This is a genomic window from Aquirufa antheringensis (genome assembly GCF_023921165.1).
Lineage (GTDB): Bacteria > Bacteroidota > Bacteroidia > Cytophagales > Spirosomataceae > Aquirufa > Aquirufa antheringensis.
In genome coordinates this window covers 2404823-2453534 of the sequence record NZ_CP049835.1, presented here as the reverse complement: position 1 = coordinate 2453534, position 48712 = coordinate 2404823, and the positions used below count along the sequence as shown (strand labels likewise).

Annotated in this window: 44 protein-coding genes and 1 tRNA gene (1 of these 45 only partly in view); 26 read left to right on the top strand and 19 right to left on the bottom strand. The window is 39.6% G+C overall.

Annotated features, from left to right (window positions below):
- Nucleotides 1-239 precede the first annotated feature (239 nt).
- Nucleotides 240-1079, bottom strand: coding sequence for a diacylglycerol/lipid kinase family protein (locus G9X63_RS11085; RefSeq protein ID WP_252623070.1), 840 nt, complete (start codon nucleotides 1077-1079; stop codon nucleotides 240-242).
- A gap of 69 nt (nucleotides 1080-1148) precedes the next feature.
- Between G9X63_RS11085 and G9X63_RS11080 the strand changes: the two genes are divergently transcribed.
- Nucleotides 1149-1553 carry a MaoC family dehydratase gene (locus G9X63_RS11080; RefSeq protein WP_130923230.1) on the top strand — a complete coding sequence of 135 codons (405 nt, stop codon included), beginning with the start codon at nucleotides 1149-1151 and terminating at the stop codon, nucleotides 1551-1553.
- A gap of 51 nt (nucleotides 1554-1604) precedes the next feature.
- Here the strand turns inward: G9X63_RS11080 and G9X63_RS11075 are convergent, their stop codons facing one another.
- Together G9X63_RS11075 and G9X63_RS11070 are read right to left on the bottom strand one after the other, a co-directional pair.
- Nucleotides 1605-1784, bottom strand: coding sequence for a histone H1 (locus G9X63_RS11075; protein ID WP_130896836.1), 180 nt, complete (start codon nucleotides 1782-1784; stop codon nucleotides 1605-1607).
- A gap of 176 nt (nucleotides 1785-1960) precedes the next feature.
- Nucleotides 1961-3199 (bottom strand): aminotransferase class I/II-fold pyridoxal phosphate-dependent enzyme, encoded by a 1239-nt coding sequence (locus tag G9X63_RS11070; protein WP_130896835.1) that lies wholly within the window; start codon nucleotides 3197-3199, stop codon nucleotides 1961-1963.
- Between the two features lie 127 nt (nucleotides 3200-3326).
- Here G9X63_RS11070 and ggt point away from each other — a divergent pair, with 127 nt between their 5' ends.
- A complete protein-coding gene (ggt, locus tag G9X63_RS11065) occupies nucleotides 3327-5009 on the top strand; it encodes a gamma-glutamyltransferase (RefSeq protein ID WP_252623069.1) in 1683 nt (560 codons plus the stop codon).
- Here the strand turns inward: ggt and G9X63_RS11060 are convergent.
- Nucleotides 5003-5704, bottom strand: coding sequence for a VIT1/CCC1 transporter family protein (locus G9X63_RS11060; protein WP_252623068.1), 702 nt, complete (start codon nucleotides 5702-5704; stop codon nucleotides 5003-5005). The genes ggt and G9X63_RS11060 overlap by 7 nt on opposite strands.
- A gap of 3 nt (nucleotides 5705-5707) precedes the next feature.
- On the bottom strand, nucleotides 5708-7294 hold the full coding sequence (locus G9X63_RS11055) for a peptide MFS transporter (RefSeq protein ID WP_252623067.1): 1587 nt from the start codon (nucleotides 7292-7294) through the stop codon (nucleotides 5708-5710).
- Nucleotides 7295-7391: 97 nt separating this feature from the next.
- Here G9X63_RS11055 and G9X63_RS11050 point away from each other — a divergent pair, with 97 nt between their 5' ends.
- Genes G9X63_RS11050 through lepB form a run of 5 tightly spaced genes read left to right on the top strand, consistent with a single transcriptional unit; the run spans nucleotide 7392 to nucleotide 11576 of the window.
- The gene (locus tag G9X63_RS11050; protein WP_130896832.1) at nucleotides 7392-8171 is read left to right on the top strand and encodes a ParA family protein; all 780 of its coding nucleotides are present in this window, start codon (nucleotides 7392-7394) and stop codon (nucleotides 8169-8171) included.
- Nucleotides 8172-8181: 10 nt separating this feature from the next.
- Nucleotides 8182-9102 (top strand): ParB/RepB/Spo0J family partition protein, encoded by a 921-nt coding sequence (locus tag G9X63_RS11045; RefSeq protein ID WP_130923234.1) that lies wholly within the window; start codon nucleotides 8182-8184, stop codon nucleotides 9100-9102.
- A gap of 53 nt (nucleotides 9103-9155) precedes the next feature.
- On the top strand, nucleotides 9156-9695 hold the full coding sequence (locus tag G9X63_RS11040; RefSeq protein WP_130923235.1) for a DUF5683 domain-containing protein: 540 nt from the start codon (nucleotides 9156-9158) through the stop codon (nucleotides 9693-9695).
- A 2-nt stretch (nucleotides 9696-9697) separates the two neighbouring features.
- Nucleotides 9698-10411 (top strand): 4-hydroxy-tetrahydrodipicolinate reductase, encoded by a 714-nt coding sequence (gene dapB, locus G9X63_RS11035; RefSeq protein WP_252623066.1) that lies wholly within the window; start codon nucleotides 9698-9700, stop codon nucleotides 10409-10411.
- 1 nt (nucleotide 10412) lies between these two features.
- Complete coding sequence (gene lepB / locus G9X63_RS11030; protein WP_252623065.1) at nucleotides 10413-11576, top strand: signal peptidase I; 1164 nt, start codon at nucleotides 10413-10415, stop codon at nucleotides 11574-11576.
- 33 nt (nucleotides 11577-11609) lie between these two features.
- On the opposite strand, the gene G9X63_RS11025 is transcribed toward lepB, so the two are convergent.
- Both G9X63_RS11025 and G9X63_RS11020 read right to left on the bottom strand, forming a co-directional pair.
- Entirely contained in the window at nucleotides 11610-12791 is a 1182-nt protein-coding gene (locus tag G9X63_RS11025; RefSeq protein WP_252623062.1) for a class I SAM-dependent rRNA methyltransferase, read from the bottom strand.
- Nucleotides 12792-12809: 18 nt separating this feature from the next.
- On the bottom strand, nucleotides 12810-13694 hold the full coding sequence (locus G9X63_RS11020; protein WP_252623060.1) for a zinc dependent phospholipase C family protein: 885 nt from the start codon (nucleotides 13692-13694) through the stop codon (nucleotides 12810-12812).
- Nucleotides 13695-13745: 51 nt separating this feature from the next.
- On the opposite strand from G9X63_RS11020, the gene rpsT reads away from it, so the two are divergent.
- On the top strand, nucleotides 13746-14003 hold the full coding sequence (gene rpsT / locus G9X63_RS11015) for a 30S ribosomal protein S20 (RefSeq protein ID WP_130896825.1): 258 nt from the start codon (nucleotides 13746-13748) through the stop codon (nucleotides 14001-14003).
- 74 nt (nucleotides 14004-14077) lie between these two features.
- A complete protein-coding gene (locus tag G9X63_RS11010; RefSeq protein WP_130896824.1) occupies nucleotides 14078-14752 on the top strand; it encodes a JAB domain-containing protein in 675 nt (224 codons plus the stop codon).
- 147 nt (nucleotides 14753-14899) lie between these two features.
- On the opposite strand, the gene hisB is transcribed toward G9X63_RS11010, so the two are convergent.
- A complete protein-coding gene (gene hisB, locus G9X63_RS11005; protein ID WP_252623058.1) occupies nucleotides 14900-16012 on the bottom strand; it encodes a bifunctional histidinol-phosphatase/imidazoleglycerol-phosphate dehydratase HisB in 1113 nt (370 codons plus the stop codon).
- A 57-nt stretch (nucleotides 16013-16069) separates the two neighbouring features.
- Here hisB and G9X63_RS11000 point away from each other — a divergent pair, with 57 nt between their 5' ends.
- Both G9X63_RS11000 and G9X63_RS10995 read left to right on the top strand, forming a co-directional pair.
- Nucleotides 16070-17287 (top strand): hypothetical protein, encoded by a 1218-nt coding sequence (locus G9X63_RS11000; protein WP_130923240.1) that lies wholly within the window; start codon nucleotides 16070-16072, stop codon nucleotides 17285-17287.
- A gap of 152 nt (nucleotides 17288-17439) precedes the next feature.
- Nucleotides 17440-19263, top strand: a complete 1824-nt coding sequence (locus G9X63_RS10995; RefSeq protein WP_130896821.1) for a DEAD/DEAH box helicase — start codon at nucleotides 17440-17442, stop codon at nucleotides 19261-19263.
- A 30-nt stretch (nucleotides 19264-19293) separates the two neighbouring features.
- On the opposite strand, the gene G9X63_RS10990 is transcribed toward G9X63_RS10995, so the two are convergent.
- Together G9X63_RS10990 and apaG are read right to left on the bottom strand one after the other, a co-directional pair.
- Complete coding sequence (locus G9X63_RS10990) at nucleotides 19294-19665, bottom strand: hypothetical protein (protein WP_252623056.1); 372 nt, start codon at nucleotides 19663-19665, stop codon at nucleotides 19294-19296.
- Entirely contained in the window at nucleotides 19665-20051 is a 387-nt protein-coding gene (gene apaG / locus G9X63_RS10985; protein ID WP_130896819.1) for a Co2+/Mg2+ efflux protein ApaG, read from the bottom strand. Before apaG ends, G9X63_RS10990 begins: the two co-directional genes overlap by 1 nt.
- Before the next feature lie 16 nt (nucleotides 20052-20067).
- Between apaG and G9X63_RS10980 the strand changes: the two genes are divergently transcribed.
- Nucleotides 20068-20757, top strand: coding sequence for a uracil-DNA glycosylase (locus G9X63_RS10980; protein ID WP_252623054.1), 690 nt, complete (start codon nucleotides 20068-20070; stop codon nucleotides 20755-20757).
- 135 nt (nucleotides 20758-20892) lie between these two features.
- Here the strand turns inward: G9X63_RS10980 and G9X63_RS10975 are convergent, their stop codons facing one another.
- Both G9X63_RS10975 and G9X63_RS10970 read right to left on the bottom strand, forming a co-directional pair.
- Complete coding sequence (locus G9X63_RS10975; RefSeq protein ID WP_130923245.1) at nucleotides 20893-21189, bottom strand: DUF4286 family protein; 297 nt, start codon at nucleotides 21187-21189, stop codon at nucleotides 20893-20895.
- 7 nt (nucleotides 21190-21196) lie between these two features.
- Nucleotides 21197-24142 carry an FAD-binding and (Fe-S)-binding domain-containing protein gene (locus G9X63_RS10970; RefSeq protein ID WP_252623052.1) on the bottom strand — a complete coding sequence of 982 codons (2946 nt, stop codon included), beginning with the start codon at nucleotides 24140-24142 and terminating at the stop codon, nucleotides 21197-21199.
- A 137-nt stretch (nucleotides 24143-24279) separates the two neighbouring features.
- Between G9X63_RS10970 and G9X63_RS10965 the strand changes: the two genes are divergently transcribed.
- Nucleotides 24280-25515 (top strand): ABC transporter permease, encoded by a 1236-nt coding sequence (locus G9X63_RS10965; protein WP_130923247.1) that lies wholly within the window; start codon nucleotides 24280-24282, stop codon nucleotides 25513-25515.
- 143 nt (nucleotides 25516-25658) lie between these two features.
- Here the strand turns inward: G9X63_RS10965 and mdh are convergent, their stop codons facing one another.
- Nucleotides 25659-26594 carry a malate dehydrogenase gene (gene mdh, locus G9X63_RS10960; protein ID WP_252623050.1) on the bottom strand — a complete coding sequence of 312 codons (936 nt, stop codon included), beginning with the start codon at nucleotides 26592-26594 and terminating at the stop codon, nucleotides 25659-25661.
- A gap of 97 nt (nucleotides 26595-26691) precedes the next feature.
- Between mdh and G9X63_RS10955 the strand changes: the two genes are divergently transcribed.
- From G9X63_RS10955 to G9X63_RS10905, 11 genes are all read left to right on the top strand, one after another.
- Complete coding sequence (locus tag G9X63_RS10955; RefSeq protein ID WP_130923249.1) at nucleotides 26692-27111, top strand: YkvA family protein; 420 nt, start codon at nucleotides 26692-26694, stop codon at nucleotides 27109-27111.
- A 61-nt stretch (nucleotides 27112-27172) separates the two neighbouring features.
- A complete protein-coding gene (locus G9X63_RS10950; protein WP_130896812.1) occupies nucleotides 27173-27376 on the top strand; it encodes a Sec-independent protein translocase subunit TatA/TatB in 204 nt (67 codons plus the stop codon).
- A gap of 77 nt (nucleotides 27377-27453) precedes the next feature.
- Complete coding sequence (gene gatA, locus G9X63_RS10945; protein ID WP_252623048.1) at nucleotides 27454-28869, top strand: Asp-tRNA(Asn)/Glu-tRNA(Gln) amidotransferase subunit GatA; 1416 nt, start codon at nucleotides 27454-27456, stop codon at nucleotides 28867-28869.
- Entirely contained in the window at nucleotides 28856-30157 is a 1302-nt protein-coding gene (locus G9X63_RS10940) for a lytic transglycosylase domain-containing protein (protein WP_252623045.1), read from the top strand. Before gatA ends, G9X63_RS10940 begins: the two co-directional genes overlap by 14 nt.
- A gap of 2 nt (nucleotides 30158-30159) precedes the next feature.
- Complete coding sequence (gene ruvA, locus G9X63_RS10935; protein WP_130896809.1) at nucleotides 30160-30747, top strand: Holliday junction branch migration protein RuvA; 588 nt, start codon at nucleotides 30160-30162, stop codon at nucleotides 30745-30747.
- A 60-nt stretch (nucleotides 30748-30807) separates the two neighbouring features.
- Nucleotides 30808-37845, top strand: a complete 7038-nt coding sequence (gene sov / locus G9X63_RS10930) for a T9SS outer membrane translocon Sov/SprA (RefSeq protein WP_252623043.1) — start codon at nucleotides 30808-30810, stop codon at nucleotides 37843-37845.
- Nucleotides 37846-37905: 60 nt separating this feature from the next.
- Nucleotides 37906-38286: a glycine cleavage system protein GcvH gene (gene gcvH, locus G9X63_RS10925; protein ID WP_130896807.1), complete on the top strand. Its 381-nt coding sequence runs from the start codon at nucleotides 37906-37908 to the stop codon at nucleotides 38284-38286.
- A gap of 45 nt (nucleotides 38287-38331) precedes the next feature.
- Nucleotides 38332-39624, top strand: a complete 1293-nt coding sequence (locus G9X63_RS10920; RefSeq protein ID WP_252623041.1) for a dihydroorotase — start codon at nucleotides 38332-38334, stop codon at nucleotides 39622-39624.
- Nucleotides 39614-40135, top strand: a complete 522-nt coding sequence (locus G9X63_RS10915; RefSeq protein ID WP_252623038.1) for a hypothetical protein — start codon at nucleotides 39614-39616, stop codon at nucleotides 40133-40135. Before G9X63_RS10920 ends, G9X63_RS10915 begins: the two co-directional genes overlap by 11 nt.
- Before the next feature lies 1 nt (nucleotide 40136).
- Nucleotides 40137-40682: a DUF4199 domain-containing protein gene (locus G9X63_RS10910; protein ID WP_130896804.1), complete on the top strand. Its 546-nt coding sequence runs from the start codon at nucleotides 40137-40139 to the stop codon at nucleotides 40680-40682.
- Between the two features lies 1 nt (nucleotide 40683).
- Nucleotides 40684-41373: an ABC transporter permease subunit gene (locus G9X63_RS10905; RefSeq protein WP_252624880.1), complete on the top strand. Its 690-nt coding sequence runs from the start codon at nucleotides 40684-40686 to the stop codon at nucleotides 41371-41373.
- Here the strand turns inward: G9X63_RS10905 and G9X63_RS10900 are convergent.
- The 5 genes from G9X63_RS10900 to G9X63_RS10880 are packed head-to-tail and all read right to left on the bottom strand — an operon-like array spanning nucleotide 41366 to nucleotide 46449.
- Nucleotides 41366-41968 carry an ABC transporter ATP-binding protein gene (locus tag G9X63_RS10900; protein WP_252623035.1) on the bottom strand — a complete coding sequence of 201 codons (603 nt, stop codon included), beginning with the start codon at nucleotides 41966-41968 and terminating at the stop codon, nucleotides 41366-41368. The two genes, G9X63_RS10905 and G9X63_RS10900, sit on opposite strands and share 8 nt — an antisense overlap.
- Before the next feature lie 5 nt (nucleotides 41969-41973).
- The gene (gene lpxA / locus G9X63_RS10895; RefSeq protein WP_252623033.1) at nucleotides 41974-42744 is read right to left on the bottom strand and encodes an acyl-ACP--UDP-N-acetylglucosamine O-acyltransferase; all 771 of its coding nucleotides are present in this window, start codon (nucleotides 42742-42744) and stop codon (nucleotides 41974-41976) included.
- Between the two features lie 10 nt (nucleotides 42745-42754).
- Nucleotides 42755-44149, bottom strand: coding sequence for a bifunctional UDP-3-O-[3-hydroxymyristoyl] N-acetylglucosamine deacetylase/3-hydroxyacyl-ACP dehydratase (locus G9X63_RS10890; protein WP_130923258.1), 1395 nt, complete (start codon nucleotides 44147-44149; stop codon nucleotides 42755-42757).
- A gap of 8 nt (nucleotides 44150-44157) precedes the next feature.
- Nucleotides 44158-45165, bottom strand: coding sequence for a UDP-3-O-(3-hydroxymyristoyl)glucosamine N-acyltransferase (gene lpxD, locus G9X63_RS10885; RefSeq protein ID WP_252623031.1), 1008 nt, complete (start codon nucleotides 45163-45165; stop codon nucleotides 44158-44160).
- A gap of 39 nt (nucleotides 45166-45204) precedes the next feature.
- On the bottom strand, nucleotides 45205-46449 hold the full coding sequence (locus G9X63_RS10880; RefSeq protein ID WP_130923260.1) for an HD domain-containing protein: 1245 nt from the start codon (nucleotides 46447-46449) through the stop codon (nucleotides 45205-45207).
- An 87-nt stretch (nucleotides 46450-46536) separates the two neighbouring features.
- Here G9X63_RS10880 and G9X63_RS10875 point away from each other — a divergent pair.
- Nucleotides 46537-46610 (top strand) — tRNA-Ile (locus G9X63_RS10875).
- Nucleotides 46611-46653: 43 nt separating this feature from the next.
- Here the strand turns inward: G9X63_RS10875 and G9X63_RS10870 are convergent.
- Nucleotides 46654-47907 carry an NRAMP family divalent metal transporter gene (locus tag G9X63_RS10870; protein ID WP_252623029.1) on the bottom strand — a complete coding sequence of 418 codons (1254 nt, stop codon included), beginning with the start codon at nucleotides 47905-47907 and terminating at the stop codon, nucleotides 46654-46656.
- A gap of 86 nt (nucleotides 47908-47993) precedes the next feature.
- Between G9X63_RS10870 and G9X63_RS10865 the strand changes: the two genes are divergently transcribed.
- Nucleotides 47994-48712, top strand: partial view of a hypothetical protein gene (locus G9X63_RS10865; protein WP_252623027.1) — the 5' portion only. The gene runs 421 nt beyond the window's last position; the window shows 719 of its 1140 coding nt (coding positions 1-719); its start codon is at nucleotides 47994-47996; its stop codon lies beyond the right edge, outside the window.

Below are 48712 nucleotides of genomic sequence, written 5' to 3'. Positions count from 1 at the left end.
TTAAAGGAATTCACCTTAGCTTATATTATATACGTTTATTATGGTTCTTAATTAAGAAAACGACTACCTTTTTTCTTAAGCGGGGAGACAAAAATAGTAAAATAAGATGTCGTTCCAAATTTGAAATCGAAAATAAATCCAGTTTTTTTTCGAAAAAAAAGACGCTAAAATTTGCTTCTAAAAATTGTTCAAATTAAGTGTGGTTTAATCATTCTTTAACTTGAAAAAGTATAAGAAAATTATTTTATAACAAGAAGAGCGGAAGGCAGTATTGCTATCTCAATGGTCCCCGATTGGAGTAGGAGACTTTCGCCATCAAGGTGATAGGGAATTCCTACAGGTGCATCAATTTGTAATGATTTGATGGAAGAGATCGTGACTAAAGGATTGTAAGGCAGGTTTTTACGAAATAGACTTATTCCAAGATTAGTAATAGTCCAGAATGATCCTGGCTTTATGTAAATTGATTCTAATTGACCATCTTGCAAGTCAGATTCAGGAGATATGTAGGCATTGTTTCCAAATTGATTGGCATTAGCTACTGTGAAAGAGAATGTGGGACCTTTGCCTTTGATTTCGATGGGCCGATAAGAGCGCAAGGAGACAATGCTTGAATAGACATAATTAAAGAATCCTCGTTTACCTCTCTTTGCAAAATGAGCTGCCACATAAGCATCAAATCCGATTCCGGCGGTACAAAAGAAGGGGCGATCATTCCATTTACCAGCATCAATACCTATTATGGTGCCATATAAAGCCTTATTTAGCGCTTTTTCGAAAGGAAAGGGAATTCCTAAATGTCTTGCTAATCCATTCCCTGATCCCATAGGTATAATTCCTAATGGAATGTGGCTATACAATAAGGAGGAAGCGACTTCATTGATGGTTCCATCCCCGCCCACAGCCACAATTTTAGAGGCTCCTTCTGTAATAGCTTGTTTTGTTAATTCAGAAGCATGGTTTACTCGTTCCGTCTGCCAAATCTTGGAATTAGGGATAGCCTGCAACAGGTTGATTATTCTAGCCCTCTTTTGCGGAGAATTAGTTCCTGCGTTTGGGTTAAGAATAAAGTGAATCATGCGTTTAATTTAATTTTGTACAAAAATAGAATCAAATTTTGGTTTAATTTTACAAAAAATGATCAATCTATGTTAGAAGTTGGAAACTCTTATGAGATCGAATTCTCGTTCACTCAGGAACAAGTAAATGATTTCTGTAAAATATCGGGCGACTTTAATCCTTTGCATTGGGATGAAGCTTATGCCGCTACTACACCCTTTAAAAAGCCCATTATTCATGGAGCTCTCATTGCGAGTGTTTTCTCTCGCGTGATGGGAATGGAGTTTCCTGGTGAGGGCAGTGTTTATTTAAAGCAAGTTTCAGAATTTAAGCGTCCCTTATTTGTGGGCACTACCTACAAGGCTAAATTTGAAATTGTGAGTACTAATCCAGCTAAACATACCGCTGAAATAGCAACCCAAGTTTTTGAACTTGAACGTGGTAAACTGATGGTGGATGGTTTCGCATCTGCTCTGCATACTGAACTCTTTTAAACAAAAAAAAGCCCGATGAAAATCGGGCTTTCTTTATCAAGAGGGGAAAAATTATTTTCCTGAGTTTTTCTTGTCTTGAACTTCAGTACGAATTTCTTGTGCTAAAGTCTTCAATTGTTGTAAACCACCTCTTACGCGAGTACCAGCTGCTTGATTTCCTTTATCGTAGAATTTTTCGAAATCTCCTTCTAAAGATAAAATTAAGTCCTTTACTTGTGCAAATCTACTCATGATAATTTGTTTTTTAGGTTGTGTAAATAATATTAGATTGTCTTTATGCCCTTAAATGAGCTTTAATAAGCGAAATTTAGTAAAAAACTTGTTGTGTGCAAATTAAAATCAAGAAAAAACAGAAAAAAAATTGAAAAAAGTACAATTTTTTCTTATTCAACCGTTAAATCAATCAATTATTGGGCATAGTAGCCAGATTTCAATCTTTCTTGCACTTCAGCAAAGCAATTGCAGGTATATTCTATATCCGCTAAGCTGTGAGAAGAGGTAGGAATGATTCTTAACATGATTTGGCCTTTAGGAACTACTGGATAAACGACAATGCTACAGAATATACCCATGTTTTCGCGTAAGTCACGTACTAGTTTGGTTACCGCAGCAATATCATATTCACCATGTAAGAATACGGGTGTTACAGGAGACTGAGTTTCTCCGATATCAAATCCTTTCTCTTTTAACCCCTTTTGTAAGGCACGTACATTAGCCCATAAGGTTTCTCTTAATTCTGGATGTTTTTTGATCAACTCTAAACGTTTCATGCCACCGATGACAAAAGGCATAGGTAATGCTTTTGCATAGGTTTGAGAACGCATATTGTATTTTAAATACATGATAATCTCCTTAGGTGCCGCAACGAAGGCTCCAATAGCAGCCATAGATTTAGCAAATGTGGAGAAGTATAAATCGATACCTTCTGTACAGTTTAAATATTCACCTACTCCTTTTCCATTGTCACCCATGGTTCCAAAACCGTGAGCATCATCTACTAACATACGGAAATTGAAGTCTTTTTTCATTTCCACAATCTTGTCTAGGGACCCTACTTTTCCTGACATCCCAAAAACTCCTTCCGTAATCACTAAAATACCACCTCCCGTTTCGTTGGTAATTTTAGTCGCACGCTCTAAGTTCTTGCGCAATGAATCCATGTCATTGTGGTTGAACTTATAGTATTGACCCATTTTCGCCTTGTGAAGACGTATTCCATCAATTAAACAGGCATGAGACTCTGCGTCATATACGATCACATCTTTGTGATCGACCATGCATTCGATTACTGACATAACGCCTTGGTATCCGTAGTTTAGTAAGAATGCATCCTCTTTTCCAACGAATTCAGCCAATTGACGCTCAAATTCTTCATGCTCATCTGTATTACCAGACATCATTCGAGCTCCCATAGGGTAGGCTAAACCGTATTTAGCGGTAGCTTCAGCATCGGCTTTTCTTACTTCTGGATGATTCGCAAGTCCTAAATAGTTATTTAAAGACCAGTTTAACATTTCTTTGCCCATGAAAGTCATTCTAGGGCCTAATTCTCCTGTTAATTTTGGGAATGAAAAATAATGATGGGAATAATGGGCATGTGCACCGATGGGTCCCATGTTATTAACTACCTTCTCGAAAATATCCACTGTTAGTCTACGTTTTATTGAAAAATTCTTTAAATAATCACAAAGTTAAATTATATTTTTATTATCGCAATGTTAGTAAATCATCGGATTCTATTAATTTGTCGATTCATTTCAAAACAAACTTAAAATGACTAAGTATTTTCTCCTTCTCACGCTACATTTTTCTCTTTTGGCTCAAATCACTCAGAAACCTCTCCTGGAAGGAAAGAATGGTATGGTGGTTTCTACCCATCCTGCGGCTTCTGAAATTGGTTTAGCGATCTTGAAAAATGGAGGAAATGCGGTAGATGCAGCTGTGGCTGTGAATTTTGCTTTAGCTGTGGCTCATCCATCTGCAGGGAATATTGGTGGGGGAGGATTTCTCGTTTACCGGGATAAATCTGGTGCCGTTAAGGCATTAGATTATCGGGAAAAAGCTCCTTTAGCGGCGAGCAGAGATATGTATTTAGATCCTGAGGGTAATATTATTCCAGGTAAAAGTATGACTGGAATATTTTCAGTAGGAGTTCCAGGTACAGTGGCAGGGATGCAAGAAATGCACGCAAAATTAGGTCGCTTGCCATGGGAAGCGCTTTTAAAGCCGGCAGTAGCTTTAGCTAGAAATGGTTTAGTGCTGACTGAAAAAGAAGCTAGAGGTTTAAATCGCCAGAGAACAGAGTTTATAAAAGAGAATCCAGGAAAGAATTATTTACTATCGGCTGAGGGGAAAGAGTGGAAGGCAGGTGATTTGTTAGTGCAGGAGGATTTAGCGAATACGTTAGAGTTAATCCTGAGAAAGAAGGCCAAAGGTTTCTATAAAGGCCCAACCGCTCGAAATATCGTGAGAGAAATGAAATCAAAAAATGGCATCATTTCGAAGAAGGATTTACGTCATTACCAGGCTGTTTGGCGTACCCCTATCAAGAGTCAATACAAGAATTACCAGATCATTGGAATGCCGCCACCCAGCAGTGGAGGAGTAGCCTTTGCGCAATTATTACAAATGGTTGCCCCTTACTCGCTTAAAAATTGGGGTCCTACCTCTGATTCGACGATTCAGGTGATGGTCGAAGCAGAGCGGCGTGTGTATGCGGATCGCGCGAAGTGGTTAGGGGATCCGGATTTTGTCAAAGTACCTGTAGCTGAATTAATCGATTCGACTTATGCTACTTCTCGTATGTCTTCGATGAATTTTAATCAGGCCACTAAGAGTTCTGACATTCAGGCTGGAGTTTTTCCGGGTTACGAGAGTCCCGAAACGACGCATTATAGCATTGTGGACGGGGAAGGAAATGCAGTGTCTATCACCACTACGTTGAATAATTCTTATGGTTCTAAAGTATTTGTGGGTGGATCAGGTTTCCTTTTGAATGATGAGATGGATGATTTTTCTGCCAAAGCAGGTGCGCCTAATCTCTATGGTTTAATCGGTTCAAAGGCGAATGAGATTCAACCTAACAAGCGTATGCTTTCTAGTATGACTCCTACTATTGTGGAGGAAAACGGTAAATTAAAAATGGTGGTGGGGACTCCAGGAGGCTCAACAATTATTACGAGTGTCTTTCAAGTGGTTTTGAATACCTTGGAAATGGGGATGAATATGCAACAAGCGGTAGAATATCCTCGTTTTCATCACCAATGGTTGCCAGAGAAAATTACGTCAGAACCGAATCGTTTTTCAGCAGAACAACAAGTTCGCCTTCAATCAAAAGGGTATACTTTTGCGCCTGTTTCGGCTATTGGTTTAGTAGAAGGAATTTTAGTGTTACCGAATGGGAACCTGCAAGGTGGTGCAGATTCCCGTGGGGATGATACCGTGTCTGCTTATTGAAATAAGGTAGCGACGAAATAGGCGGCAGCGGCGGCTGCCGCACCTATAGAGGTTACTTTTAATGATCCGATGATGGGGTTTTGGCCGGTTACTTTGCTCTTAAAGTAGCCAAATACCAACAAGGCTAAAATGGTTACTTCGGCAGAGTAGATTAAACCATCCTGTGGTTTTTCCACATAGAAATAAGGAATAAGGGGAATGAAACCTCCCATGATATAGGAGATACCAATAGTTAAGGCCGAATTTCTAGCACGATTTGGGTTAGGGCGCTCTAGCCCTAATTCGAAGCGCATCATGAAATCGACCCACTTATCCTTGTCTTTGGAAATACATTCTACGACAATTTCTTGTGCCTCAGGGCTCAAACCATAATCTTCAAATACATCTCTAATTTCTTGTTTTTCTCTCTCTGGCACGCGTTCAACTTCGTCGTATTCGCGTTTCAATTCTGACTCGTAGTGCTCTTGTTCTGTTTGGCCAGCTAAATAACCGCCTAAACCCATCGCAATAGATCCGGCAACAATTTCAGCAACACCAGCCGTGGTCACGATGCTAGCTGAATCAACAGCACCAGAAAGGCCCGCGGCAAGAGCAAATGGCACAGTCAATCCATCTGACATCCCTATCACAACGTCAGTGATAAAATCAGAACTTTTCAGGTGTTTCTCGTATAAGTGGTGATCGTGTGAATCCATATTTTATCGGATGCCGTGCATCATTTTTTTAAGTGGTCCATTAGCAAGTCCAAACAGTAGAATGGAGGCAATTCCTGCCATGATGACAAATACAATGAAAAAATCGTAGAGGTTTTTGATCTCAAAACCAAGGAAACTTGGGAAGACGGTTTGGCCTACTACCGCAGTGGCAGGAGGTAATAAAGCGCCTAGCGTTCCAGATAAAGCATAACCAGCCGCATTAGCTAAGAACCAAACACCCATCAATAAAGAGGAGAATCGCTTAGGCGCTAACTTAGAAACTAAGGACAATCCGATGGGTGAGAGACTCAATTCACCCATGGTATGGAATAAATACATAATGAATAACCAAATAACCCCTAGTTTGTCTGTACCTAAGTTTTTCACTTTTATCGCGATGATCAAGTAACCAATGGCTAATAACAGTAATCCGATGGCTTGTTTACCTGGTGAATTGGGTTCAATTCCTTTTTTTGCAAGACGCATCCAAAGCCAAGAGAAAGGGAAAGCTAAGATGATGATGAAAAAGGAATTAGCGTTTTGGACAGAACTAGGAGGTAATTGGATGCCAAAGAAGTTCAAATCCGTTTGTTGATCTGCAATAAAGGTCAGTGATGATCCAGCTTGCTCATAGGCTGCCCAAAAGAAAATCACAAAGAAGGCTACAAAGTACATCACCCAAATTCGATCTCTTTCAATTTTGGTTAAGGTTTTGTCCCTCATTATCAAGAATGCTAAGCTGATTCCCGCTGAATAGATAACAGGATAAATCCAGTCTTTGATCGGATTAGCCACTTCAGTGACGAATAAATAATGAAATCCGATGATTAGACCAATAAATAAGGCGCTGGAAATAACGATGGATTGAGTCGAGAACTCTGCTTTTTCTGTCTCCTCATCTGCTGATTTAATGGCGCTAAAGGTAGGGGCTAAACCTATTTCACTTCCATCTGGAGCCTTTAAAAATACCCCCTTTAAAAGGATGAATAAGATGGTTCCAATTAACATCGCAGCTCCAGCTGCTAAAAAGCCCCATTTAAAAGCTTCAATAACACGAACACCATCCACTTTAACATCCCCTAACCAAGGACAAATAAGCATGCCCAGCATGGCTCCTGTGTTTATCCCCATATAAAAGATAGTGAAAGCAGCATCTAAACGACTATCTCCTTTTTTATACAGTTGGCCCACCATGGAAGAGATATTCGGTTTAAAGAAGCCATTGCCTAAGATTAAAAATACTAAACCACCCCACATTAAATTCGTGGCAAAAGGGACGTCTAGCTTGAAAGTACTGGCAGAACTAAATAACAAGAGCTGGCCTATCGCCATCGCAAATCCCCCGCCTATAATACTGTTGCGATTACCAACGTAACGGTCTGAGATATAACCGCCCAGCATAGGAGTTAGATAACTAAGCCCTAAAAATCCACCATATAAAATGGCGGCCTCGTCTTGTTTAAAGGAAAGTGCACTTACTAAAAAGAGAGATAAGATGGCGCGCATTCCATAAAAATTGAAGCGCTCCCACATTTCGGTGGAGTAAAGAAAATAAAGTCCTTTAGGATGAGAGGTACTGTTTGCTGACATATAGGGTTACTGAATTTTTGATGACAAGATACAAGAAATTCGAGATAGATGTGAAACCTTTTTTGTAATATTGTCAATTCATTTCGGTAAACATCCTATGGGCAAAACAATCGCGATTGCAAATCAAAAAGGGGGAGTAGGGAAAACAACGACTGCTATTAATTTAGCTGCCAGTTTAGCTGCTTTTGAATTTAAAACCTTGTTGATAGATGCGGATCCACAGGCTAATTCTACTTCTGGATTAGGATTTAATCCGAAAGAAGTAAAAAATAGTATCTACGAATGTATGGTAGGACTTTCTACCGTTCAAGATAGTATTTTACCCACTGAAGTTCCTTTTTTAGATATTATTCCTTCTCACATTGATCTAGTAGGTGCGGAGATTGAAATGATCAATCTAAATAACCGGGAACGGAAGATGAAAGAAGCTTTAGAAGCCGTGAAAGATCAATATGATTTCATCATAATGGATTGTTCGCCTTCACTAGGTTTAATTACGATTAATAGCCTTACAGCTGCAGATTCGGTGATTATTCCCGTGCAATGTGAATATTATGCGCTAGAGGGTTTGGGTAAATTACTGAATACGATTAAGATTATACAGTCACGTTTGAATACCGCTTTAGTGATCGAGGGGATTTTATTAACGATGTACGATTTGCGTTTGCGCTTATCTAATCAGGTGGTTAATGAAGTGAATTCTCACTTTAAGAATATGGTTTTTGAGACAATTATTCCGCGTAATATTCGTTTGTCTGAGTCACCTAGTTTTGGGGTTCCGGCTATTTTACACGATGCGGACAGTAAGGGGGCGATTAGTTATTTGAATTTAGCCAAAGAGATTATTCGTAAGAATGGTTTATTAGTGACCATCTAGGTACAGCAATATGAGTGCAAAGCAAGAAAATACAAAGAAGAGAACGGGTTTAGGTCGAGGTTTAGGGGCCTTGTTAGAAGATTCTGATGGGGGCGGCTTGCAAGCACGTCATCCCTCTGATTTTGCAGGAAGTCTAGAAGGAGTGAATTTAATGGATGAGATTTCTCTGGAATTAATTGAAACGAATCCATTTCAACCCCGTGAATATTTTGCACCCGAGGCTTTGCAAGAATTAGCGGAATCGATACGTGTTCAAGGAATTATTCAACCCATTACGGTTCGGAAAGTTTCTGCTAAAAAATACCAATTAATTTCTGGGGAACGTCGTTTTCAAGCTTCTAAACTGGCTGGTTTAAAGACAATTCCGGCTTATGTTCGGACGGCTGACGATCAACAAATGATCGAAATGGCCTTGATTGAGAACATTCAACGGGAGAACCTGAATGCCATCGAGATCGCACTTTCCTACAAGCGATTGATGGAGGAATGCGATCTAAAGCAAGAGGATTTAGGAGCTCGTGTAGGTAAGAATCGTTCTACGGTAACGAATTATATGCGATTGTTGAAATTACCACCGCATATTCAAGTAGCGATCAGGGATACTAAATTATCGATGGGACACGCTCGCTGTTTAGTTTCATTGGAAGATACAGTTTTGCAAAATACCTTGTTCCAAAAGGCCATTGCTGAAGACTGGTCCGTTCGTCGTTTAGAAGATGCGGTTCGCCAATCGGGAAATATGGATACTCCAGCCACTGGATCGGCTACCGTTAAAGTATCTACTCAGGAACTACAAGCATGGCAATCCACGCTTAAATCCTTCTTCAATGCACCTGTTGCTTTGAAAATGAATGAAAAAGGGGAAGGGGAGATCAAGTTAAGTTTCAAATCGAAAGAAGAACTTTTAACCATTCTTAACAGAGTTCAATAATGTACTTGAAGTACTTTCTTCTAGTTTTGTTACTGCCTTTTAGTGTAGCCTCTATGGATTTAAAGGATTCTGTCCAATTAAAACCGGTGGTAAAACCGTATAAAATCATTCCGCGACAAGCCACGCTTAAGTCCTTAATGATCCCAGGCTGGGGGCAATTGTATAATCGACAGTATTGGAAATTACCGTTAGTGGCTGGCGCTTTTGTGTCGTTAGGAATGATTGCAAATTGGAATGATGTACGATATGCAAAGTATAGAGCGTATTATTACCAGGTGTCCACTCATGTAGATGACCCTACCTACAAACCTCCAACCACGGTCGCTGTACCCTATGAAGATGGTACGATTCGTGATTTAGATGTGAATCAGTTAAAGCGTTTAACGGATGGGTATAGAAGAAATAGAGATTATACCTATATTGGAATGGTATTAGCGTGGACCTTGAATGTGGTGGATGCGAATGTAAGTGCTCATTTGAAAACATTTGATGTTTCGGATGATATCAGTTTAAAGGTAAAGCCTACGGTAGATTACCAGCCTTTTTCCCAAAGTTTGGTCTCGGGCATTACCTTGTCATTTAATTTTAAATAAAGATGAAGATAGTTTTAATCGGGTATGGTAAAATGGGCAAGGAGATCGAGCGTTTAGCGTTAGGTCGTGGCCATTCTATCGTAGCTAAAATAGATGTAGATAATCAGGCTGATTTGCTGAATTTATCTGCCGTTGAAGTGGATGTTGCCATTGAATTTTCTAACCCAGCTTCTGCTTATGCGAATATCCTGACGTGTATTCATAAGCAAATTCCTGTGGTTTGCGGTACAACGGGTTGGTTAGAGAAGAAGGCTGAAGTAGAGACTTTGACCCAAGAAATGAACTCGACTTTCTTTTATGCTTCGAACTATTCGATCGGGGTGAACTTGTTCTTTCGTTTGAATAAGAGGCTGGCTCAATTGATGGCACCACACAAGGAATACGATATTTATACGAATGAGATCCATCATTTAGAGAAGAAAGATTCACCTAGTGGAACGGCGATAACTATCGCAGAAGGTATCATGGAAGCCTATGCAACGAAGGACAAATGGGTAAATAATGAGATTCCAGCAGCGAATGAGGTGGCTATATGGTCGCAACGTGAGTCAATTATTCCAGGGACTCATACGGTAAAGTATATTTCCAAAGTGGATCAAATTGAAATCACTCACGAGGCATTTAGCCGTGAAGGATTTGCCTTGGGTGCTGTCATTGCAGCGGAGTGGATACAAGATAAAAAAGGAGTCCTAGGTATGGACGATATGTTAAAATAAGATGAAGGAAACGAAAGAAACACCTAAAAAACAAAAATCGGCCTTCAGAGAATGGCTAGATTCAGTCGCATTCGCTGTAGTGGCAGCCACTTTAATTCGATTTTTTGTCTTCGAAGCTTATACTATTCCGACTCCTTCGATGGAGGGTTCTTTGATGGTAGGAGACTTCCTGTTTGTAAGCAAATTGCATTACGGTGTACGGACTCCTAAGACACCTTTACAATTGCCTTTGACGCATCAGAAAATTTGGTTCACGAATATTCCTTCTTATTTACGTTGGTTAGATTTACCTATTTACCGTCTTCCTGGGTTTTCTTCAGTGAAGCAAGGCGACGCGGTAGTCTTTAATGTGCCTAATTTTGAGGAGGATGGTGATGCGCCTGTTGATTTACGTACGTTTTATGTGAAGCGCTGTGTGGCGACTCCGGGTGATGTTTTGGAAGTTCGCGACCAACAAGTACTTGTGAATGGTAAAGCGATGGAAAATCCCGTTCGGATGCAACATCCGATCTTTATGAAGACTAAAGAGAATTTAGAAGAGAAATTCTTCGAGACTTATGGTATTCGCAATGCACCAGATGCAAGCTATGACTCTGCGGATTGGTTGCCTTTAGCTGAGCCTGATTCACAAAATGTGCTTTGGGGTTATAAGTTGAATACGTCTAAGGCAATGATGGAGGAGATGCAAGCCTTGCCTTTCAACAAAACATTTGATACGAATCTATTCAAAGATCCTAAGGGTGTAACTTTTGTGGATATTTTCCCGCACGATACCACTTTATACAAATGGAACCGTGATTTTTATGGTCCTTTGAAAGTTCCTGCTAAAGGATTAACGGTCCCTTTGACACCAGGAAACGTGGCTCTGTATAGCGAAGCGATTCAGAAATACGAAGGAAATAAGAATGTAGTGGTTAGCGGATATCAAATTTCGATTGATGGTAAGGCCATTACTTCGTATACCTTCAAGCAGGATTACTATTTTATGATGGGTGATAATCGCCATAACTCGGCTGATTCACGCTTCTGGGGTTTTGTACCTTCAGATCATATTGTAGGAAAAGCGTTCTTTGTTTGGATGTCGATTGACGCGAACAAGCCTTTATTCTCTTGGAAGTTTTGGGAGATTATACGCTGGAATCGACTATTTAGATTCGTAAACTAACAAAAAAGGCAGCTCTCGAGCTGCCTTTTTTGATTATAATACCTTCAGAACGAATCCCTTCAAGTAATTACTCTCTGGATGAAATAGGTTGATCGGGTGATCGGGTGATTGTGTCATTTGATGAATCACTTGGATTTCACGACCTACTGCGATCCCTGCAGCTACCAGCATATTGTAAAACAAATCGCGTGTAATGACTTGAGAGCAAGAATAGGTGAATAGTAAACCGTTTTTCTTGATTTTCTTTAACGCTAACTCGTTGATCTTTTGATAGCCCTGAAGTGCTTTGTGTTTCGCATTCATTGATTTAGCAAAGGCAGGTGGATCTAAAACGATGATGTCAAATTCGTCTTCATTGGCCTTTAAATAGGGTAGGGTTTCGCCTACAATAGCTTCGTGCTGCAAGCTTTGCATCTTATTCAATTCGATATTAGCTTTCACTAAATCGATGGCCTTAGCTGAGGCATCTAAAGAGATCACAGAGGTAGCTCCAGCCTCTAGGGCATACAATGAGAACCCGCCAGAATAACAGAAGGTATTAAGTACCGATTTGCCTTTCGCATATTTCGCTAAAAGGGCTCTGTTTTCGCGCTGGTCGATGAAGAAGCCTGTTTTTTGTCCGGTGATCCAGTTGATAGAGAAGGAGATTCCATTTTCTTTAACCGTGTAAGGAACCGCTACATCTCCATAAACGTATCCATTCGTGCAATTTTGTGCATATTCTGTAGGCAATGTCTCCCGACTTTTATCGTAAATGGCCTTGATCTTCTTCCCTAAGACTTCTTTTACAGCTTCCACGATCTCATCGCGATCACGGTGCATACCGATGGTGTGCGCTTGGAATACCAGTACATCTTTGTATAAATCCATAATTAAGCCTGGGCAGCCGTCTCCTTCACCATGAATGAGGCGAAAGGCATTGGTCTTTTCCAATGGCAAAAGTGCGCGTAAATCCCACGCATTCTGAATGCGTTTTTTCCAAAAATCACTCTTCGATTCGATTTCTTGAAAAGAGATGATTTTAACGGCAATACTCCCATTGTGGTAGTGACCTGTTCCTAGGAATTCGTCTCTAGAACTAACTACATTTACCCAGTCGCCATCTTGAAGATTGGGGCTTTGTTTTGCAATGGCGCCGGAAAATACCCAGGGGTGAAAACGTTTAACCGGAGCGTCTTTTCCCGGCTTCAATTGAATAAAAAGTGTGGATTTCATTTCACAAAATTGCAAAATTTATTCGAAAGATGGTTGGCCTGCAGAAAGCCAAGCAGAATACCAAAGATCTCCCACGTGTTTTACGGCTGCTTGGAACCGAGATTCGATTTGTCGATTTAGTGCCTTGTGGTACGCTAGACTATATTTTAGGCTCTGTATTTTGACTAAAGCTTGTCCCTTTTGTTCAAAACTATATTTTTCTCCTTCTTTTAAATCGGCGCTCACTTGGGTAGCCATAGAGAATAGGAGAGGTAGTTGTTTATGCGAAGCAAGTACCCACGTCCAAGCGCTATGTTGTACATCCGGAATGAAGGTGGCGGGTCCACTAAATTGATCTAATTGATTCCCTAAGATTTCGGGTATTCGAGATTCCCAAAAACTATGCAGTCCACCTTGGCCCGTTTTTTGACCATCATAATTCGAACTCGTATGCAAAGGGACGTGTGCGTCAGCTACATAGTGACCTAACTCTGCAGATAACTTGACGATTTGTAAGGTATCTTTTTGTATAAAGGCTTGAACTAAACGGGAATATACAATGGGAATATGCCAGGGTACGATGCCGTGCTTTCTTACTGAATCTTCTGATTTTTTGCGTAGCATTTGTTCCCAAGTGCTAAAACTAACTTGATTCAGATCGTATTGATCTAAATCGATATAATGCCGTGCAGCTTCAATATCTAGGATATAACGTCGCGAGTCGGGTAAGACAGCAAGCTCTTGTAACTCTTTTTGATGTCTTCGGTAAAAAGAATGTAAGGGGAAAGGTAGGGTATAGGTTGCCAATAAATTGATTTTTCGATGGCCAAAGAATCCCCAAGTGCTATAAGTTTCTGCGTGTACCGCTACAGAACACAGAATAAACATATAAATTTTAAGGTAGCGCTTGTTATTTAATTTCATATTGGTTACTTTTGCATTTCAATTTTGTAAAAAGAGAATTTTATTTAACAGATGGCAAATCATAAATCAGCACTAAAACGTATCCGTTCTAACGAAGCAAAGCGTTTACGTAATCGTTACCAACACAAATCAACTCGTACATTAATCAAGAAATTGAGATTGACGACTGAAAAATCTGTGGTGATCGAGCTTTTCAAACAAGTTTCTTCTTCTTTGGATAAATTGGCTAAGAAAAACATCATCCACAAGAATAAAGCTGCAAATCAAAAATCTAAATTAGCTAAGTTAGTGAACAAAGTAGCTGCTTAATAGTAGATTATCGAGATAGTGATAAACCCCTCCGCAAGAGGGGTTTATTCGTTTATATGGGTTACCTTTCTTGAATGAAAATCACCCAGAAAGAGGATATGCCTCGAGAAAAATTAGCTCGCGTAGGAGCAAGTGATATGTCGTTGGTTGAGATCTTGACCATTCTGATTGGTTCTGGGTTCGCAGAACATTCAGCTGCTGATTTAGCACAACTTTTGCTTAATGCCATCGATGGCGATTTGTGTTTATTAGCCCGTTACAATTCGTTTGATTTTAAAAAACTAAAGGGAATTGGTCCTGCGAAGGCAGCTTTACTTGTGGCGGCTTTAGAATTAGGGAGAAGACGTCAAATCTATGAATCTAGTTCCAAGCTAGTGATTCGGAATTCGGTAGATGCGTATAGCTTGATTAAGCCTTATCTAGCTGATTTGATACGAGAAGAGTTTTGGGTATTTCACCTAAATCGTGCCTCAACGGTGGTTTTAGCGGAGAAATTAAGTATGGGGGGAGTATCAGGAACTACCGTGGATCTTAGGTTATTGTACAAGTCTGCTTTAGAGCGATTGACTTCATCCATCATTTTAGCACATAATCATCCCAGTGATCAAATGCGTCCTAGTAAGTCAGATGTAGATTTAACGAAGCAAGTCGTGGCTGCAGGTAAGATATTTGATATTGATGTGGTGGATCACCTCATCATAGGGTCGTCTACTTTTTATAGCTTTGCAGACGATGGGAAATTAAACTAAAAGAGAGAGGATTATTTTCCTCTCTCTTTATAGATCTTTTGAAGTTTAGCACCTACTACAATTGAAATTGCGAATAAGATGATAAAAAACGCTGCTCCTGAATATCCCATTGTATTGTTGTTTAATGATGCAAATTTACAAATTATTTTAAAGAAGTCCTTTGGTACTTGGCAAAGAATCTAAATTTTTTCGATCGCGGTTTACGGCAATTTTGATGGCCTTAGCAAAGCCTTTAAAGATTGCCTCAATTTTATGGTGCTCGTTATCTCCAGTAGCTTGAATGTTTAGGTTACATCTTGCTCCATCTGAAAAGGATTTGAAGAAATGATGAAACATCTCAGTAGGCATTTCACCGATCATTTCTCGTTTAAAACTAGCCTCCCAAACTAACCAATTGCGACCGGAGAAATCAATGGCAACTTGTGCTAAACAATCATCCATGGGCAACAAAAAACCGTAGCGTTCTATCCCTTTCTTATTCCCTAAAGCTAAGGCAAAAGCCTCGCCTAAGGCTATACCCGTATCTTCGATCGTGTGGTGTTCGTCTATATGAAGGTCTCCATTCACTTTAACCGCTAAATCGAGATTACCGTGTTTCGCTATTTGGTCTAACATATGATCGAAAAAGCCTAAGCCAGTTTCGTTCTTAGCAACTCCTTTTCCATCTAAATTTAGGTCAATGGCAATTTTAGTTTCGTGCGTATTGCGTTCATGAAACACTCGTCTAGCAGGCAATAAGAAAAATTCGTGTATTTCATTCCAATTGGTGCACTGTAATGCTGTAAAAGGCAGCAATTCAGCAGGGATTTCGAGGTCGCCGATGAAAATACCTTTGGCACCTAAATTCTTCGCAAGTTCAATATCTGTCAAACGATCTCCGATGACAAAAGAATTCGCTAAATCATACTCATTTGTGAAATATTCGCCCAATAAACCAATACCAGGTTTACGCGTCGGTTTATTTTCGTGTGGAAAACTGCGATCAATGTGAATCTGTTGGAAGATGATACCTTCCGATGCGAAGATGTCTAACATCTTTTGGTGTGCTGGCCAAAAAGTTTCTTCTGGAAAAGAATCCGTCCCTAAACCATCCTGATTGGTCACCATCACTAATTCGTAGTCAGCAATCGTGTCTATTTTCTTCAGATTAGAGATAACCCCAGGCAAGAAGGCCAGTTTTTCAAAACTATCCACTTGTTGGTCAATTACAGGTTCTTCAATTAAAGTCCCATCTCTATCAATAAATAACACCTTTTTCATCTTACAAAGGTAAGCAAATAAAAAAAATAAGGTAATTTTGTGTTAGAAATAATCCATATGAGCCAGGTTTTTACATTAATCACACCCGAAGAAAAAGCATTTTTTGCAAAGCGTCTTGCAGATCTTTGTACAGAGAAGCAGGAAAAGGTGCTAGAATTGATTCCTGCCTTCGAAGCGGTTGTTTTAGGGAGTGTATTAAAGTTATTCCGAAATCGGATTCGCTTCAATGCGCTCTATAATTTTATGTTAGCGAAATCGGCTCCTCAAGAAGAAGTGGCTAAGTTATTAAGTTCAGGGAAGGGGATGCCGGATTATGAAGCATTGTATCGCTTTGGAGAAGGAATGATGGGGGTTTTGTTGCCGGATAAGAAAAGTGCGATTGCTACTTTATTAGGAGGTCAATTAGGGGCCAAAAGTTCGACAATCATCAAAGGTTTAACCTTAAGTTATGCTTTATACGGTTACCGGTTGAAGGAGTTTGATTATGATGCATTGCGTGATTACAAATCTTTTGGTGAGTTTTATCAGCCATATACCTCTGATTTCTATGCCTTAACGCCCGCTAAAATTCAAGTGGCACTAGTCGACATCTTAGTTTTAAATGACGTGTTAAAAGGGGATTCATTTGTATTTGATGAGCCGTTTGTTGCAGCTGATGATCGCCCTGCCCGTAATTACAAATTGATTGCCGCTGTGATAGCTGGAATCGTGTTACTAGCTATCGGATTGTTTTTTGCCTTCAGAAGCGGAGGGACAACTGAGGTGGTTGAAAAGGAGGATGCAGATCAAATTATTCCAATAGATAGCCTGAACAAACTAAATGATAGTCTAACGAAGGCGGTAGTAGATTCTGCGAAGGTTACTACTGATTCTCTGGTTACATTAACTTGGCCAGAAGGAAAACCTTTTCAGGTGCCTAAAGAATCTCTGGTGGTTGCGTTTCATGCCTATGTGACTGATTCTACAGTGGTTTCTCCTTTGGAATTAACCTGTACAGAGCTTGATTTTAGTGACAAGACAGAGCTGTTATCTTCTCCAACAACCTATTTGTTTAAACAAATTGCCTCTGGTATGAATAAATTTAAAGAGGTGGACGTCCAGGTACAAGTAGCTTCTGAAAAGGGGGCGATTGTAGCCAAAGAACACGCTTATGTGGTAAAGAATCGCTTAGTAGGTGAGGGGCTAAATCAGAAGCGAATTACAGTCGCTACTTTGCCTAATTCCTCGAATAATCAAATCATTTTCAGCTTTAAGAAGCGTTCTTCATTAAAATAGTACAATTTTATTGGATGCTAATTTATTAAACAGTATTTTTGTACTTTGTTTATTAAATACATCCGCAGGAACTCTCTTTTTTCCTTTATTCAAAGGCTATCGGCAGGAGTTAAATTACGGATGTGTTCGGGCATCGTAATTAAATATATCAAATGAGTGAAAAAATTCGCTTCGATTCGCTTCCATTGTCGGAAGGAATCCAAGAAGCAGTAAAAGAAATGGGCTTTGAGTTTGCTTCTCCCATCCAATCAGAAGCAATTCCTTTCGTTATGGAAGGTCGTGATGTCATCGGTCAAGCGCAGACAGGTACTGGTAAAACAGCCGCGTTCGGTATTCCGATGATTGAACATATTGTTCCTTTTGAGAAGTATGTTCAAGCAATCATCTTATGTCCTACGCGTGAATTAGCGGTTCAAGTTTCTGAGGAAATGAAGAAGTTGTCTAAGTTTACCAAGGGTGTTTGGGTGACGACGGTATATGGTGGAGATTCCATCGATCGTCAAATTAAGTCCTTGAAAGCAGGGGCTAACATCGTGGTGGGAACACCAGGTCGTGTTATCGACTTAATCGAGCGTCGTGCGTTGAAATTAAATCAAACATCGATGATCGTTTTAGATGAGGCGGATGAGATGTTAGATATGGGTTTCCGTGAGGATATCGAAAGTATTTTGGAAGAAATTCCCAATGAGCGTCAAACAGTCTTGTTCTCAGCGACTATGTCTAAGCCGATTATGGCCTTGACAAACCGTTATTTAACTAACCCTAAGTTAGTGAAGGTAGTGAAGAACGAAATCACGAACGTGAACATCGAGCAATTATACTACGATGTGAAAGGACGTGCTAAGATGGAAGTGACGACTCGTTTGATCGACTTCTATTCGTTGAAATTAGTCTTGATTTTCTGTAATCAAAAGAAACGTGTGGACGAAGTAGTGGAAGAATTGATGTTGCGTGGATACGCGGCTGAAGGTCTTCATGGTGACTTACGTCAATCACAACGTACCCAAGTAATGAATCGTTTCCGTGGAGGAAATGTGAGTTTCTTAGTGGCGACGGATGTGGCGGCACGTGGTTTGGACGTAGATAATGTGGATGCCGTAATCAATTACGATATTCCATTAGATGAAGAATATTATGTACACCGTATCGGTCGTACCGGTCGTGCCGGTAAGTCTGGTAAGGCATTTACGTTAGTCGTAGGAGCTGAGCGCAATCGTTTGCGTGATATCATGAATTATACGAAAGTAAAGATTGATAAAGGAGTGATTCCTACTTTCTCTGACGTAGTAGGTGTGAAAAAGGGTATGTTTATTGATCGGGTAGGTGCTACGATCGCTGAAGGCGGTTTAGAGTTATTCGATGACGCATTACCTAATTTCCAACATGCTGGTTTCACTGTGGAGCAAGTAGTGGCTGCGTTAGTGAAGATGAACATGGGTGTCGTGAAGAACGAATTCGGTGATGAAAATCTCGAGGGCGATATGGAACGTAGCTCACGTAAATATGGTCGTGATGAACGCGGCGGTGGCGGCGGTCGTTTCGAAAGAGGCGGTGGCGGTGATCGTTGGGGCGGTGGAGATCGTGGCGGTGATCGTCGCGGTGCTGGCCGTTTCGAAAGAGGTGGAGATCGTGGTGGAGACCGCGGTGGTCGTTTCGAAAGAGGCGGTGATCGTAACTCAGCACCTCGTGGCCCTCGTGTAGATCGCGATGGTAAGCCTTACAAATCAGATGAGAATATGGTACGTCTAGTGGTGAACATTGGATTTAACGAAAAAATCTCTCCATCGAATATCGTGGGAGCTTTTGCCGGAGAATCGGGTATTCCAGGAAACGTATTAGGTCAAATTCAAATCGAGAACAAACACACGTTTGTGGATGTACCGAAAGAATATGCGAATGTCGTATTAGACAAGATGAGCGGCGCCCAAATCAAGGGTAAGCGAGTGAACGTCGATATAGCGAAAGCAGACAAATAATCAAAAGGGGCTCAAATTGAGCCCCTTTTTTTAGTCCATTTTGCGTAAATAAAAATGTTGTTTAGGACAAATGGGTTTCAAGAATAAGAGCCCTAGCTCAAATAGATCAACAGTCTGAATCACCCCTTCATGTGAGTGTATTTCATTCCAAATTTTCTCTTGGCTGTGCGGTTTCTCAAATAGAAGGATGGTATTTTGAGGAATTTTGGCAATATCTTTATAGGATTGAATCTCCATAATCGTACAATCCGAATAACGATTTGCCAAGGCTTCTTTTAATTGAGAATAGCTTAATTGCCCTTTCAAATAGGGATTTAGCACTTCACAATACAGAGAATAGATCGATGGTGAATGTAATCCGTGTGCCGTTTGCGCCTTAAAATAGAATTGTAGCCGATTCATTAATTCAAATGGTAGGCTGGGATGAGCTCAAACGCGGGTATTTCCACTTTAAAAGTAGACTGATCCTCTAAATTCAGGAATACATAATGACCACTCATCTTACCAATAGAGGAAACTAATGGGCAACCAGAGGTATAAGTAAATGAATTGCCCGATTCTATAACGGGTTGTTGCCCTACGACGCCTAATCCATTCACCGTTTCTTTAGAACCAACGCCATCTATAATTTCCCAAAATCGACTCACCAATTGTCCTGGTTGATTACTTAAATTTTTGATTGTAATTTGGTAGGAGAAAAAATGCTTGTAGGGCGGATTAAGTTCAAATTCAGGTAGATGTGTCGTATCTACCGTAATTAAGAATCCGTTTGAATATGCTTCTGTCATCCTTTGAATTAGAATAATGAATAATGTAGGTGTAAAATTAGCCGAAACTTTGAATAATGATTGGAAAATGGTGTTGAATTCCACCATGTCTGAGGCTTATTTTCGAGACTTAGCTTTATTTTTAGACAAGGATGTGAATTCTTACAATGTATTTCCTCCTATAGATCAAATTTTGGCAGCTTTTCAACGCTGTAGTTTTGAGCAAACCAAAGTCGTTATTATTGGTCAAGATCCTTACCATGGTGCAGGTCAAGCGCAAGGTTTATCCTTTTCTGTTCCTCCTACTTTTCCTTTGCCACCTTCGCTTCGTAATATCTACAAAGAACTTTACGATGATTTGAGAATCATTCGAAATGACGGGGATTTGAGAAGCTGGGCGGATCAAGGTGTTTTACTACTGAATGCGGTTTTAACGGTTCGTTCTGGAGAACCTAATTCACACGCTAAACGAGGCTGGGAGGAATTCACTCAACAAGTCATCCAGATTTTAAATGAAGAGAAAGAAAACGTTGTTTTTGTTTTATGGGGTGCATACGCCCAAAAACTAGGCAAATACATTGATCCACAGCGCCACTTCATCATTCAAGCGGCTCATCCATCGCCTTTATCGGCTAATCGAGGTGGATTTTTTAAGACGAAGCCTTTTTCGAAGATTAATGAGTACCTGGTGGGGAGTGGCCAAGAGGTGATTGATTGGGCTTTATAAAGCTCAAAGAACAAAGCAAAAAGCACAAAGTTGGAATCGCCTTCGGCGATGAGTTTAGGAAATATTTATTTAACTAAGCCGCAGACGACTAAATCGCGAAGCGATGACTACTGTCCACTGTCCACTGGCTACTGTTTACACTCTCTTCAGTTGACTCGGAAAGTACACATACTGATTCGCGAATTCTTTTTGGAAAAATCCTGAGACGACTCCTTCGATGAATTCCTTGTGTCCTTCTTCGAATTCGGGTAACCAGCATTGCAAGGAGTAACCGTTTGAATCAGGCTCTTGATGTGAACTGATTTCAAATAAATGAATTTGATCGATGAAGGCTTGCTTCTCGATTTCTGGCATGATTATCGTCTTTAAGGCTCTTAATGCCGTTTCTGTGATGCTAGGCTCGATGAAAAGTGAGATGTTGTATTGAATCATGATTGCGTTAGTCTTTTAGGGCGTTATACAGGATTTCTGCCGTGTGGAGTCCAGTTTGTTCGATACCATCTTTGATTTGGTGTCTACAAGAAGTTCCGTTGCTAGCAATAATACTTTTGATGGGTTTATTTAAGAGACGCGGAAATAAAACCAGATTCGCGATTTGTTGAGAAATTTTATAGTGTTTTTTCTCATAGCCAAAAGATCCTGCCATTCCGCAGCATCCCGTCGGTAGTAATTCTACTTCGTATTGAGATGGAATGGTTAATGCGATTCGGGTAGATGTCAATCCGGCTATTGATTTTTGGTGGCAATGGCCGTGTAGGAGGATTTTTTGCTGTTTCCCGTGGAAGGAATCAGAAGTTATTTTTCCTGCCTTAAATTCGCGTGCAATGAATTCATCAAGTAACAAACAATTCGGTTTTAATTGTTCCGCTTGTTCGCGTTTTTCAGCATCCACTAGAGAAGGAATTTCGTCTCTAAATGTTAATATGGCACTTGGTTCAATACCTAAAAGAGGATGTTCGTAGGAAATTAGACTACCTAATTGATCCACATTTGAATTAGCAAGCGCTTTGGCCTCAATTAACATTCCTTTGGAAATAAAACTTCTACCGGTGACAATTCCTTTCGGAATTTGAACCCCGTAACCTAATTGATTTAATAATTTAACGGTCTTTTGACCTAAAGGAACCTCATTGTGATTAGTGAATTCATCTGCTAATAGGTAGACAAATCCATTTTCATAGGCATCTTGTGGGTTTTTCTGAGCATAACGCTCAAACCATTTTTCCAAGCTGGTAAATTGTACCGTTGGTAGACTTCGTTCGATGGAGAATCCCATCGCTAGTTTTACTAAGCTAGACGTCAATGGGAATTCAACCATAAAATTATATAAGGGAGCTACATAACTAGCATAGCGTTGCAGGGTAGGGAAGTGTCCGATTAATTTCGTGCGTAAGGGCACTCCATTTTTCAAATACGATTGTTGCAAGGTCTCAGCCTTCAATTTCCCCATGTCGACGCCGGAAGGGCATTCGGTCTGGCAGCCTTTACAAGATAAACATAAGTCCAAAATCTCGTGCAAAGCCGGGTTGCTAAATGTTTCCTCCTTAGGTGAACTCAATAATTGTCTGAGCATATTCGCCCTTGCCCGGGTGGAATCTTTTTCTTGCAAACTGGCCATATAACTAGGGCACATCGTGCCGCCACTTAAGGCTGTTTTCTTGCAATCTCCAGAACCAGAGCATTTTTCAGCGAGACCTAAGGGGTTTTTCCAAACTCCATAATCAAAGAAATAAGTCGGTTCAGCTGCTTTTTTATCCGTAAAACGGAAGGCGGTATCCATAGGAGGACTAGCCGTTATTTTACCTGGATTGAAGATATTTTGAGGATCAAATACATGCTTGATCTCTTTGAAAAGACTATATACTTCTTTGCCCATTAAGGCGGGAATGAATTCGCCGCGCAAACGACCATCCCCGTGTTCTCCGCTCAAAGACCCGTTGTATTTCTTCAGTATTTCAACCGTTTCTGTTAATAAATTTCGGAAAATGGCGACACCTTCTGGACTCTTTAAGTTGATAAAGGGCTCAATATGCAATTCTCCTGCTCCTGCGTGCGCATAATAGGCCGCATTCGTATCGTACTTCGAGAGTAATGCTTGTATTTCTGCTACATAAGCAGGTAAATCCAATGGATCAACTGCGCAGTCTTCAATTAGATTAACGGGTTGTGTATCTCCCTCAAGATTTCGGATTAATCCTAGGCCAGCTTTTCGGATGTCCCAACCTTTGGCAATCTCCTGACCAAATAAAGTGGGATAAGCATAACCTAAATTTTGCGACTTCAATTGCTTAATGAACGCTGAAACCTGATCTTCTAAGGTAGCTCGATCTGTTGAACGGAATTCCACCATCAAAATGGCGGCAGGATTTCCTTCCATAAAATCGCGGTCTTTTTCGAAATTCGGATGACCTTCCGTAAACGAAAGGATGTAATCATCCACTAATTCTGAGGCAAGTATCGGATGCTTTAGGGCCTCAATATTGACTTGCAGAGATTCTTGCAAGCTTTGGCAATGAATACAAACAAGCGCCACTTCTGGTTCAGGAAGATCCAATAAATTCAATTTCATTGCGTGAACAACCGCCAATGTCCCCTCTGATCCCGCCATTAATTTGGAGAGATTGAATGGTTCACCATCCGGATTAAAAGGCTGCATTTCCAATAAGGCATCTAAAGCATAGCCCGTATTTCTACGTTTGATGGACTTTTTGGGAAACTTCTCTTGAATTAACGTTTGAATCTCCGGGTTATTAAGCATCCGATGAATCTCGCGATAAATCTTGCCTTCTAAATTTTGTAGGGTAGTCTTGTGGTAGAATTCCTCTCTTGTTAAGGGATGCGTGTGAATTTCTGTACCATCGGATAAAAAGGCACGTGTTTCCAAAATATGATCACGTACTGACCCCCAAACAATACTATGCAATCCGCAACTATTATTTCCGAGCATCCCACCTAGGAGCGCGCGATTTGCTGTCGATGTTTCTGGACCAAAAAACAAATCAGCTGTCGCCAAATGTTTGTTTAAATCATCTCTGACTATTCCCGGTTCTATCCAAACCGTTTTCTCTTTTCGGTTTAGTGATATGACTTTACCTAAAGCAGAAGAGATTTCCATTACGATACCTTCACCTACCACCTGGCCTGCTAATGAAGTCCCAGCACCTCTCGGTATTAAGCCGGTCTTGGCTTGACTAGCAAATTGAATCAGGCGTTTGATGTCTTTAACAGTGGATGGAATGGCCACTGCCGCTGGTTTTACTTGGTAAACGGAGGCATCAGTCGCATAGATACGTTTGGCTATTTGCGAGGTTTGGCTCTCGTCAAAAAACAATTGACCCTCAAAATGGTCTTTCAACAAACGTACTTCGTAATTGCTCCAGCTCATAATTCCAAAAGGAAAAGTGAAATTACAAAATCCAATCTTACCTTCATATTGCCATTCAAAGTTTATACGCTCTGTTCATAAAAAGGAAGCGTATTTCTAGTGATTAATTTTCTAAATTTGAATTCTAGCAACACTCTATGAAGTTTTTAATCCAAGTTTACGAAAGTTTGATCTTTGCCTACCAGGCTTTGAGATCCAATATTTTAAGAACAACTCTTTCGCTGTTAGGTGTAAGCGTTGGAATTTTTGCCATTGTAGCGGTTTTTACTGCGGTGGATTCCCTCAATAAGAATATAAGGTCTGAAATTGATTCCTTTGCAGGTTCTGGCGTTTTGTACGTGGGTAAATGGCCATGGATAATGCAGAATAACTATCCTTGGTGGAAATATTTGAATCGCCCAGAGATGAAATACACCGAGTTTCAATTTCTGAAAGATAATTTGAAGTCAGCTAAAGCCATCGCGATCATTGATAACGGACGTTCGGCATCTGCTACTCGAGGTAGCTCAAGTATGGATGTGAATATGACGGGGGCGAGTTATGATTACAATCAAATAACGAGTGTGCCCGTACAATATGGTCGTTATTTTTTACCTATTGAGTCAGAGAATGCATTGAATGTGGTGATTATTGGGGCTAAAGTTTCAGAAAACTTGCAAGCTACGGTAGGAGATCAAATCAAGCTAAATGGAATTAAATTTCAAATCATTGGAATTATTGAAAAGAAAGGGACTGATTTGTTGAGTTTTGGTGGAACGCCTGATGAAAAAGTATTTATTCCTTATTCTACTTTTTCTGCTGTTTTTCAGAAAGATAAACCTGCACCTGACATCGCGATTAAGGCGATGGATGACGATTTAGGTCAGGAAAATTTAGAAGGGGAGGTTACTGGGTTAATGCGTTCTTTGCGATCAATTAAGCCTAAACAAGAGAGCAATTTTGCCGTGAATCGACTAGACGGTTTGAATCAATTCTTTGATGGAATCTTCGCGGCTTTAAATGTCGCAGGTGCGTTAATTGCTGGATTCTCCTTACTTGTAGGTGGTTTTGGTATTGCCAATATTATGTTCGTTTCTGTAAAAGAACGCACCAATATTATAGGTATTCAAAAATCGCTGGGCGCGAAAAATTATTTCATACTTTTCCAATTTCTTTTTGAGGCTGTGTTCTTGAGTTTGATTGGAGGATTAGTCGGAATAGGTCTAGTCGTCTTACTCACCTTGATTCCGCAAGATGCTTTGCCACTGGTACTATCCATGAAGAATATAGTGACAGGATTATTTATCTCTAGCTTTATCGGAATTCTATCGGGAATTATCCCGGCTTGGGTAGCTGCTAAGATGGATCCAGTAATTGCAATTCGATCGAAATAGATTACGGACTACTGACCACTGATTACTGACCACTGGTTACTGACTACTGGTTACTGACCACTGACTACTGTCCACTGCTTACTGTCTCCCACAAAAAAAGCCTCCCCTAAACAAATAGGAGAGGCTTTTTTAGTATTGAGTAATTACAGAGACAAGGTATCTAATACCGAGTTCATATTGCGAACGGCATCAGCTGATTTATTGAAAGCAGCTTGCTCGTCTTCTGTTAATTTGTAGTCTACGATTTTCTCCCAACCATTCTTGCCTAAAACGACAGGAACGCCTAAGCAGATATCTTTTTGGCCATATTCTCCATCAAGAGATACGCAACATGCCATGATTTTCTTCTCATCACGAACGATTGCTTCAACTAAAGCAGCTCCAGCAGCACCTGGTGCATACCAAGCAGAAGTTCCTAATAAGCCTGTTAATGTAGCTCCACCTACCATCGTATCAGCCACTACTTTATCTAAAGTCGTGTCATCTAAGAATTGAGAAACTGGAACACCGTTATAAGTTGCTAAACGCTTTAATGGAATCATCGTTGTATCTCCGTGACCACCGATAACTGTACCAGAGATATCGTTGATTGATACATCCATTGCTTTTGCTAAATAGCATTTGAAACGAGCTGAGTCTAAGGTACCACCCATACCGATGATGCGGTGCTTATCTAATCCAGCTACAGATTTAGCTAAATAGGTCATCGTATCCATCGGGTTAGAGATGATCACGATAATTGGGTTTTTCGAATATTTTAAGATGTTTTCAACGACACTTTTAACGATACCAGCGTTAACTCCGATTAACTCTTCACGAGTCATACCTGGTTTACGTGGAAGACCAGATGTAATCACTACAACATCGGAATTAGCTGTCTTTGTGTAATCGTTAGTAGAACCGATTAACGATGTATCAAAACCTAACAAGCTAGCTGTTTGATACATATCTAATGTTTTACCTTCTGCGATACCTTCTTTGATATCTAATAAAACTAATTCATCTGCCAATTCTTTTCTGGCAATGTTGTCAGCACAAGTTGCTCCTACAGCACCTGCTCCTACTACTGTGATTTTCATTGTTATAATTTTTGGTAAGAATGATTCAAAAAACGATACAAAAATACGACAAATCCTTAAATGATTTCATTATATTTAAGCATTAATCGAAATTATTATGTCACAATCAGGGACTTGGGTAAAGCGCATTGTGGACTCCCGTTTTTTTAAGGAAGCAATGGAAAAGAGTGAGCTCCTTTTTTCTCAAAATAAAATGGGTTTACTGACTTTATTGAAGGGCGCATTAAAAAAGGTACAAGAAACGGCAGCTAGCAGTAATTTGACTGTTGTTAAATTGTTAAATCGCTATATCATTTTATTTAGTGAATTAATGAAGGCCTACGTGCAAGGTTCTTATACTAAGTTGCCTGCAATGACGTTAGTTAAAATCACGGCTGCTTTGCTTTACTTTGTGATGCCTATTGATGTTATTCCAGACTTCCTTCCGTTAGTCGGATTTGCAGATGATTTAGCGATTGTCGTTTGGGTAGGAAAAGCGATTAAAGAGGAGCTGGATGCGTTTGAAAAACATCTTTAAATACACGAATAATTAACCTTTTTTAAATATATTTACGAAAATTTAGACAAAACTAGATATGATGACTGCAAGCATATTATTATTTTTAAATAGCCTAGGCGGTGGCGAAATGCTATTGATTGGTTTATTGATTTTATTGTTTTTTGGTGGAAAAAAACTTCCAGAATTAATGAAAGGCCTTGGAAAAGGTATTCGCGAGTTTCAAAATGCGAAAAATGATGTAAAAGATCAGATCAATAAAGAGTTAGACGATACGAAAGAATAAGTCTCTCCAGTACTTACTATCTGCATAGTTGAAGAAATTCAACTATGCTTTTGTGTTTCTATAGATTCCCTTTTTTAATGAGTAATTCCAATCAACCCTATGCGAAAATTAGGGAGAAATTGTTAGCGGGTGAGCTTTCTGTTTCTTCTATCGTCGCAGGTCATTTAAATCAAATTCATACGCACAACAAGGCTTTAAATGCTTTTTTGGAGGTATATGAAGAGGAAGCAATTGAAAAAGCTGCGCTAATTGATGCTAAAATAAAAGCTGGAACCGCCGGCAAATTAGCCGGATTAGTGGTGGGTATTAAAGACTTACTTTGTTACGAAGGGCATCATTCCTACGCAGGTAGTAAGATTTTGGATTCTTTTAAATCCACTTTTTCCGCAACGGCTGTTCAGCGATTGATCGACGAAGATGCGATTATCATTGGACGCCAAAATTGCGATGAGTTTGGGATGGGAAGTACGAATGAAAATTCAGCTTTTGGTCCTGTAGTAAATTTCGTTAATCAAGCACACGTTGCAGGTGGTAGTTCTGGCGGCTCTGCAGTAGCTGTTCAGGCAGGTATGTGTCAAGTTTCTTTAGGAACGGATACTGGTGGATCGATTCGAATGCCGGCAGCTTTTTGTGGCGTAATAGGCTTGAAACCTACCTATGGTTTAGTTTCTCGCTGGGGTTTAATCGCTTATGCCTCTTCATTTGACACGATTGGGCCTATTGCAAACTATGTTTCAGATGCGCGATTGGTTTTAGATACGATTAAGGGACAGGATGGTCAAGATAGTACCTTAAGTTCTACCATTCCTGCTGCTAAGTCTGACAATAAACGTATCGCTTATATCAAAGAAGTGGTAGAGCATCCCAGTCTTCAGCCGGAAATTAAAGAGGCATTTGTCCTACAAGTGGATAAGTTAAAAAAGTTAGGATATGTAGTTGAAGGGGTAGATTTTTCATATATCGATCAGTTATTGCCCACGTATTATGTGTTGACGACGGCTGAATCGAGTTCGAATTTATCTCGATTTGATGGGGTGAAGTTTGGACATAGAACATCTAATCCGTTGGATTTGATGCAGTTATACAAGCGAACGCGTCAAGAGGGTTTTGGAGCGGAAGTGCAACGTCGTATTATGCTTGGCACTTTCGTTTTAAGCGCAGATTATTATGATGCTTATTATACTAAAGCCCAAAAAGTACGTCGTTTAATTCAAGACAGGACCCTTGCCATTTTAGCGGAATACGATTTTATCATCTCTCCTACAACTTCCTCTACGGCTTACCGACTAGGAGAAAAAACACTTGATCCTATTCAGATGTATTTAGGTGATTTATTTACAGTACAGGCCAATGTGGCAGGTATTCCGGGACTGTCCATTCCGATGGGAACAGATTCTGCTGGCTTACCGATGGGCTTCCAATTAATGACAAGTCCTTTCCAAGAGGCTAAAATGTTAGAGTTAGGTGAAATATTAAGCCATGATGTGGAATAAATTTGTATTTCTTTCCTGTTTATTCACTTCCGTTCTAAGCTTTGGTCAAGTCACGGGGTCCTATCAACCTGCCTATGATTTAAAGCAGATCGATTCTTTAGCCAAAGTTGAGCAAGGTGGACCTCCTGCCTTTAGTATCGACCCAGGTTTGATTCAAGATCGCTTGAAAAAGTTAGAGAATCAGATTCCGCTGCATTATAATATCCTTACGCATCAGTTTGTAGAGATTTTTGCGTTTAGGAAGGCGAGTTTCACGCAACGGATGTTAGAGCGCAAGGATATTTACTTCCCATTGTATGAGAAGTACTTACAGAAATATGGTTTGCCGGATGAATTAAAATACTTGTCTTTAATTGAATCTGGTTTAGAGAATAAAGCGATTTCAAATAAAGGAGCCGGAGGACTTTGGCAATTTATGCCTTACACGGCACGAGGTGATTTTGGCATGCGAGTGGATCAATACATCGATGAGCGATTCGATGCGGAAAGAGCAACGGAGGCCGCTTGTCAGTATTTGAAACGACTGCATAAGACTTTTGGGGATTGGCATTTAGCGCTTGCAGCCTATAATACGGGTCCATCTAATGTGAAAAGAGCCATGCGTCGTTGCGGTGGGTCGAATGATTTTTGGGGCATTTATGCTTGTTTACCCGCTCAAACTCGGGCTTATGTTCCTCAATTTATTGCGATGACCTATATGATGAATTACCATTGGGATCATTCCATTCAACCAGAAAACTGGGTAATTGATATTCCGAAGGATAGTATTTTAGTGAGTGGTTATTTGAATTTAAACACCCTGACTCAGTTAACAGGGTTTTCTTTAGATACGCTCAAGCAATTAAATCCGCATATTATAGCGCATTTTTTGCCTAAGAATTCGAGTAAAGTTAAAGTTCACATTCCCAAGAGTCGTTTTGCGTACTTTGAACAGAATAGAACGCGTATTTTGGATTCTGCGCGGGTGGATTTAAAAGCGCCTGATTCAGCCGAGATTGATACGAGTGAGCGAGAAGAACCTATGCCGGTTGCCCAGCGTCATACGTACCGTGTAAAAAGAGGGGAGACCTTATCTCGTGTAGCTCGCAAATTAGGGGTGAGTGTGTCCGAATTAAAACGGGTGAATCGTATCAGAGGGACTAAATTGCAGAAAGGACAAACACTAGTCTATTTTAAATTAGCCAAAGCCTCTACGAAGTGGAGCAAGCAAAAAACGTTCAAGAAGCGCAAATATACTTCTCGTAAAAAGAAAAAGACTACATCTAAAAAACGCCGTAAACGCAGGTAATTATGATAGCTTATTTAAAAGGTAAATTAGCACACAAAGATCGTGCACACGTAATTATTGATGTGAATGGGGTAGGCTATGAGGTTAAAATCTCCTTGCAGACTTATGCGGCTTTAGCAGATGGGGAAGAGTCATGTAAGCTTTATACGCACTTACAGGTGAAGGAAGACTCGCATACCTTGGTAGGTTTTCATTCTATGGATGAAAAGCTCTTGTTTTTGGATTTAATTTCGGTTTCGGGAATTGGGTTAAGTACGGCTTTGGTGATGTTATCGTCATTCTCTTCCAATGAAATTCGTTCGGCTATTATGAATGAAAATATTGCCTTAATTCAATCGATTAAAGGAATTGGTTCTAAATCTGCTCAGCGAGTGATTTTGGAATTAAAAGATAAATGTAAAAAAGATACCTTATTTGTGGAAGCAGGAATGGCTTCTCATGATGCGAATTTTGGTCATAAGCAAGAGGCCTTAGCGGCCTTGGTTACCTTAGGTATTCCTCGGACTGCCGCTGAGAAGAGTTTGGATAGTATCTTGAAATCAAATCCAGATGCAAGCGTTGAGAATTTAATCAAATTAGCCTTGCGATAAGTGTATTCGTTCGAAAAACATAGATATTCCTATTGGTTGCCCCTTTTTCTTGGGCTTGGAATGGTTTTGTCTTTTTCGAATTTTGCCCAAATCGATTCGCTGGCTAAATCGGGTAAGAAACCCCGTTTAACGTTAAAGAAACCGATTAAAAGCTCAGGGAAGTCTCCTTTCTCCATCTATTCTAAAAAGCCTAATTCATCCTACACATTTGAGTCTGATCCTAAATTAGTCATTCAAAAGGATGCGACGGGTACTACGCAAATCAGCGATTTCAAGACGTTTAATCAAATTCAAAATCAAGAGGTCAATCGGAGTTTTTGGAGATCCTACTCTAAAAGTTTAGATGGTTCGAGTAATCTGAAATCCCGGGGACTTTTCCCTAAAATTGAATTGCCGCCTGCTATTGATCGAATTTTTGGTGGAACTGAGGTATCGTTTAAGCCGAATGGTTCTCTTTTGCTGGATGTAGGGTATATGGGTCAATTTGTAGATAATCCAGCAATTCCGGTTCAATTGCGTTATGTGGGTAATCTCTATTTTAACGAACAAGCCCAGATTAATTTTCAGGGAAAAATAGGCGATAAGTTAAACTTGAATGTCAACTTTGACACGAAGGCGAGTTTTAATTTTCAGAATCAATTAAAGTTAAATTGGAAGACGCAGGAGGAGGATATTCTCCAAAATATCGAAGTAGGAAACACTTCCTGGACTTTGAATTCACAATTAATTCCGGGCATTCAGAATTTGTTTGGGGTGAAAACCTTATTGCGTTTTGGGGCTTTAGATATGACCGTGGTGGCTGCTCAGCAACGCTCAAAACAGGATTGTATCACTTTAAAAGGAGGTTCTCAAGGAAAGAATTTTGAGGTCCGTGTGGATCAATACGATGAGAATAGACATTTTTTCTTGTCTTCTTATTTTCGAAACAATTACGAAAGGGCCTTGAAAAACCTACCCGTAATTTCGAGCGGAATTACAGTGACGAGGGTAGAAGTATATGTCACGAATCGAACACAGAGTACGGAAACGCTCCGTAATTTAGTTTCGCTATTTGATCTAGGTGAAGCAAGTCCATACAATAACACAAATCCGGTATTCCAGCCGATCAATCCCACAAGTCCAGTGGATAATAAGGCGAATGGGATGTATGCGAAGCTTTTGGCAGATCCTAATCTACGGAAATCAAATGAGGCAACCGAGCAATTAGAGACTACCTATAATCTAAAGCGGGGAACTGATTTTGATGTGCTGAAAGGTGCAAAACGTTTAACAGATCGCGAATTTAAGTTCAATCCACAACTGGGTTACATCTCCTTGGTAGCTCCTTTACGTAACGATGAGGTCTTAGCTGTTTCTTACGAATACACTTTAAATGGACGTAAATACAAGGTAGGGGAGTTAACGGAGGATTACCAGGCACGTCAAGATGATGAGGTTTTGATTCTTAAAATGCTGAAATCTAGCACGATACGTAATAATTTGAATTCGAATAGTACCGGTAAACCGCACCCAATGTGGGACTTGATGATGAAGAATATCTATTCTTTGAATACATCAGCCCTCACAAAGCAGAATTTTCAACTACGCATTGTGTACAAGGATGATGCGACGGGGATCGATAATAGTAACCTAATTGAGGGAACAAATTTTAAAGATATTCCACTCGTTAAGGTTTTAGGCCTAGATAAATTGAATTTTGCAGGCGATCCTCAGCCAGATGGTAATTTTGATTATATCGAGGATATTACAGTGGACTCTAAAGCCGGTAAGATTATTTTCCCTGTTCTGGAACCTTTTGGGGTTAATTTACGTGCGAAGTTTACCTCCGCAGAATCCAATTTAGTGGATAAATACGTATACGATAAGTTATACACTGGAACGCAGACAGATGCAGCGCAAATATCCACGAAGAATAAGTTTTTCATTAAAGGAACCTTTCAATCTGGTGCTGGGGGTGATATTGCTTTGCCTTTTGGGGTGGAAGCTAAGTCTGTGACCGTTACGGCGGGTGGACAATCCCTTGCCGCAGGAACGGATTACCTTGTAGAGCCGCAATCAGGGCGCGTTAAAATAATTAATGAAGGGGTATTTTCTTCTGGTAGGGAGATTAAAGTGTGTTATGAGAAGCCTGATCTTTTTTCGAATCAAATTCGGACACTTTTAGGTACCCGATTGGATTATAATTTGGGTAAGAATGTCCATTTAGGGGCTACTATCCAAAATATGTCCGAAAGTCCGCCCGCTTTTTTCCGTCGTGTCGCCATGGGGAATGAACCGGTGAACAATACGTTGTTAGGCTTCGATGCTACCATACTTCAGAATTCACAAGGTATTACGCGTTTCTTAGACAAGCTACCTTTGATTTCTACGAAAGAAACTTCGGTGATTGATTTCCAAGGAGAGTTTGCGAAGCTCATTCCGAATGTGAATGATCGTGTGCAAGGGAATGCCTTTATTGACGACTTCGAAGCTGCTCGGGTTATTTACAATTTAAGTTCTCAGGCAAACCTGTGGAAGTCTGCGGCAACCCCTAAGTCCTATGTGTTAACAGGAAATAAATTAGCTGCCGGTTTCAATCGGGCTAAAATTGCTGCCTATACAGTAGATGCGAGTATTTATGGACAGGGAGGCTTCGCCTTGGATGTACCCGGCTTAGATCCTTTGAAAGTGAATGCTTATGCCTATGAGCGGGTTGTAACACCTAAAGGGCTATTTCCGAATAAAGATTTCGCAAACAACATTACCAATTTACCCATAGGAGTTTTAGATGTCGCTTATTTCCCTTCAGAGCGCGGTTTGTATAATTTTAATCCAAACTTAACTTCGAATGGTTTACTGCCAACACCTGCCTCTAATTTTGGAGCGATTACGCGCGCAATTAGTTCAGATACCGACTTTGATAATGCGAATGTGGAGCAAATTGAGTTTTGGCTAATGGATCCATTTATAGGAGGTGAGTCTGGGAAAGTTCGAGATGGAGTATTTAATAAAAACAATGAGACGGGAGGTAAATTAGTTTTCCACTTAGGGGATGTGTCAGAGGATTTTATTCCTGATGGATATTCCAATTTTGAGAATGGTATACCAGCTGGGGATAAAATTACGAACGGTACTGGAAAGAATGTGGAGACGACCGATTGGGGATTAGCACCGTCTCGTCAGTTTGTGATAAATGCATTTGATAATTCTGCAGGAAGAGAAAAGCAAGATATTGGTTTAGATGGTTTGCCTAATACGTCTGATGATGCAACCGCTGTAACGGAGACAACACATTTTAAAGCGTATCTGGATCAAGTTAAGGGGAGAGTGACGGATGTCTTGGCTTTGGCCAAAATCCAAAATGACCCAGCCGCAGATGATTTCGATTATTACTTGAATCAAAAATTCAATGGTACGGAATCGTTGATTCAGCGGTACAAAAATTACTTAGGGATGGAAAATAATAGCCCAACGACGGCTAATCCATCCAATACGAATTTCACCGAGGCCAATAGCATGCTTCCGGACCGAGAGGATTTGAATAATGACAATACGGTCAATGAAAATGAGGCTTATTTCGAGTATGAGGTGGATTTGAAGCCTAGTAGTTTACAAATTGGTAGCGGATTTGTCGTGGACAAAATCACAGAAGGTGGTGTGAATTGGTACCTCTTCCGAATACCGATTAAGGATAAACGGAATTATAAAACACCGGCTGGGGAGATTAACTCGTTTAAATCGATTCGTTTTATGCGGATGGTTTTGAAAGAATTCCAGGAGCCTGTCGTGTTGCGCTTTGCCCAATTACAGCTTTCTGGCTATAGTTACCGCAAGTTTGTGGGGGATTTAGATAAACGAAGTGGTCAGGATTTGCCGGAACCATACGATGCTAAATTTCGTGTTTCAAGTGTGAATATAGAAGAGAATGGTCCTGCTAATAAAGGGGAGAGCGCTATACCTTATGTGGTTCCACCAGGATTTGTACGAGATCAGGATATTACGACGATTAACAATGCGCGTCTGAACGAGCAATCGATGAGTTTATGTGTCGATAATTTGAGGCCTAATGACGCAAGAGCCGTATTTAAAAATACCTTATTTGATTTCATCAACTACAAACGCTTGAAGATGTTTGTATCGATGCAGAGCCCAGATGCGATTAGTGGACAGGTGAGCGCTTTCTTACGAATAGGGACTGATTTGACGGATAATTATTATGAAATTGAGAATACGGGTCTGACTCAGACGCAGAAGGGGCAAAGTTTAGATACGGAAATTTGGCCGATGGAGAATGAGTTCGACATCAAGTTTGATTTAGTGAAGCAAGTGAAGACGGAGCGGGATAAGCAAGGTAAAAGTCTCAATGAGCGTTTTACAATGGTCATTACGAGTTCTACCGGAAAGACCTATAAAATTACGGTGATGGGACGCCCTGATCAGAGTGCTACGATGGTGACGATGATTGGTGTGCGAAACACGAGTAATACGAATAAATCATTCTGTATTTGGGTAAATGAATTGCGAGCGTCTGGATTTGACCAGACTTCAGGTGAAGCTGCTATTGGTAAATTGGGAATCAAGTTAGCCGATTTGGGTACAATCCAAATGAATGGTAGTTTCAAGAATTATGGCTTCGGTGGTGTTCAGACCAAAATATCGGAACGCAGTCGCGAGAATAATCTAGAATATGGTATTACAGCAAATTTGAATTTAGACAAACTCTTACCTAGAAAGTGGGGCTTCAAAATACCATTCTTTATCACGTACGACCGCCGTACTATTTCACCTGAATTTGATCCTTTTGACCCAGATATCTTCTTGCGAAACTCGATACAGAAATTTAATTCTGAAACAAAAAAACGGTCTTATTTAACTTTAGTTGAGGATAATACGGAACGAAAAGGATTCAACTTTTCAAACGTGAAGAAGAATAGAAATCCTCAATCTAAATTTAGTAATCCTTGGGATTTCTCTAATTTTACTTTTAGTTATGCGTACTCAGAGATGGTCCGAACAAGCCCATTAATAGCGGAATATAATCAACTAAGTCACAAAGGAAGTGTTCTTTATGCCTATACAAGTTCATCTCGTTTCTTAGAACCTTTCAAGAAAGCCAATTTTGATTTAATCAAAGATTTCAATTTAAATCTGGTTCCTTCTTCATTGATGGTTCGATTAGATATGGATCGCAGTTTCATTAAGACCCAAATGCGGAATGCAGAATTTACGACGTTAGGTGTGGCCCCTCAATTTGAGAAGTATTGGTTTTTTAATCGTCAATATGCGCTGAATTGGAATTTAACAAAGAGTGTGGTGCTGAATTATACTGCGCAGGTGAATTCGATTATTGATGAGCCAATTGGTGATTTAGATACGCAGGAAAAACGAGATTCGGTGATGATTAGTTTGCGGGCTTTAGGTAGGGCCAAAAGCTTTGATCAACAAGCCGGTATGGTTTGGCGATTGCCTCTACAGAAATCGGTCTTAACCGATTGGATGAACGCAGATTACACGCATCGAATTGGGTATAACTATTACGCAAATTCGTTTGATATCAGGGATTCTTTGGGCTTACCATTTGGCAATATTATTAAGAATAATAGAGAGCAGGCTATTAATGGAAAAATTGACTTTGTGGCTCTTTATAATCGGGTAAAGGCTTTACGTTGGGCAAATAGTCCGCGCTCTTTTGGGAAAAATATTGCGCGCAATCCAGGTGATGAGGAGGATATAGTCATTCCGGCTAAAGGGGCCCTTAAATCGATTACACGGTTATTATTAACGCTTCGTGGTATACAAGTTAATTATGCGATAAATGAGTCTACGACGCTTCCTGGTTTTATGCCCAATCCAGGTATATTAGGTATGAATGCGCTTAATCAGGCTCCTGGTTTTGATTTTATAGCAGGGGGACAGGATGATGGAATTCGATTTAAGGCAGCGCAAAATGGTTGGTTAACGAGAAGTGCCGTTCAAAACACTCCGTTCACTCAACTCCGGACGCAAAAATTAACCTACTCCACTCAATTAGAACCGACAAAAGATTTACGTATTCAGGTGGATGGAAATTATAACAAAGGAGATAATTACCAAGAATTTTTCCGTCCTGAGGTTTCTAACGGGCCTTTTAAGTCGCAAAGTCCAATTCGTTCTGGAAATTATTCGATGTCATTCTTGTCCTTTATGACTGCTTTCTCAAATCCTGAAACGGTTTTCGAAGAGTTTAGGTCAAATCGTTCTATCTTGTTGTCGCGTCTTAATCGCACTAAATCAACCGAGATAGGTACCTACAATCAGAATTCTCAAGATGTATTGATTCCTGCCTTCTTTGCGGCTTATTCTGGTGTTTCCGCTAATACGGTTAAGTATTCCCCTTTTTATGATATCCCTTTACCTAACTGGAAAGTGGATTATAATGGTTTGAATTTATTACCTGGTATTAAGAACAAGTTTGCTTCGTTTACGATTTCCCATATGTATTCAAGTACCTATAATGTAGGGAACTTTGTGTCATCTTTAGAGTATGGACAATTTGCGACGGATTATATGAATTTAACATTGAATAGTCTTTTGTACCCACTTTCGTCTCGATTTGATCCGGTAACCAATACCTTGATTCCGGTTTACGTGATGAGTACGATTTCATTTGTGGAACGTTTTTCTCCCTTGATTGGGGTGAATGCCGTGACGAAGAGTAAAATCTCGTTGCGCCTAGAGTATAACCAAGATCGGAACGTAGGTTTAAATTTAGCAAACTCCCAAATAGCTGAATTAGCTAACAAGGATTTTACGGTTGCAGTGGGCTTTACTAAATCCAATTTATTGATTCCGTTCAAAGTCAATGGACGGTCCGTTCGCTTGCCTAATGACTTACGTTTTAATATGAATTTAACGATTAGAGATACGCGTACTTTACAACGTAAATTAGATGCGGAGACAATCGTTACACAAGGTTTTGTGAATTTTCAATTCCGCCCTCAACTGAGTTATAATGTGAATAATAAGTTAACTGTAACGGCTTATTTCGACAAGATGATGAATAACCCATTGGTTTCTAATTCCTTCTATCGGTCTACTGTGGCAGGAGGTTTTCAAATACGCTATAGTTTAAGTGAATAATCTAAAATCGTTTGCAAAAAATCGAGATTTTAGTGACCTTTGTAAGCAAATAATAATCATATGAATTTTCCAAGCGAATTAAAATATACTCAAGAACACGAGTGGATTAAGGTAGATGGCGATGTAGCTGTCGTAGGTATCACAGACTTCGCTCAAAGTGAGTTAGGAGATATCGTTTTCGTAGAAGTAGAGACCGTAGGTCAAACGATTTCAAAAGATGGTGTTTTTGGAACAGTAGAAGCAGTTAAGACGGTTTCAGATTTGTTCTTACCAGTGGCTGGAGAAATTGTAGAATTCAACACAGCCTTAAATAACAGTCCTGAATTAATTAACTCTGATCCTTATGGTGATGGTTGGGTCGTAAAAATCAAAGCGGCTGACGCTGGTGATTTATCCCAATTGATGGATGTAGAAACATACAAATCCTTTATCGGACATTGATTTTAAAACCCTGTTAATCAGGGTTTTTTTATAAGCCAAAAACAAATGCGGATCTTATTCAAACAGATTTTAATTCAAGATAGCCGTTCTTCCTTTTACGGCAAGAAAGTAGATTTACTCGCTGTAGATGGTCGATGGCATGAAATTGCCCCTTCGATAGAAGCAGAGGCTGATCAAGTTATTGCTGGTTCAGCACTACAATGGTTTCCCTCTGTTGTTGATCTTCGTGTGCACAATACCTTACCAGGGGGGGAACATAAAGAGGATTGGACAAGTTTACAGGCTGCTGCCTGGAAAGGTGGCGTCCTTGATTTTTTATTGTTACCTACGGGAGATCCGGTTCCTCAGCAACCAGAGGCGATTCAATTCATCGCTGGGAAATTAGCGGGTTCGGGTGTATTAGCTTATCCGTCAGCACCGCTTACCTTAGGGAATAAGGCGGAGAATTTTAGTGATTTGATGGATTTGCACCAGTCTGGAGCCCATTGGTTTAGCCATGGCGCTGGATCATTGCAGGATACAGATTTGATGCTGAAGTGTTTACAATACTTACAGCCACTTGCAGCAAGAGTAATATCCCGTCCTGATGTAAAAGGTTTGTCTTTATTTGGCCAAATCCACGAAGGACTTCAAAGTACTTTGTTAGGTTTGAAGGGGATTCCTGTGCTCGCTGAGACGATGCATGTGAAACGCGATCTGGATTTATTGGCCTACGTAATGGAGCATTCTTTTGGATTAGCTCATCCGAATTTTTCCTTACATTTTTCTTGTATTTCTACAGCAGAGTCGGTTAGATTGATTAGCGAGGCCCAGAAGGCAGGATTACCTGTGACAGCTGATGTAGCCATCTATTCGCTGATTTTCACAGAAGACGCGGTATCTGATTTTGATACGTTGAAGAAGGTAAATCCACCCCTTAGGACAGAGGCGGATCGTTTAGCCTTATGGCAAGGTTTAAAAGACGGAACGATTATGGCTGTAGTTTCAGATCACCATCCGGTGGAGGTGGAATATAAAGAGTTAGAATTTGATCAAGCGGCTTTTGGTACTATTGGATTAGAAACAGTGGCTTTAGCCTTTATATCGGAAGCTAAGAAACAGGGATTGACTGCTATAGATACGCACTTATCTCATGCAGGAGCAGCATTCTTGGGTATTCAACTTCCAGTATTGAAAGAAGGCGAGGTACTAAAAGGAATGCTACTTGAAACGAATAGCCATACCTATTGTAGCGCTGACATCGTTTCTAAATCTAAAAATTCAATTTTTATTGGGCATACCATGGAACATAAAATGGTAGGAGTATTTAACGGATTAACTTATTCATATGGTCAATAATTGGTTTGCAGAAATAGGTCGTTTTTTACTACTAGCAGGACTTTTTGTTCTTTTATTAATTGTCTATGGCTTCATTTTTCAGCAATTGGGAATTATTCCTATTGGAGGGAAAAAAGCGCCCACCTATGTATTTCTATTGTTTTTTCAATGGTGGTATGTGACTCGTTTTCCGAGGCGTAACGGAGGAGAAAAGAAGCATTTTTTAGTATATTTTACGCTGCAATATATTTTAATTGTCATTACTGCTTTATTCACTGCCTTCTTTTTGTATTACTTTTTTCAATCTCCTACAGGTATACAGATGCTGGATGCCTACATTCAACAAAGTTTGTTAGAATTGAATTCTTTCAAAGAGGTAATCGTCACTCAAGAAGGTGGAGAGTATTACAATAGGTTACACGCGGGAGTTAAATCGATTGATGCGTATAGCATTGCAAAAGATGATTTTGCCCAAAAGATTGCGCTAGGTTTCTTACCCAATTTATTAATTTCACTTTATTACAAAAAATAACATGGAAAATACGTCTGAGTCAACGGCCTCATCTTCGATTATAGCCTTAAAATATGGCTTTATAAATGGACTACTAAGTTTTCTTTTTTCTACACTCGCTAATGTCATGGGTTGGGCTGAGCAGTTTCAAGAGTCCATGGGTTGGATTTCTGGAGTATGGTCCCTAGTTCTTTCAGTTACCGTATTGTATTTATGTTTACGGGAATATAGAGAGCAGAATGCTGGTTTTATAAGTTATGGTAAAGGTCTTGGATTAGCGACTTTATTAGGTGCCATCAGTGGATTAGTAGCCGGCGGATTTAATTACATTTACATTCAGTTTATTGATAATACGGTTATTCAACGCCAAATGGATATCGCCAGAGAGCGAATGGAAGATCAGGGAATGAGTGCAAGTCAGATTCAAAGTGCAGAGGAGATGACAGCTATGTTTATGAACCCAGGAATGCAGTTTGTGATCGTGGTTATAATGAGCGTAATTTTCAATTTCTTATTAGGTTTGATTGTTTCAGCTGTCGTGAAACGCGAAAAACCTGTTTTTGAATAAGATGTTTACTCTTTTAAAGAAAGACGTGTTGGCTTTTTTTAGCTCTTGGATGGGCTGGGGAACCATCTCGTCTTTTTTTATATTAATGGGTGTTTATGTTTGGGTGATCGATGGGAATGTGCTGGATTATGGATTTGCTGAATTAACTGTATTTTTTGATTTAAGTCCCTGGTTTTTCCTGTTTTTTATTCCTGCGCTCTCTATGAATACTTTTTCTGAAGAGATTGATCGAGGAACATTTCAGTTACTTCGTTCTTTACCAATAACGACTACTCAGATTTTAATGGCTAAATATGGTGCTTTGGCAGTTATCGTCCTTTGTACTCTCTTTCCAAGTGTTATTTTTATTCAAACGATTGCCCTCTTGGGTTTCCCTACCTTCAATTATGATTCTTCTCTTATTATTGGTGGATATGTTGCGCTTCTTCTATTGAATCTGTGTTTTATAGCCATTGGGTTATTGGCATCTAGTCTAAGTAATAAGCAGCCAGTAGCTTTTATCTTGGGATTGGTATTGAATTTTATCTTTTGGCAAGGGTCTCTGGAATTAGGTTTATCCCCTTTTGATTTGTCCACCCATTATCATCGCATGAGTATGGGAGTTCTTAGTTTTAGCGATTTACTCTATTTGGGAGGATTTTTATTGCTTTTCTTGGGGCTTACGCGTGTTAGACTACGCTTCCTTACTTAAATTCTTGAATCGAAATTTTTTCTTGACAAAAATTGATTTCTCTAGCCTCATTAGAGGCTATGATGATCAATTTGTTCCGCTGTTGTTCTAAACGCTCAAAGAACCAATTCTTCGCTTGTTCATCAAAATTAGTCGTAGGTTCATCTAATAATAAAACAGGTCTTTCCGACAAAAGAGCAAAGCCTAATTTTATTTTTTGACGCATACCAGAAGAATAATTCTTGATTAATTTGTATCGACCAGGTTGTAGATCGATGAATCGTTCTAACGTTTCTAATGTAATAGAGGAGGGTAGGTAATTGTTTTTCGAGAGAATCTCGAGGTGTTCTGCTAAGGTATATTCTTCAATCAACTCGACGTAGGGAGCTGCATAGGTAATTTGTGAGTAGACTAAGTCTGGATCCACCCCAGACATTTCTACCGTCCCTGTATTAGGAAGTGTGAATTGGGCCAGTAGTTGAAGCAAGGTGGACTTACCTGATCCATTCGGGCCCGTAATAGCGTAGGAATTTCTGGATTGGAAAGTATAGTTAAATTGACGGATGACAAATTCCTGTCTGAATTTTTTAGAAAGATTTTGAACAAGAATTTCCATCGGTTTTAACCTTTCATAATCCCTCGTTCGGAATTTTTAACAAAATCTACAATTTCATTTCTCTCCGTAGTATTAGGTAATTGTGCTTCAATTTCAGCTAAGGCTGCATTCGTATTTAATCCTTTAAGGTATAAGTATCGATAAGCTTCTTGGATGATACTTATTTGCTCATCTGTGTAATTACGACGACGCAATCCTACTGAATTAATACCAGCGTAAGAAAGTGGTTCTCGACCTGACTTCGTGAAAGGCGGTACATCTTTTCTTACCAATGAACCACCTGAAATCATCACGTGTTGTCCGATGGTAGCGAACTGGTGTATGGCCGTCGATCCTCCGATAATGGCATAATCTCCTACTGTAACGTGTCCAGCCATTTGCACGGCATTCGCTAGAATGCAATTGTCTCCGATAAAGCAATCGTGAGCTACGTGAACATAGGCCATTATAAGACAATTTCTGCCAATGACCGTTTTCATCTTGTCTGAAGTTCCGCGGTTAATCGTCACACATTCCCGAATGGTTGAATTGTCACCGATTTCAGCGGTTGTTGTTTCGCCCCCAAATTTCAAATCTTGTGGAATGGCAGATATAACGGCTCCTGGGAAAATACGCACATTTTTACCAATGCGGGCACCAGGATAAATGGTTACGTTTGAACCAATCCATGTGCCTTCACCTATTTCAACATCTTGATGTATAGAAGTGAATGCATCGATGCTAACATTAGCTCCGATTTTAGCTTTGGAATCAATATGAGTTGATGGATGAATCATATATAAAATCTTACGATTTACGAACTAAACTAGCAGTCATTTCTGCTTCACAAACTACCTGACCAGCTACGTAAGCCTTACCAATCATTTTAGCGATACCTCTGCGAATAGGGGCCTGAAGTTCGCATTTAAAGATGATCGTATCTCCAGGAATAACACTCTTTCTAAAGCGACAGTTTTCAATACCTACTAAGTAAGGCCAATAATTCTCTGGGTCATCCACTGAGCTCAATACAAGGATACCTCCTGTTTGTGCCATCGCTTCTACCTGCATAACTCCTGGCATAACTGGATTGTTTGGAAAGTGACCCATGAAATAGTTTTCATTCATCGTCACATTCTTCACACCCACCACACTATTGTCATCCAAATAAATGATTTTATCAATCATTTGGAATGGGTAGCGGTGCGGTAGAAGTTCGTATACGCGTTCGTGAGTGAAAATAGGAGGTTGTTTCGGATCGTACGTAGGTACTTTGTTCTTCTCTGCGTCTAACATCAATTTCTTGATCTTACGAGCTAATTCTACATTAGAGGCATGACCGGGACGCGATGCTAAAATTTGAGCTTTTATCGGGCGACCCACTAAAGCTAGATCTCCCATTAAATCCAATAACTTATGGCGAGCCATTTCATTATTGAAATGCAAGTTTGTATTGTTTAGAATGCCTGCTTCTTTAGAAACAGAGATCTTAGGTTTACCTAACACTTCTGACAAATGGGCTAATTCCGATTCAGAATAGTCTTTATCTGCAATAACAATAGCATTATTTAGGTCTCCACCTTTAATTAAACCCGCTTTATATAAAACTTCTAATTCGTGCACAAAACAGAAGGTTCTGCACATGGAAAAATCTTTTTCAAATTGAGAAACGTGGCTCAGGTTCGCGTGTTGGCTGGAAAGAAATTTGGAATTATAATCTACCATCACCGCCATTCGGTAGTCGTTTAATGGTAAGGCAGCTAATTCAATTCCGTTTTCTAAGTCTTTATACCTTACTTCTTCTGTTAGTTCAAAGAACTTTCGGTGGGCATCTTGCTCTAAAAGAACAGCCTCTTTTAAGGCCTCTACAAACTTGATAGAACTACCATCCATAATCGGAGGCTCCGGACCATCTAGTTGTATTAATATATTATCTACTTCAAGGCCAACAAGTGCGGCCAAAACGTGTTCTACCGTATTAATACGAGCTCCATTGTGCTCAATAGTCGTACCTCGAGAGGTATCAACGACGTAATCTACATCGGCATCTGCTATAGGTTGACCTGGTAAATCCACACGTTGGAATTTGATCCCATGATTAGCAGGAGCAGGTAAAAAAGTCAGGTTGGCAACTACGCCAGTGTGTAAACCTACACCAGATAGGGTTACAGCTTTGGTAATAGTATGTTGCTTATTGTTCATACGCGTTTTTAAGATTCTAATCGTTTTAATAAGTCTGGTAATTGACGTAATAAGGCATTACGCTTCAAATATTCACTGTTAGGGGAGGCCGGCGTTCCTCCTAATACTTGACCTTCTTTACGAATTGTTTTAGTTACTCCAGATTGGGCGGTTACGATGGTTTTGTTTGCAATATTGATATGGCCAGCTACTCCTACTTGACCGCCGATCAAACAGTTTTGGCCAATTTTAGTCGAACCAGATACACCTGTTTGAGCTGCAATAGCCGTATTTGCGCCAATTTCCACATTATGTGCAATTTGTACCAAATTGTCAATTTTAACGCCTTTTTTAATCAATGTTGACCCCATGGTGGCACGATCGATTGTCGAATTTGCTCCTACACTAACCCCATCCTCTAAAACGACATTTCCTAATTGAGGAATGGTAGAGAAAGTCCCATCTGCTTGTGGTGCAAAACCAAATCCATCCGAACCAATCACTGCATTCGCATGGATAGTACAATTGTTTCCGATGACCGTATCATTATAGATCACAACACCTGGATAAATCATACAATTATCACCGATGGTCACTTTATTCCCAATCGTGACATGTGCTGCAATATAGGTGTCTTTACCTATGCTAGAGCCCTTTCCAATGCTTGAAAATGTTCCAAAGTAGAGGTTTGAACCTGTTTTTACATCTTCGGCTATATAGCTAGGTTGTTGAATACCTGTCTCCTTGACACTGCTAAACTCTTGGTATTTTTGTAAAAGAATTGTGAAAGCTGAGTAAGGGTCTTTTACTCTAATTAAGGTTGCTAAAGGCTTTTCTTTTAATACTAAATCAGCTGCAATGATGATCGCAGTAGCTTTTGATTGGTATAAATACGATTCGTATTTAGGATTTGCTAAAAAAGAAATGCTACCTGATTTCCCTTCTTCTATTTTATGAAACGTCGTTATACTTGCTGAACCATCGCCATCTACTGTTCCTTGTATTAATTGGGCTATTTGATCAACAGTAAATTTCATTCGGTCAAACGATGTTAAATTATGGCTAATAGAATTCCTTTAGCTCAATTCTCCTTGCAAATATACGCTCTTTGGACAACAAAAGTAGTATTTTTTTACAATCTTACTTAAAGCTTGTATGGTCGGTAAATCTGATGCCTCAAGTAACTCGACTACTTGACCTTGTTTGTCGACCATCTTAATCGTATTATCTCCCTGAACATAAGCTGCATTTGAAGTGGAACCCTCTACCACAAAGTAGGATAATTCATCATCTGTAATCCCATATTCGCGTTTGATATTCTCTTCAATTTCCACTCTTTTAGCTTTAGGAAGAGGTTGGGAGCCTAATTTGCAGGTAAATAATTTTCTGGCCAAAAAGTGGGTGCATAAATGCTTTAGAATTTTATCACTCGCGTTTTTCCATTCTTTAATAGCTGCCCAAACATCGTGGTCATCTAATTCAGTGAAGGCTATTAATAGACTTTCTTTAGTGGAAAACTCCTCCCAGGTGTAAGTGCTTTTTAGAAATGTTTTCAATGGGCTAGAACAGGGTAATTTCTGACCCTCAGAAATTAAGAATTTAGCTCGGCGTAAAATTTGAATTAACATGGTTTCTGCGGCGATGGCTGTTTTGTGCAAATACACCTGCCAGTACATTAATCGCCGAGCCATCAAGAAATTTTCTGTCGAATAGATTCCTTTTTCTTCAATGACTAATTGTTCATTATTCAAGTCCATCATGCTTAATAGACGCTCGGATCCAATAAATCCTTCACGAACACCCGTATAAAAGGAATCTCTGCTTAAATAATCAAGGCGATCCACATCTAATTGAGAGGAGACTAATTGATGAAAGAATTTACGTGGATATTTATTTTCGAAAATCTCGATAGCAAGACTTAGTTTGCCACTAAAATGCTGGTTTAATTTAGCCATCAATAAAGTGGAGACATCTTCATGTTTAACCTCATTTAGCAACGTGTATTCTAACACATGTGAAAATGGACCATGTCCAATATCATGTAATAAAATGGCGATTTCTGCAGCTTCTCGCTCTTGCGTGGATATAGAATACCCCTTAGCTTTTAAGTTATCTAGGACCTGATCCATTAAGTGCATGGCACCTAAAGCATGATGAAAACGGGTATGATGTGCTCCTGGATAAACAAATTCAGCTAAACCTAATTGCTTAATGCGTTTAAGTCGCTGAAAATAAGGGTGGTCAATTAGTTCAAGAATTAATGGATTATTGATTTTTATAAAACCATAAATCGGATCATTAATAATTTTAGTCGGGTACATGGGAGATTCTTTTCCGAAATTTAGCTAAAAAGGTTAGTATTCCTTAATTTTGTCACACATTGAATTCCAGAAATGGATGTACAATGCGGACTTGTAGCTCAGTTGGTTAGAGCATCTGACTCATAATCAGGGGGTCCATGGTTCGAGCCCATGCTGGTCCACTCTTTTTTTTACCATACTCTTGATAAGGGAGTATGGTTTTTTTTATGCCATAAATTCGAAATAGAGTAGGGCAGCTGCTGCTAATGTCATAATGATTAAAGCAGTGAAGCCTAGTACATTTGACAATTTTGAATTGGTGTTATCACCCATTATTTCTTTATTATTGGATATATGGAGTATGATTGCAATTAATACGGGTGCTGTCATTCCGTATAATATGGCAGTATAGATCAAGGCATCAATGGGAGTTATACCTATATAATTCAAAGATAGACCTAGTAATAAAGAGAAAGCGATGATGGAGTAAAAACCTTTGGCCTCGTGAAACTTCTTATTTAATCCTTGTTCCCATCCGAAAGTTTCAGTGAAAATATACGATAGAGAGCCACTTAAAACAGGAATGGCTATGAGACCGGTTCCAATAATTCCTACGGCAAATAGTAAATAAGCCATATCGCCTGCTAATGGTTTCAAGGCCAATGCTGCCTGTTCTACCGTATCTATTTGATGAATACCACTCTTGTACAATACGGTACCCGTCGTTAAAATAATAAAATACATTACAAATCCAGAGAATCCCATGCCAAAATCAACATCCTGTTCCATCTCCTGAATGATCCGTTTATTGACCATTAATTTTTTATGAACATTCATTTCTTCCACTTCCACAGATGCTTGCCAAAAGAATAAATAGGGCGAAATGGTTGTGCCTAAAATACCCACTAAAATGGCGATGTATTCTTTTGTGAATTCAATTTTTGGGATGAATGTCGCTGTTATTATTTCTCCTACATCTTGTTTATAGAGGAATGGTACTATAAAATAGACGAGCATAACGATACATAAATATTTTAAGATCGCTGCTATTTTCGCATAGGGCAAATAGATAATTAGACCTAAAAGTACCAAAGTGAAAAGTACACTGAAATAGCTCTGGTCAATGGTAGGAAATAATAAATTTCCGACAGCTCCCATACCGGCAATGTCTGCGCCTATATTCATGACGATAGCTGGGAAGCTAAATGTTAACATCAGGTATAAGACGGGTCTCGGATAATGTTTTTTCAGTGTACCAGTTAACCCCTGTTTAGTCACTAAGCCTATTCTGGCACACATTTGTTGAATAGCCGCCATTAAAGGGAAAGCTATTAAGGCTGTCCAAAGTGTTGATAAGCCAAATCCTGCACCTGCTTGAGAGTAGGTAGCTATTCCAGAAGGGTCGTCATCACTTGCACCTGTCACTAATCCTGGGCCTAGTAATTTCCAAAACCGCGCAAATCTTGTATTTAATTTCATATTTTTTTAAGATACTGGTAATTTACGTTTTTTGATTTTGATTCAGTTTATTTTAGTACATTACATACAAAACTAACCACTTAATAATGCTTTTTCTATTTCAATCGATTTTTGTCATGACGCTTTTTACGAGTTTTATGACGCCCTCGATCATCTTTCTGAAATCGCGAGGTTCTCTATTTGCGAATCCAAATATATATTTAGCCGTCTTATTTTTTATCGCTGGTATATATTGCCTGACCATTTATTCGATGTCCTTAGGGCATAGTTTATTATTTACGGTGCTATTATACGGCAATTTTTCTTCCATCTATTTCCTCATTGGGCCATTTTTGTATTTTTACCTGCGAAGTTTGCGAACGGGGTCTACCCATTTACATGGTAAAGACTTTTGGCATTTCATTCCGTTTATTCTCGTTTTTATTGATACTATTCCCTACTATGTTTCTCCTTATGCCTATAAAATAGAAGTGGTAAGGCAGGTATTTAGTGACTGGACTTCTATGTTTCGTATTCAATTGGGCTTTGTGATTAATGCGGCACATTTATATGTGTTAAGACCTCTTTTGCTTAGTTTTTATACCTTTTGGGGAATGTATTATTTGAAGCGAAATCAAGTTTATTTTTACAAAGCAACGAATTTAGGAAGATGGATTATGTTGTTTTTGTTTTTTCAGTGGATGGTATTTGTGGGAATGAGTTCCGTGTTTTTTGGGGTTTGGTTAGATAATACGTTTGGTATTTCACTGTTGAATCATCCTAGTGAAATTAAATATTTGTCATTAGTATCGTATATGATTATGGT

What these genes read in the sequence shown, in the direction of transcription:
- apaG (WP_130896819.1), bottom strand. Translation starts at nt 20,051, where the DNA reads ATGACAGAAGCATATTCAAACGGATTCTTAATTACGGTAGATACGACA.
- G9X63_RS10995 (WP_130896821.1), top strand. Translation starts at nt 17,440, where the DNA reads ATGAGTGAAAAAATTCGCTTCGATTCGCTTCCATTGTCGGAAGGAATC.
- G9X63_RS11000 (WP_130923240.1), top strand. Translation starts at nt 16,070, where the DNA reads ATGAGCCAGGTTTTTACATTAATCACACCCGAAGAAAAAGCATTTTTT.
- gatA (WP_252623048.1), top strand. Translation starts at nt 27,454, where the DNA reads ATGAGTAATTCCAATCAACCCTATGCGAAAATTAGGGAGAAATTGTTA.
- G9X63_RS10955 (WP_130923249.1), top strand. Translation starts at nt 26,692, where the DNA reads ATGTCACAATCAGGGACTTGGGTAAAGCGCATTGTGGACTCCCGTTTT.
- G9X63_RS10980 (WP_252623054.1), top strand. Translation starts at nt 20,068, where the DNA reads ATGAATAATGTAGGTGTAAAATTAGCCGAAACTTTGAATAATGATTGG.
- G9X63_RS10870 (WP_252623029.1), bottom strand. Translation starts at nt 47,907, where the DNA reads ATGAAATTAAATACAAGATTTGCGCGGTTTTGGAAATTACTAGGCCCA.
- G9X63_RS10950 (WP_130896812.1), top strand. Translation starts at nt 27,173, where the DNA reads ATGACTGCAAGCATATTATTATTTTTAAATAGCCTAGGCGGTGGCGAA.
- ruvA (WP_130896809.1), top strand. Translation starts at nt 30,160, where the DNA reads ATGATAGCTTATTTAAAAGGTAAATTAGCACACAAAGATCGTGCACAC.
- G9X63_RS10920 (WP_252623041.1), top strand. Translation starts at nt 38,332, where the DNA reads ATGCGGATCTTATTCAAACAGATTTTAATTCAAGATAGCCGTTCTTCC.
- gcvH (WP_130896807.1), top strand. Translation starts at nt 37,906, where the DNA reads ATGAATTTTCCAAGCGAATTAAAATATACTCAAGAACACGAGTGGATT.
- sov (WP_252623043.1), top strand. Translation starts at nt 30,808, where the DNA reads ATGGTTTTGTCTTTTTCGAATTTTGCCCAAATCGATTCGCTGGCTAAA.
- G9X63_RS11085 (WP_252623070.1), bottom strand. Translation starts at nt 1,079, where the DNA reads ATGATTCACTTTATTCTTAACCCAAACGCAGGAACTAATTCTCCGCAA.
- G9X63_RS11045 (WP_130923234.1), top strand. Translation starts at nt 8,182, where the DNA reads ATGAGTGCAAAGCAAGAAAATACAAAGAAGAGAACGGGTTTAGGTCGA.
- G9X63_RS11075 (WP_130896836.1), bottom strand. Translation starts at nt 1,784, where the DNA reads ATGAGTAGATTTGCACAAGTAAAGGACTTAATTTTATCTTTAGAAGGA.
- ggt (WP_252623069.1), top strand. Translation starts at nt 3,327, where the DNA reads ATGACTAAGTATTTTCTCCTTCTCACGCTACATTTTTCTCTTTTGGCT.
- G9X63_RS10900 (WP_252623035.1), bottom strand. Translation starts at nt 41,968, where the DNA reads ATGGAAATTCTTGTTCAAAATCTTTCTAAAAAATTCAGACAGGAATTT.
- G9X63_RS10975 (WP_130923245.1), bottom strand. Translation starts at nt 21,189, where the DNA reads ATGATTCAATACAACATCTCACTTTTCATCGAGCCTAGCATCACAGAA.
- dapB (WP_252623066.1), top strand. Translation starts at nt 9,698, where the DNA reads ATGAAGATAGTTTTAATCGGGTATGGTAAAATGGGCAAGGAGATCGAG.
- G9X63_RS10965 (WP_130923247.1), top strand. Translation starts at nt 24,280, where the DNA reads ATGAAGTTTTTAATCCAAGTTTACGAAAGTTTGATCTTTGCCTACCAG.
- rpsT (WP_130896825.1), top strand. Translation starts at nt 13,746, where the DNA reads ATGGCAAATCATAAATCAGCACTAAAACGTATCCGTTCTAACGAAGCA.
- G9X63_RS11060 (WP_252623068.1), bottom strand. Translation starts at nt 5,704, where the DNA reads ATGGATTCACACGATCACCACTTATACGAGAAACACCTGAAAAGTTCT.
- G9X63_RS10890 (WP_130923258.1), bottom strand. Translation starts at nt 44,149, where the DNA reads ATGAACAATAAGCAACATACTATTACCAAAGCTGTAACCCTATCTGGT.
- G9X63_RS11040 (WP_130923235.1), top strand. Translation starts at nt 9,156, where the DNA reads ATGGATTTAAAGGATTCTGTCCAATTAAAACCGGTGGTAAAACCGTAT.
- lpxD (WP_252623031.1), bottom strand. Translation starts at nt 45,165, where the DNA reads ATGAAATTTACTGTTGATCAAATAGCCCAATTAATACAAGGAACAGTA.
- hisB (WP_252623058.1), bottom strand. Translation starts at nt 16,012, where the DNA reads ATGAAAAAGGTGTTATTTATTGATAGAGATGGGACTTTAATTGAAGAA.
- G9X63_RS10940 (WP_252623045.1), top strand. Translation starts at nt 28,856, where the DNA reads ATGATGTGGAATAAATTTGTATTTCTTTCCTGTTTATTCACTTCCGTT.
- mdh (WP_252623050.1), bottom strand. Translation starts at nt 26,594, where the DNA reads ATGAAAATCACAGTAGTAGGAGCAGGTGCTGTAGGAGCAACTTGTGCT.
- G9X63_RS10990 (WP_252623056.1), bottom strand. Translation starts at nt 19,665, where the DNA reads ATGAATCGGCTACAATTCTATTTTAAGGCGCAAACGGCACACGGATTA.
- G9X63_RS11055 (WP_252623067.1), bottom strand. Translation starts at nt 7,294, where the DNA reads ATGTCAGCAAACAGTACCTCTCATCCTAAAGGACTTTATTTTCTTTAC.
- G9X63_RS10970 (WP_252623052.1), bottom strand. Translation starts at nt 24,142, where the DNA reads ATGAGCTGGAGCAATTACGAAGTACGTTTGTTGAAAGACCATTTTGAG.
- G9X63_RS11050 (WP_130896832.1), top strand. Translation starts at nt 7,392, where the DNA reads ATGGGCAAAACAATCGCGATTGCAAATCAAAAAGGGGGAGTAGGGAAA.
- G9X63_RS10880 (WP_130923260.1), bottom strand. Translation starts at nt 46,449, where the DNA reads ATGTACCCGACTAAAATTATTAATGATCCGATTTATGGTTTTATAAAA.
- G9X63_RS11010 (WP_130896824.1), top strand. Translation starts at nt 14,078, where the DNA reads ATGAAAATCACCCAGAAAGAGGATATGCCTCGAGAAAAATTAGCTCGC.
- G9X63_RS11025 (WP_252623062.1), bottom strand. Translation starts at nt 12,791, where the DNA reads ATGAAATCCACACTTTTTATTCAATTGAAGCCGGGAAAAGACGCTCCG.
- G9X63_RS10910 (WP_130896804.1), top strand. Translation starts at nt 40,137, where the DNA reads ATGGAAAATACGTCTGAGTCAACGGCCTCATCTTCGATTATAGCCTTA.
- lpxA (WP_252623033.1), bottom strand. Translation starts at nt 42,744, where the DNA reads ATGATTCATCCATCAACTCATATTGATTCCAAAGCTAAAATCGGAGCT.
- G9X63_RS10915 (WP_252623038.1), top strand. Translation starts at nt 39,614, where the DNA reads ATGGTCAATAATTGGTTTGCAGAAATAGGTCGTTTTTTACTACTAGCA.
- G9X63_RS11080 (WP_130923230.1), top strand. Translation starts at nt 1,149, where the DNA reads ATGTTAGAAGTTGGAAACTCTTATGAGATCGAATTCTCGTTCACTCAG.
- G9X63_RS11020 (WP_252623060.1), bottom strand. Translation starts at nt 13,694, where the DNA reads ATGAAATTAAATAACAAGCGCTACCTTAAAATTTATATGTTTATTCTG.
- G9X63_RS10905 (WP_252624880.1), top strand. Translation starts at nt 40,684, where the DNA reads ATGTTTACTCTTTTAAAGAAAGACGTGTTGGCTTTTTTTAGCTCTTGG.
- lepB (WP_252623065.1), top strand. Translation starts at nt 10,413, where the DNA reads ATGAAGGAAACGAAAGAAACACCTAAAAAACAAAAATCGGCCTTCAGA.